49 protein-coding genes and 1 tRNA gene (2 of these 50 cut by a window edge) are annotated in these 57,671 nt (G+C 49.7%); 28 read left to right on the top strand and 22 right to left on the bottom strand.

What is annotated here, in order from left to right; translation table 11 throughout:
• On the top strand, window positions 1-1,122 hold the 3' portion of the coding sequence (locus BLP55_RS09355) for a T9SS type A sorting domain-containing protein (protein ID WP_091142566.1). Its footprint begins 1,020 nt before the window's first position; the window shows 1,122 of its 2,142 coding nt (coding positions 1,021-2,142); its start codon lies beyond the left edge, outside the window; it ends in the stop codon at window positions 1,120-1,122.
• 30 nt (window positions 1,123-1,152) lie between these two features.
• Here BLP55_RS09355 and carB read toward each other — a convergent pair whose 3' ends face one another.
• Both carB and rpmH read right to left on the bottom strand, forming a co-directional pair.
• A complete protein-coding gene (gene carB / locus BLP55_RS09350; protein WP_091142562.1) occupies window positions 1,153-4,005 on the bottom strand; it encodes a carbamoyl-phosphate synthase large subunit in 2,853 nt (950 codons plus the stop codon).
• 299 nt (window positions 4,006-4,304) lie between these two features.
• Window positions 4,305-4,466, bottom strand: a complete 162-nt coding sequence (gene rpmH, locus BLP55_RS09345) for a 50S ribosomal protein L34 (RefSeq protein ID WP_091142558.1) — start codon at window positions 4,464-4,466, stop codon at window positions 4,305-4,307.
• A 1,064-nt stretch (window positions 4,467-5,530) separates the two neighbouring features.
• On the opposite strand from rpmH, the gene BLP55_RS09340 reads away from it, so the two are divergent.
• Together BLP55_RS09340 and BLP55_RS09335 are read left to right on the top strand one after the other, a co-directional pair.
• Window positions 5,531-6,046: a hypothetical protein gene (locus BLP55_RS09340; protein WP_091142908.1), complete on the top strand. Its 516-nt coding sequence runs from the start codon at window positions 5,531-5,533 to the stop codon at window positions 6,044-6,046.
• A 135-nt stretch (window positions 6,047-6,181) separates the two neighbouring features.
• The gene (locus BLP55_RS09335) at window positions 6,182-6,880 is read left to right on the top strand and encodes a TlpA family protein disulfide reductase (protein WP_091142554.1); all 699 of its coding nucleotides are present in this window, start codon (window positions 6,182-6,184) and stop codon (window positions 6,878-6,880) included.
• A gap of 1 nt (window position 6,881) precedes the next feature.
• Here the strand turns inward: BLP55_RS09335 and BLP55_RS09330 are convergent, their stop codons facing one another.
• The 3 genes from BLP55_RS09330 to BLP55_RS09320 form a co-directional block, all read right to left on the bottom strand.
• Complete coding sequence (locus BLP55_RS09330; RefSeq protein ID WP_091142551.1) at window positions 6,882-7,244, bottom strand: sulfite exporter TauE/SafE family protein; 363 nt, start codon at window positions 7,242-7,244, stop codon at window positions 6,882-6,884.
• Window positions 7,244-8,140, bottom strand: coding sequence for a lytic transglycosylase domain-containing protein (locus BLP55_RS09325; protein ID WP_091142547.1), 897 nt, complete (start codon window positions 8,138-8,140; stop codon window positions 7,244-7,246). Before BLP55_RS09325 ends, BLP55_RS09330 begins: the two co-directional genes overlap by 1 nt.
• A 78-nt stretch (window positions 8,141-8,218) precedes the next feature.
• Window positions 8,219-8,881, bottom strand: coding sequence for an alpha/beta hydrolase family protein (locus tag BLP55_RS09320; protein WP_091142543.1), 663 nt, complete (start codon window positions 8,879-8,881; stop codon window positions 8,219-8,221).
• 194 nt (window positions 8,882-9,075) lie between these two features.
• Between BLP55_RS09320 and BLP55_RS09315 the strand changes: the two genes are divergently transcribed.
• Both BLP55_RS09315 and BLP55_RS09310 read left to right on the top strand, forming a co-directional pair.
• Window positions 9,076-9,360, top strand: coding sequence for a GNAT family N-acetyltransferase (locus BLP55_RS09315; protein WP_091142904.1), 285 nt, complete (start codon window positions 9,076-9,078; stop codon window positions 9,358-9,360).
• 67 nt (window positions 9,361-9,427) lie between these two features.
• Entirely contained in the window at window positions 9,428-9,766 is a 339-nt protein-coding gene (locus tag BLP55_RS09310; RefSeq protein ID WP_091142539.1) for a hypothetical protein, read from the top strand.
• A 149-nt stretch (window positions 9,767-9,915) separates the two neighbouring features.
• On the opposite strand, the gene mtaB is transcribed toward BLP55_RS09310, so the two are convergent.
• The gene (gene mtaB / locus BLP55_RS09305; RefSeq protein ID WP_091142535.1) at window positions 9,916-11,241 is read right to left on the bottom strand and encodes a tRNA (N(6)-L-threonylcarbamoyladenosine(37)-C(2))-methylthiotransferase MtaB; all 1,326 of its coding nucleotides are present in this window, start codon (window positions 11,239-11,241) and stop codon (window positions 9,916-9,918) included.
• A gap of 291 nt (window positions 11,242-11,532) precedes the next feature.
• Between mtaB and BLP55_RS09300 the strand changes: the two genes are divergently transcribed.
• The gene (locus BLP55_RS09300) at window positions 11,533-14,199 is read left to right on the top strand and encodes a S9 family peptidase (protein ID WP_091142532.1); all 2,667 of its coding nucleotides are present in this window, start codon (window positions 11,533-11,535) and stop codon (window positions 14,197-14,199) included.
• 89 nt (window positions 14,200-14,288) lie between these two features.
• Here the strand turns inward: BLP55_RS09300 and BLP55_RS09295 are convergent, their stop codons facing one another.
• Both BLP55_RS09295 and BLP55_RS09290 read right to left on the bottom strand, forming a co-directional pair.
• Window positions 14,289-15,464 carry a GlmU family protein gene (locus BLP55_RS09295; protein WP_091142527.1) on the bottom strand — a complete coding sequence of 392 codons (1,176 nt, stop codon included), beginning with the start codon at window positions 15,462-15,464 and terminating at the stop codon, window positions 14,289-14,291.
• Between the two features lie 348 nt (window positions 15,465-15,812).
• Window positions 15,813-16,064 carry a type B 50S ribosomal protein L31 gene (locus tag BLP55_RS09290; RefSeq protein ID WP_091142524.1) on the bottom strand — a complete coding sequence of 84 codons (252 nt, stop codon included), beginning with the start codon at window positions 16,062-16,064 and terminating at the stop codon, window positions 15,813-15,815.
• 232 nt (window positions 16,065-16,296) lie between these two features.
• Here BLP55_RS09290 and BLP55_RS09285 point away from each other — a divergent pair, with 232 nt between their 5' ends.
• From BLP55_RS09285 to BLP55_RS09250, 8 genes are all read left to right on the top strand, one after another.
• The gene (locus tag BLP55_RS09285) at window positions 16,297-16,827 is read left to right on the top strand and encodes a DUF4199 domain-containing protein (RefSeq protein WP_091142521.1); all 531 of its coding nucleotides are present in this window, start codon (window positions 16,297-16,299) and stop codon (window positions 16,825-16,827) included.
• Window positions 16,828-17,787 (top strand): glycosyltransferase family 2 protein, encoded by a 960-nt coding sequence (locus BLP55_RS09280; protein WP_091142517.1) that lies wholly within the window; start codon window positions 16,828-16,830, stop codon window positions 17,785-17,787. It begins immediately after the preceding gene.
• A gap of 4 nt (window positions 17,788-17,791) precedes the next feature.
• Window positions 17,792-18,283, top strand: a complete 492-nt coding sequence (locus BLP55_RS09275) for an ORF6N domain-containing protein (RefSeq protein ID WP_091142513.1) — start codon at window positions 17,792-17,794, stop codon at window positions 18,281-18,283.
• 113 nt (window positions 18,284-18,396) lie between these two features.
• Complete coding sequence (locus BLP55_RS09270) at window positions 18,397-20,124, top strand: phospho-sugar mutase (protein ID WP_091142900.1); 1,728 nt, start codon at window positions 18,397-18,399, stop codon at window positions 20,122-20,124.
• 4 nt (window positions 20,125-20,128) lie between these two features.
• The gene (locus tag BLP55_RS09265) at window positions 20,129-21,955 is read left to right on the top strand and encodes an ABC transporter ATP-binding protein (protein WP_091142509.1); all 1,827 of its coding nucleotides are present in this window, start codon (window positions 20,129-20,131) and stop codon (window positions 21,953-21,955) included.
• A 5-nt stretch (window positions 21,956-21,960) separates the two neighbouring features.
• Window positions 21,961-22,671, top strand: a complete 711-nt coding sequence (locus tag BLP55_RS09260) for a DUF3667 domain-containing protein (RefSeq protein WP_091142506.1) — start codon at window positions 21,961-21,963, stop codon at window positions 22,669-22,671.
• A gap of 74 nt (window positions 22,672-22,745) precedes the next feature.
• On the top strand, window positions 22,746-23,447 hold the full coding sequence (locus tag BLP55_RS09255; RefSeq protein WP_091142502.1) for a hypothetical protein: 702 nt from the start codon (window positions 22,746-22,748) through the stop codon (window positions 23,445-23,447).
• Between the two features lie 63 nt (window positions 23,448-23,510).
• Window positions 23,511-24,569 (top strand): imelysin family protein, encoded by a 1,059-nt coding sequence (locus BLP55_RS09250; protein WP_091142498.1) that lies wholly within the window; start codon window positions 23,511-23,513, stop codon window positions 24,567-24,569.
• A 29-nt stretch (window positions 24,570-24,598) separates the two neighbouring features.
• On the opposite strand, the gene BLP55_RS09245 is transcribed toward BLP55_RS09250, so the two are convergent.
• Genes BLP55_RS09245 through BLP55_RS09235 form a run of 3 tightly spaced genes read right to left on the bottom strand, consistent with a single transcriptional unit; the run spans window position 24,599 to window position 29,532 of the window.
• On the bottom strand, window positions 24,599-25,324 hold the full coding sequence (locus tag BLP55_RS09245; RefSeq protein WP_091142495.1) for a CREC-EF hand family protein: 726 nt from the start codon (window positions 25,322-25,324) through the stop codon (window positions 24,599-24,601).
• A 44-nt stretch (window positions 25,325-25,368) separates the two neighbouring features.
• Entirely contained in the window at window positions 25,369-27,837 is a 2,469-nt protein-coding gene (locus tag BLP55_RS09240) for a TonB-dependent receptor plug domain-containing protein (protein ID WP_091142491.1), read from the bottom strand.
• 6 nt (window positions 27,838-27,843) lie between these two features.
• Window positions 27,844-29,532, bottom strand: a complete 1,689-nt coding sequence (locus tag BLP55_RS09235; protein WP_091142486.1) for a M23 family metallopeptidase — start codon at window positions 29,530-29,532, stop codon at window positions 27,844-27,846.
• 198 nt (window positions 29,533-29,730) lie between these two features.
• Here BLP55_RS09235 and BLP55_RS09225 point away from each other — a divergent pair, with 198 nt between their 5' ends.
• The 3 genes from BLP55_RS09225 to rny all read left to right on the top strand — a co-directional run bounded on the left by BLP55_RS09225 (window position 29,731) and on the right by rny (window position 32,088).
• A complete protein-coding gene (locus BLP55_RS09225) occupies window positions 29,731-30,021 on the top strand; it encodes a hypothetical protein (RefSeq protein WP_091142478.1) in 291 nt (96 codons plus the stop codon).
• Window position 30,022: 1 nt separating this feature from the next.
• Window positions 30,023-30,316 carry a cell division protein ZapA gene (locus BLP55_RS09220; protein ID WP_091142475.1) on the top strand — a complete coding sequence of 98 codons (294 nt, stop codon included), beginning with the start codon at window positions 30,023-30,025 and terminating at the stop codon, window positions 30,314-30,316.
• Between the two features lie 209 nt (window positions 30,317-30,525).
• Window positions 30,526-32,088 carry a ribonuclease Y gene (gene rny / locus BLP55_RS09215; protein ID WP_091142472.1) on the top strand — a complete coding sequence of 521 codons (1,563 nt, stop codon included), beginning with the start codon at window positions 30,526-30,528 and terminating at the stop codon, window positions 32,086-32,088.
• Between the two features lie 76 nt (window positions 32,089-32,164).
• On the opposite strand, the gene BLP55_RS09210 is transcribed toward rny, so the two are convergent.
• From BLP55_RS09210 to BLP55_RS09185, 6 genes are all read right to left on the bottom strand, one after another.
• Complete coding sequence (locus tag BLP55_RS09210) at window positions 32,165-32,656, bottom strand: YdeI/OmpD-associated family protein (protein ID WP_091142469.1); 492 nt, start codon at window positions 32,654-32,656, stop codon at window positions 32,165-32,167.
• Between the two features lie 278 nt (window positions 32,657-32,934).
• Window positions 32,935-33,831 carry a site-specific tyrosine recombinase XerD gene (gene xerD, locus BLP55_RS09205; protein WP_091142465.1) on the bottom strand — a complete coding sequence of 299 codons (897 nt, stop codon included), beginning with the start codon at window positions 33,829-33,831 and terminating at the stop codon, window positions 32,935-32,937.
• Between the two features lie 73 nt (window positions 33,832-33,904).
• A complete protein-coding gene (locus BLP55_RS09200; RefSeq protein ID WP_091142461.1) occupies window positions 33,905-34,552 on the bottom strand; it encodes a porin family protein in 648 nt (215 codons plus the stop codon).
• Window positions 34,553-34,687: 135 nt separating this feature from the next.
• Window positions 34,688-35,359, bottom strand: a complete 672-nt coding sequence (locus BLP55_RS09195) for a porin family protein (RefSeq protein WP_091142458.1) — start codon at window positions 35,357-35,359, stop codon at window positions 34,688-34,690.
• A 174-nt stretch (window positions 35,360-35,533) separates the two neighbouring features.
• The gene (locus BLP55_RS09190) at window positions 35,534-36,172 is read right to left on the bottom strand and encodes a porin family protein (protein WP_091142454.1); all 639 of its coding nucleotides are present in this window, start codon (window positions 36,170-36,172) and stop codon (window positions 35,534-35,536) included.
• Window positions 36,173-36,256: 84 nt separating this feature from the next.
• Window positions 36,257-36,790 carry a PorT family protein gene (locus tag BLP55_RS09185; protein ID WP_139149639.1) on the bottom strand — a complete coding sequence of 178 codons (534 nt, stop codon included), beginning with the start codon at window positions 36,788-36,790 and terminating at the stop codon, window positions 36,257-36,259.
• 187 nt (window positions 36,791-36,977) lie between these two features.
• Here BLP55_RS09185 and BLP55_RS09180 point away from each other — a divergent pair, with 187 nt between their 5' ends.
• The 4 genes from BLP55_RS09180 to BLP55_RS09165 all read left to right on the top strand — a co-directional run bounded on the left by BLP55_RS09180 (window position 36,978) and on the right by BLP55_RS09165 (window position 40,926).
• Window positions 36,978-37,508, top strand: a complete 531-nt coding sequence (locus BLP55_RS09180; RefSeq protein WP_091142446.1) for a porin family protein — start codon at window positions 36,978-36,980, stop codon at window positions 37,506-37,508.
• Window positions 37,509-37,628: 120 nt separating this feature from the next.
• Entirely contained in the window at window positions 37,629-38,042 is a 414-nt protein-coding gene (aroQ, locus tag BLP55_RS09175; RefSeq protein WP_091142442.1) for a type II 3-dehydroquinate dehydratase, read from the top strand.
• Window positions 38,043-38,055: 13 nt separating this feature from the next.
• Complete coding sequence (locus BLP55_RS09170; protein ID WP_091142439.1) at window positions 38,056-40,527, top strand: DUF5686 and carboxypeptidase regulatory-like domain-containing protein; 2,472 nt, start codon at window positions 38,056-38,058, stop codon at window positions 40,525-40,527.
• Between the two features lie 30 nt (window positions 40,528-40,557).
• On the top strand, window positions 40,558-40,926 hold the full coding sequence (locus BLP55_RS09165; protein ID WP_091142435.1) for a hypothetical protein: 369 nt from the start codon (window positions 40,558-40,560) through the stop codon (window positions 40,924-40,926).
• A 259-nt stretch (window positions 40,927-41,185) separates the two neighbouring features.
• Here BLP55_RS09165 and murA read toward each other — a convergent pair whose 3' ends face one another.
• Genes murA through BLP55_RS09150 form a run of 3 tightly spaced genes read right to left on the bottom strand, consistent with a single transcriptional unit; the run spans window position 41,186 to window position 43,489 of the window.
• A complete protein-coding gene (gene murA, locus BLP55_RS09160) occupies window positions 41,186-42,496 on the bottom strand; it encodes a UDP-N-acetylglucosamine 1-carboxyvinyltransferase (RefSeq protein WP_091142432.1) in 1,311 nt (436 codons plus the stop codon).
• Between the two features lie 2 nt (window positions 42,497-42,498).
• Entirely contained in the window at window positions 42,499-43,203 is a 705-nt protein-coding gene (locus BLP55_RS09155; protein ID WP_091142428.1) for a DUF4290 domain-containing protein, read from the bottom strand.
• A 1-nt stretch (window position 43,204) separates the two neighbouring features.
• Window positions 43,205-43,489 carry a DUF493 family protein gene (locus tag BLP55_RS09150; protein ID WP_091142425.1) on the bottom strand — a complete coding sequence of 95 codons (285 nt, stop codon included), beginning with the start codon at window positions 43,487-43,489 and terminating at the stop codon, window positions 43,205-43,207.
• A gap of 375 nt (window positions 43,490-43,864) precedes the next feature.
• Between BLP55_RS09150 and BLP55_RS09140 the strand changes: the two genes are divergently transcribed.
• From BLP55_RS09140 to BLP55_RS09120, 5 genes are all read left to right on the top strand, one after another.
• Window positions 43,865-44,401: an AAA family ATPase gene (locus BLP55_RS09140; protein ID WP_091142418.1), complete on the top strand. Its 537-nt coding sequence runs from the start codon at window positions 43,865-43,867 to the stop codon at window positions 44,399-44,401.
• 101 nt (window positions 44,402-44,502) lie between these two features.
• Window positions 44,503-46,404, top strand: coding sequence for a RecQ family ATP-dependent DNA helicase (locus BLP55_RS09135; protein WP_091142415.1), 1,902 nt, complete (start codon window positions 44,503-44,505; stop codon window positions 46,402-46,404).
• Window positions 46,401-47,351 (top strand): methionyl-tRNA formyltransferase, encoded by a 951-nt coding sequence (gene fmt / locus BLP55_RS09130; RefSeq protein WP_244503446.1) that lies wholly within the window; start codon window positions 46,401-46,403, stop codon window positions 47,349-47,351. The genes BLP55_RS09135 and fmt overlap by 4 nt, the downstream gene beginning before the upstream one ends.
• A 176-nt stretch (window positions 47,352-47,527) precedes the next feature.
• Entirely contained in the window at window positions 47,528-47,800 is a 273-nt protein-coding gene (locus BLP55_RS09125) for an HU family DNA-binding protein (RefSeq protein ID WP_091142897.1), read from the top strand.
• Between the two features lie 121 nt (window positions 47,801-47,921).
• A complete protein-coding gene (locus BLP55_RS09120) occupies window positions 47,922-48,482 on the top strand; it encodes a YqgE/AlgH family protein (protein WP_091142408.1) in 561 nt (186 codons plus the stop codon).
• Here BLP55_RS09120 and BLP55_RS09115 read toward each other — a convergent pair.
• Both BLP55_RS09115 and BLP55_RS09110 read right to left on the bottom strand, forming a co-directional pair.
• A complete protein-coding gene (locus BLP55_RS09115) occupies window positions 48,479-49,315 on the bottom strand; it encodes an aminotransferase class IV (protein WP_091142404.1) in 837 nt (278 codons plus the stop codon). The genes BLP55_RS09120 and BLP55_RS09115 overlap by 4 nt on opposite strands.
• Before the next feature lie 50 nt (window positions 49,316-49,365).
• Window positions 49,366-49,758: an START-like domain-containing protein gene (locus tag BLP55_RS09110; RefSeq protein WP_091142399.1), complete on the bottom strand. Its 393-nt coding sequence runs from the start codon at window positions 49,756-49,758 to the stop codon at window positions 49,366-49,368.
• 136 nt (window positions 49,759-49,894) lie between these two features.
• Here BLP55_RS09110 and BLP55_RS09105 point away from each other — a divergent pair.
• A tRNA-Met gene (locus tag BLP55_RS09105) sits at window positions 49,895-49,968 on the top strand.
• Window positions 49,969-50,302: 334 nt separating this feature from the next.
• On the top strand, window positions 50,303-57,671 hold the 5' portion of the coding sequence (locus BLP55_RS09090; RefSeq protein WP_139149638.1) for a choice-of-anchor D domain-containing protein. It continues 956 nt past the right edge of the window; only the first 7,369 of its 8,325 coding nucleotides appear in the window; its start codon is at window positions 50,303-50,305; its stop codon lies beyond the right edge, outside the window.

The raw sequence follows: 57,671 nt of genomic DNA, 5'->3' as shown, positions 1-57,671 counted from the left end.
GCATCGGTGTCGATTGTGAGCAGCGGCGAAGACGTTAATTATGACAACACCGATTTTTGCATCGGATCGGCAACGGGATTTGCCAATTTGTCGGTCGCGTTGGTTCCCATCGACCATCCGCGCCCGGGCTTCAGCTCGCATTACCGGTTGTATTTCTGGAACAATGGCAGCACAGCGCTGAGCGGCGATATCACAATGGTTTTTGACCAGAACAAAGCCGGTTTCGGTGCATCGACGCCCGTACAAACCACTTTTGCGATCAATACGATTACCTGGGCTTACGCCAATTTGATTCCGTTCGAGGAACGATTCATCGATATTACACTCAATATTTTGACGCCACCTTCAGCCAACGATGGCGACTTGTTGCATCTATCGGCCACCGGAACACCGGTTGCAGGCGATGCCTTTCCCGCGGACAACAGCGTATCGTTTGACCAGACTATCGTCAACGCTTTTGACCCCAACGACAAAACGGTACTCGAAGGCGCGTTTATCGAACCCACCCAAACGGGCAGTTACCTGCATTATCTGACCCGTTTCCAAAACACCGGAAGCGCATCGGCCACAACCGTCGTCCTGAAGGAAACGCTCGACGCCGATTTGGATTGGACTACTTTTGAACCTATTGCAGCCAGCCACGATTACAGCATCCAAATCAAAAATGGCAATGAACTGTCGGCAACGTTCCCGAACATCGATTTGCCGCACAGCAGCGCGAATGAAGCCGCGAGCCACGGTTGGATGATCTACAGGATCAAACCAAAACCGGGCTTTACCTATGGTGATATCGCCCAATCAAAAGCCGATATCTATTTCGACTTCAACCTGCCGATCACAACCAACGAAGTGGCGACACAATTGGCGCCTTTGTCAGTTAAAAGTTTCGCGCAAAATGATTTTGTGATCTATCCGAACCCGGCGCAAAACTACTTTATCATCAAGAGCAATACTGCCCAAACCGGCACTTACGAACTGTCAGATGCGCGCGGCAGGATCCTCAAACGCGACCTCATACAAAGCAACACGCAGGTCGATATTGCCGAACTTCAATGCGGCTATTATTTTATAACCGTCGAATCGGGAAATGCAAAAACCACGTACAAAGTCATCAAGCAATAACAAAAAAGCTCCCTCAAACGGGAGCTTTTTTTATTTACTTAAATACATTTTCCGTCGTGAATACAACTCATAAAACTGGTCGTCCTTCAAATCGTCGATGAACAAAATGCTCTCGCCCGTCGATTTCATTTCGGGGCCGAGCGCCTTGTTGACGTTCGGGAATTTGCTGAACGAGAACACCGGTTGCTTGATCGCGTAGCCTTTGAGCTGCGGATTGAACGTAAAATCGGTCACTTTGTTCACGCCGAGCATCACTTTTGTGGCATAGTTGACATACGGCTCTCCATACGCCTTGGCGATGAACGGCACCGTACGCGAGGCGCGTGGGTTGGCCTCGATGATGTACACCGTGTCGTCCTTGATCGCGAACTGGATGTTGATGAGCCCGACAGTTTGCAGTGCAAGCGCGATTTTCTTCGTATGATCCTTGATCTGCTGCATCACAAATTCGCCCAAGTTGAACGGCGGCAACGTCGCATTCGAATCGCCCGAGTGGATGCCGCACGGTTCGATGTGCTCCATAATCCCAATGATGTAGACGTTTTCGCCATCGCAAATCGCATCGGCTTCGGCTTCGATCGCACCATCTAAATAATGGTCCAAAAGCAATTTGTTGCCCGGAATATTCTTGAGCAAATCGATGACGTGCTCCTCGAGTTCCTGTTTGTTGATGACGATTTTCATACCCTGGCCGCCCAAAACGTACGACGGACGCACGAGCAGCGGGAAATCCAAAACATCCGCAAGCGCTGAAGCCTGATCGGCATTTTCGGCCACGCCGAATTTCGGGAACGGGATTTTAAGGTCGGTCAAGAGTTCCGAGAAACGCCCGCGGTCTTCGGCCAAATCGAGCGCGTCAAACGACGTCCCGAGGATTTTGATGCCGTATTTCGACAATTTTTCGGCGAGTTTCAAAGCCGTTTGCCCACCCAATTGCACGATGACGCCTTCGGGTTTTTCATGTCGGATGATGTCGTAAATGTGCTCCCAAAACACCGGCTCGAAATACAATTTATCGGCCGTATCGAAATCGGTCGAAACCGTCTCGGGGTTACAGTTGATCATGATGGTTTCGTAGCCACATTCCTTGGCCGCGAGTACGCCGTGCACACAGGAATAATCGAATTCGATGCCTTGCCCGATCCGGTTTGGTCCCGATCCCAGAACGACGACTTTCTTTTTATCGGAAACGACGCTTTCGTTGTGGACGTATTTTTTGCCGTCGGCGGTTTCGATTTCGGCCTCGAAAGTCGAGTAATAGTAAGGTGTTTTCGCCTTGAATTCGGCCGCGCACGTATCGACCAATTTGTACACGCGGTTGATGTTCATCGTCTCGCGCAGTTTGTACACCTGGCTTTCCAGACAGCCCATCATGTGCGCAATCTGGCGGTCGCCATAGCCTTTTTGTTTGGCTTCGAGCAACAGTTCACGTGGCAACGTATCGACTTTGTATTGCGAAATTTCCTTTTCGATCAGGTACAATTCCTCGTATTGCTTGAGGAACCACATGTCGATCTTGGTGATTTCGTGGATTCTTGAAAGCGGGATGCCAATGGCAATGGCGTCATAAATCACGAACACACGGTCCCAACTCGCATAGGTCAATTTCTCGATGATTTGCTCGTAATTCTTGTAGCCTTTGCCGTCGGCGCCGATGCCGTTGCGTTTGATTTCTAAGGATTGCGTCGCCTTGTGCAGCGCTTCCTGGAACGATCGGCCGATGCCCATCACCTCGCCTACCGATTTCATCTGCAAGCCCAAAGTTCGGTCTGAACCTTCGAATTTGTCGAAATTCCAACGCGGGATTTTGACGATGACGTAATCGAGCGTGGGTTCAAAAAGTGCCGAAGTCGATTTGGTGATCTGGTTTTGGAGTTCGTCCAAGGTATAACCGAGCGCCAATTTCGACGCGATTTTCGCAATCGGATAACCCGTCGCTTTCGAAGCCAATGCCGACGAACGCGACACACGCGGGTTGATCTCGATGGCGACAATGTCTTCTTTTTCATCGGGCGAAACGGCGAACTGCACATTACATCCGCCCGCAAAATTCCCGATCGAACGCATCATCAAAATGGCCATGTCGCGCATTTTCTGGAATGTCGAATCCGATAATGTCATCGCCGGCGCGACCGTAATCGAATCGCCGGTGTGGATGCCCATCGGGTCCATGTTTTCGATCGAACAGATGATGACCACGTTGTCATTCTTGTCGCGCAAAAGTTCCAATTCGTATTCCTTCCAACCCAGCAAAGCCTTGTCGATCAAGACTTCGTGGATGGGTGATGCTTCGAGCCCGTAGGTCAACGCCGCGTCGAAATCTTCTTTTTTGTGTACGAAAGCCGCACCCGTACCGCCCAAGGTAAACGACGGACGGATGACCAAAGGAAACCCGAATTCCTGCGCTATTTCCTTGCCTTTCAAAAACGACGTTGCGGTCTTGGCCGGTGCTGCCCCAACGCCAATGCGCTCGAGCAATTGTTTGAACTGTTCGCGGTCTTCGGTGATGTTGATCGCATTGACATCGACCCCGATTAGGCGCACGCCAAAATCTTCCCAAATGCCTTTTTCATCGGCTTCGAGACAAAGGTTGAGTGCGGTTTGGCCGCCCATGGTTGGCAAAACGGCGTCGATTTGCGGGTGTTCTTTCAGGATTTGTACGATCGATTTGGTCGTGAGCGGCAACAGGTAAACGTGGTCGGCCATCGACGGGTCGGTCATGATGGTGGCCGGGTTCGAGTTGATCAGGATGACTTCGATTCCTTCCTCTCTGATCGAGCGCGCCGATTGCGAACCGGCATAGTCGAATTCGCACGCCTGCCCGATGACGATGGGGCCTGAGCCGATGATGAGAACGGATTTGATGGATTGGTCTTTTGGCATTGTAGTTATGTTGTTGTGTTATGTATTATAGTCGTAAAGTCTTAAAGTCGTAAGGTCATAAAAGCAGAAACGTCGATGAATCAAACTCTCGCCTGATGGAAGCTGATCGCCTTTGAAAAAGTATGATTTAAAAAAGTCAGCGACGTACAACCAAATCAGCTGCGTAACCCAATAATTCCCAGAACTGCGCCTTTAAGACTTTATGACTTTAGACTTTAAGACTTCAATCCTTCACGACAAGATATAAAAAAAGGCGGTACTAATCGAAGTAACGCCTTGTTTTATGCCCTTATCGAACATTATTTTTTGTGTCTTGGCTCAGATGAAACAGTCAATTTGTGACGTCCTTTGGCACGACGACGCGCGAGCACTTTTCTACCATTCGCAGTCGCCATTCTGTCCATAAAACCGTGTTTATTTCTTCTTTTTCTTTTCGATGGTTGAAACGTTCTTTTGCTCATTGCTTTATGTCTTTAAATCTTATTAATCTTGGTATGAGGGCGGTTTCGTGTTAAACCGGGTGCAAATATAGGAAGTTTTTTTGTGTTAGCAAGCGGTTTTTGAAATATTTTTTTGGAGCCTTTTCCCGCTTTTCGTTGCAATCTTTTTGCGCTTTGCAAGCGCAAAAAGGATTTCCACTTCAATCGGGGCTAGGAGTTGCTGCGCTACTAGAACTATCTGCTAAATCTCAAATCTTGTAATTCTAAGATATTTCCGCTGCCGCGGGGGCCTACTTTTGTCTGGCAACAAAAGTAGCAAAAATGCCTGGCGCGCGGTCGTTCGGCGACCTGCTGGCTTTCGCTGGCTAAAACAAATTAACTCGGCTGCGCCTCAAACAGAATTTGTTTTTTAACGCCAGCTTCAAGCCGCAGGTGCCCGCCTGCCACGACCAAAGCGCGCGGCCTCACGAAGACAATTCTCAGTAAATTGAAGGTTAATCGTCCACTTTGGACGTTCGTTCAACGCGCCGGGAACATTGCCGTAGCAAGAACGAATTTCCCCGCGGAGGACGTCGCATGACGAACGTCGTAAGCGAAACGATACGTTCAACTTAGAGCGAATGTTCCTCGTGCGGATTTTTGGCGCCGCGGGCAAGCCAAAAATGCAAATATTACTTTCCTACCTGGCGCGGCATTCACTTTGGAGGCGTTAAGAAAATCAAAGTAGTGAGCGTTAAGAGCCAGGTGCTGTCTGAGCGCAGCGAGTTCAGCTGGCTTAGCAAACGGAGTTGATTTTTAGCCGAGAAAGTGTGCCGCTACGTCTTTTTGCTACTTTTGCGACGAGGCAAAAGTAGACCCGCGGTAGCGAAAACTTCAAAGAATTTCAAAACGTCCGGCTTTGGAAACACTTCGAACAGCGCAACTCACCCCTAGCCCCGATTGCAGTGAAAATCCTTTTTGAACTTGCGATCAGCAAGTTCAAAAAGATTGCAACGGAAAGCGGGAAACAGCTCCAAAAAATCCCCTCACCACTGTTGCCAAACCCAACAATAACCCCTACCTTTGCCCACTCAAAAAACAAACAAATGTTTCACAGAAATATCAAACTGATCATAGCCGCCGCGATCATCGCCACCGGCATTTGGCAAATGACCGAGAACAACATCGGCAACGGGATTTTCCTGATTTTGCTTTCGATTATTCCTATTTTCCTTTATTTCAAGAACGAGTTTATCTTGCTCGCATTCCTGCGTTTGAGAAAGCAGGATTTCCCGGGCGCGCAAAAATGGCTCGCCTACATCAAAAATCCTGAAACGGCGCTGGTTCGCAAGCAGCAAGGTTATTTCAATTATTTGCACGGCATCATGCATTCGCAAACCAATTTGATCCAGGCCGAGAAGTATTTCAAGAAAGCCGTAGAGCTCGGATTGTCGATGGACATGGACATGGCCGTAGCCAAATTGAACCTTGCGGGCGTGGCCCTGACGCGTCGCCGGAAGCTCGAGGCGACCAACCTTTTGAACGAAGCCAAGAAGCTCGACAAACACAATATGCTCAAAGATCAAATCGTGATGATGAAGGAGCAGATGAAGAAAATGTAGGTAACTTACAATTTACCAAATGATTAAGCCGTCGTTAATTGACGGCTTTTTTTGTGTTAAATTGTGTCTCGTTTGAATTTCGTATTATTTTATTTGTTAATATTGTTGCGTATTAATCAATAAATTGGCAAAATTATGAGATTAATAATACTCCTTTCTACCGTTTTGTTGCTCCAGTCTTCTTTCGCCCAGGACAAAGTGGTTTACTTCTCCGACGCCATCAAGAGCAACATCAAAAAGTACAATTCGCAAAGCGACAAAGCCTACCGACAGGGCGACATCGAGGCCGGACAAGCCCTTTTTGACTCGCTGGTGCAAAACAAATTGGTGGGTTCAAAGTTTGACGACTATTCGTTCAAATCGGTCAACAGCCGCAAGGTAAAATTGAGCAAAATCAAGAAGCCGGTGTTCATCATCACCTATTCGTCGTGGTGCGTGATCCCAAAAGGAGAAATCCAGGCGCTCAACAAACTGGCGCGCAAGTACGACGACCAGGTGCAATTCATTGCCGTATTTTGGGACACCAAAACCGATACGCGAAAAATAGCGCGCAAATTCAACCACAAAATCAAGGTGTGCTACGCCAACGAATCGTATAAGAACGACGCGCGCATCGTGGCCACGTTGAAGCATACACTGGGGTTCCCGACGTCGTATTACCTCAACAGCAACCTCGAGGTGGTCGACATCAAGCGCGGAGGCATCCAGTTGCCGCCCAGCACGAATGCAAAGACTGCCTTTGACATGAACTACCGCTTGTTCAACGAACGACTGTCGATTTTTCTAGAAAAACAACAAACGCCCGTAAGCCAACTGGCGTCGGTTGCCGAGTAATCTATTTGAACCACATCTTTGCCGCGACCAAAACCAAAATCACAGCGAAAATCTTTTGCAGCAGTTTCTCATTGATATTGAGCGCGACCTTGCTCCCAAAATAACTTCCCACCACAAAAAACGCCGAAATCACCATCGCATATTTCCAATTGATGTGCCCCGCCTTGTGGTAATTGAGCACCGCCAAAAACATCACTGGCGGGAACAGCGCCGCCAAACTCGTGCCTTGCGCCTGGTGTTGCGAAAATCCAATCAGCACTAACATCGGCACCATTACGATGCCGCCACCGATGCCTATGAGTCCGCTGAGCATGCCCGCCAGCAACCCGATGCCTAGTACAATAATAAAAGTGCTGGTCGTCATCAATAGCCGCTTAAAGGAATTTCTATTTCATAGCGTTTGCGTCCCGGGTTGTTGAGCTTTTTGTCGCGCAACCAGGGGTTGTGTATCTTGAGTATTTTGTAGTTGATGCCTTGCGTCTTGGCGAATCCGGCCAGATCTACAATGGTCGAATCGACCGAAATGATTTTGGACGGAAGGTTCTGGTACAAATCGGCCGGCAAGACATTGAAACCATATTTGTCGGGACTTTTCATGATTTCCTTGAGCGCCAAAATGCGAAAAACATAACGCGCAGTTTCTTCGGTAAGCAATAGATCGTAATAATCGGTTACTTTTTGCATGTCGATTTGCTTGCCCACGCCGGTCATCCCGCCGTTGTACGAAGCCGCCGCGAGCGTCCAGCTGCCAAAACGGGTCTTGGCATCGAGCAAATACCTACAGGCCGCTTCGGTCGATTTTTGTAAATGATAGCGTTCGTCGACGGTCTCGCTTACCTCCATGCCTTTTTCCTTGGCGGTCTCGGGCATGAACTGCCACACGCCGCGTGCCCCTGCGGGCGATACAGCATTGACAAGCCCGCTTTCGATGACGGCCAGGTATTTGAAATCGTCGGGGACGTTGTATTTCTTTAGGATCGGTTCGATGATCGGAAAGGCGCGGTTGGCGCGTTTGATGATGAGCAAGGTAGACGCATCGAGGTTGGCGTTTACGATGAGTTCGCGTTCGAAACGTTCCTTGACGTCGGCAATATGCAAAGGCGTACGCTCGCCGGCAAAATCGATGCTGTCTGGAATGACGAACGATGCTTCGGGCTTGGCCGGGCTTGTTTTTTTGGTTTCGGGCGACGTGCCGTAAATCAGCAGTCCTGAGGTGACGACCACCGAAGCCGTCAGCGCTGTTTTCTTAAACCAGTCCATGGGAATTCATTTTTAGTTGATTGGTAAACATAGTAAAAAAGTCGAAAATCGAAAGTCAAAAATCGAACGAATTGATGATCATTCTTCGCCGCGGATGATTTTCGGCAGGTGTTCGTTGAGCCATCTGAATTTATTCAAAATCATGATGTGCGTACCACCCTTGACGATACGGCAATCCTTGATGTATTTGATCGGGAACACCTCGTCGGCGTCGCCGTGTATGTGCACCACGTTGGCATCGATTTGGGTCCTGTCCCACAAAATCACGTTGCGGATCGCCCACTGGAAATACCGATCGTCGCGCACCGACAGGAATTTGTCGTACAATTTCATGCGCTCCCTGACCAGTTGGCTCCTCGAAAGCTTGGCGAGCCGTTCGATCTTACCGACCACATCGGCAGGGATCAATTTGTAGGCGCGCAGCATCTTGGTTACCTTCATACGCCGCGGGAATTCTTCGTTGCAACGCACGCTCGAAATGATGATGACCTTGCGCGGCGACAGGAACTGCGCCATTTCCTGCACCAGTATACCGCCGAACGAAACCCCTACCAACACCGGGTTGGGCTGCGTGACTTTTTGGGCCATCCGTTTGGCGTAATCGACCAGCGATTCGTTCGGGGTCGGGATTTGCCATTCGAGCAAAACCACCTCGAATTGATCGGGCGGCAACGCAATCCGCTCGAAAATAGCGGGACTTGCCGCCAGCCCTGGCATCAGGTAAACCGGAATTTTGTCCATAGTCGATTTAACGTATCAATAAGCGGAAGTACCGAAATTAATTCCGAAATTTGTATAAAAGTAAAATTTTCAAGCCAAAACCCATTTCGGCCGCAGTTTATTTTATCAATAAATTATGAAGCGGTGGCTTTGGGGATTTGCTTGGTTCAATCGCAAAACGACTAAATCTAAGAACAATGGAAGAGACAATGACCATGGACATCAAGGACAACGCCTTTGCGCGACAGTTTGAAATTTCGGTCGCCGCGGGTTTGATTACGGTAGAATATTCTTTTCAGGAGAAAAAGATTTTCCTGACGCGCATCAACACGCCCGACAATTTTGACGATGACGCCTTCATCAACGACCTGCTCAAGAACATCATGGAAATCGCTTATGAACGCAAACTGAAAGTCGTTCCGATTTTCCCGAAGATTGCCGCGTTTTTCAGGAAGAATGCGACGTATAAAGATTTGTTGCCGCCGGGAATCAAATTGTAATAAAAACCTCCATAAAGCCGTTTCTAACCGAAGCGGCTTTTTTAGTCGAAACCGTTATCTTTACCCCATGACCGACACGCTCCAACTACAAGTCTTGCATTTTTTCGAAGGCATCGACCAATACTACGGCTGCAAAACCGAAATCACCGAAGGTTTGTATTCGCGCTACGAAGATTTTGACGCGCGCGCGACCACCTGGAATTTATCGGAATTCACGCTGATCCGATCGGCTTACCGCAACAACGGCGACCGTCTCATGATGGAAGGCGAAAAAATGTACTATGAGATTTCGGCCAAATTGCTCGTCGATTTCAAGCGGCCCAAACGGCATACCTTTGAGTTTGTCGAATTGTACGGCACCGATGTGTACCGGATTACCAAGGTGAAGTTCGATTCGAAGTACTAGACCGCTGTACTACAGGAACCAGGACCGCTGTGCTGCAAGAAACAAGGCCGTTTCACTGCAAGAGGCAAGACTTTTAAGCAAAAATGTCCTGACTCCTGATTCTTGATTCTTGACTCCTGATTCTTGATTCCTGACTCCTGATTCTTGACTCAAACCGTCACCCCCGCAAATTCCATCCTTACCGAGCCGTCGTCGTCGATCTTGGTGAGTGTAATTTCGTGCAAAGTATTCACGAGCTCCGGATTCCAAGGCGTTTTGACCTTGACGTAATTTTCGGTGAATCCGTAGATGTAGCCTTCCTTATTTTCGCCTTCAAACAAAACGGTACGATGCGAACCGAGCTGGCTTTCGTAAAATGCGCGGCGCTTTTTGACCGACAATCCGCGCAACATCTTGCTGCGTTTGGCGCGGACGTTGGCCGGAACTACGCCTTCGAATTCGGCGGCTTCTGTATTGTCGCGTTCCGAATACGTAAAAACGTGCAGGTACGAAATGTCCAAATCGTTTAAAAAATGATACGTTTCGAGGAAATGTTCATCGGTTTCGCCCGGAAAGCCCACGATCACATCGACGCCGATGCACGCGTGCGGCATGACTTCGCGGATTTTAGCGACGCGGTCTGAATAGAGTTCGCGCAAATAACGGCGTTTCATCTTCTTCAAAATATCGTTCGAACCCGATTGCAACGGAATGTGGAAATGCGGAACGAACGTGCGGCTTTTCGACACAAAATCGATGGTTTCGTTCTTGAGCAAATTCGGCTCGATCGACGAGATGCGCAAACGCTCGATGCCATCCACTTTATCCAACTCCTGCACCAGTTCCAAAAACGTGTGCTCGTGCTTTTTATTCCCGAATTCGCCTTTGCCGTAATCGCCAATGTTAACGCCCGTCAGGACGATTTCCTTGATGTTTTGCTGCGAAATTTCGGCGGCGTTTTTCAACACATTTTGCATCGTATCGCTACGCGAAATCCCACGCGCGAGTGGAATCGTACAATAGGTGCATTTGTAATCGCAACCGTCCTGCACTTTCAAGAATGCACGCGTCCTATCGCCTATCGAATAACTGCCCACATAAAAATCGGCCTCGACAATTTCGCAAGAATGTACTTCGCCCATGTCGTTTTTCGAAAGGTCGTTGATGTAATCGGTGATCTTGAATTTTTCGGTCGCGCCTAAAACCAAGTCAACGCCGTCAACGGCTGCGAGCTCTTCGGGCTTGAGTTGCGCATAACAACCCACGGCCGCGACAAACGCCTTGTCGTTGCGTTTCATTGCCTGGCGCACGACGTGTTTGAACTGCTTGTCGGCATTTTCGGTCACCGAGCACGTGTTGATCACGTAAATATCGGCCGCGTCCTCAAACTCCACGCGGTCAAAGCCCTCGTCCTGGAAACTGCGGGCAATGGTCGATGTTTCTGAAAAATTCAGTTTGCATCCGAGGGTGTAAAAAGCGACTTTTTTTCTTTCCATTCTTGTTTGGGCGTTGCGCAAGCGCCGGGCTTTCCGTTTCAAACGAAGTTCACTGAACTCCTATTTAATATATTAACGAGGTGAAGTAATCTTTTTATTGCTTTACCATTTCGAAGTAAGGCGAAATCCCAAATGCAATAAAAAGGATTTCCACTTCAATCCCTAACGCGGGCATCGGTTTCCAATCGAGCGCGCAAATTTACGACAAAATCTGTTACAAATAATGATTTCATTTGGAATGATTTAACGCAAAAACGGTTACCTTTAAGGTCAAAATCAAACAATATAACAATGAAGAAAATTATTTTGGGCAGTTTTGTCGTGCTAATGACCATTGGCGCGCAAGACATGCAGGCGCAAAAGGGTAAATCCAAAGGCACGCAACTCATCGACCGCGAAATCTTTTTTGGCAACCCCGAGATCTCGGGCGGGCAGCTTAGCCCAGACGGCCAATGGATTTCGTTCATGAAGGAGTACGAAGGCATCATGAACATTTGGGTCAAACGATTCGACGAACCGTTCGACAAGGCGGTTCCACTCACGAACAGCAAACGCCCGATGATGGGTTATTTCTGGACCTACGACGGCAAATACATCGTGTATGCCAAGGACGAAAACGGCGACGAAAACATCAACGTTTTTGCGGTAGACCCGATGGCCAAAGCCGCAGAAGCGGGCGGTGTTCCCGCATCGCGCAACCTTACGCCGCTCAAGGATGTGACGGCACAAATCAACATGGTGTCCAAGAAAAATCCCGATGTGATGATGGTGGCGCTCAACGACCGCGACAAGGCCTGGCACGATTTGTACCAGTTGCAAATCTCGACGGGCGAGCTCACCAAGGTATTCGAAAACCACGACCGCATCACGGGCTATGATTTCGACTGGGACGAAAAACTGCGCGTGGTGTACAAAACCGACGAAAAAGGCAACACCATCATGTTCAGCAAAGAAGGGGAAACGCTCAAGCCGTTATACGACTTTATCGTTACCGAACAGGCATACATCGCGGGCTGGACACCCGACAACAAACAAGCCTATCTGGTTTCGAACAAAGGCGATTTGAACCTGTCGACCTTGCATTTGATGGACGTCGCGACCAAGAACATCACCAAGCTCGAAAGCGACCCTAAGAACCGTGTCGATTTTGGCGGACTCAGCCTGAGCGACCTCACCCATGAAATCCTTTACACGTCTTATACCGATGACAAAACCGACATCGTCTGGAAAAACAAGACCTGGGAAGCCAATTACAAATACCTCAAGTCGAAGTTCCCGGGCCGCGAGGTGGATATCGCCAGCGTGACCAAGGACGAAAAGAAATTCCTGATCGCCATTTCGGGCGACAAATATGCGTCTGAAGTTTACTTTTACGACGTAGATACCAAGGAGCTCAAACTCCAATATATCCCTAGACCCAAACTCAAGGCGGTAGAAAAAGACCTGGCCGAGATGAAGTCGGTGCGCTACAAAAGCAGCGACGGGCTCGAGATTCCAGCTTACCTGACCTTGCCTGTGGGCGTACCGGCCAAAAACCTGCCGGTGGTGGTGCTCGTACACGGCGGCCCGAAAGGCCCGCGCGACTACTGGGGCTTCAACAGCTACGCCCAATTTTTGGCCAACCGCGGGTATGCCGTTTTGCAGCCGAACTTCCGCGCGAGCGGCGGCTATGGCAAAAAATTCCTCAACGCAGGTGATTTGCAATGGGGCAAACTGATGCAGGACGACATCACTTGGGGCGTCAAATACCTGGTTTCTCAAGGCATCGCCAACAAAGACAAAGTAGCCATCATGGGTGGCAGCTACGGCGGATACGCCACGTTGGCCGGATTGGCCTTTACACCAGATTTGTATGCTTGCGGTGTCGATATCGTGGGCCCGAGCAACATTTTCACGTTGCTTGAGTCGATCCCTGCCTATTGGGAAGCCGGTCGTGCGATGCTGTACGGCATGTGCGGCGACCCGAACACCGAAGCCGGAAAGCAACGCATCCGCGAAGCCAGCCCCTTGTTCAGTGCAGACAAAATCGTCAAGCCTTTGTTGATCGTACAAGGCGCCAACGACCCGCGTGTGAAACAGGCCGAAGCCGACCAGATTGTCATCGCCTTGCGCGACAAGGGCAAAAAAGTGTCTTACCTGCTCGCCGACGATGAAGGGCACGGGTTCCGCAAACCGGTCAACAACCAAGCGATGTTTGCCGAAACCGAGCGATTCCTTTCGGGCATTTTGGGCGGACGCTACCAAGACGGCATGCCGCAAGACGTGGCCGAACGTTTGATGCAACTCAAGGTAGACATCAACACCGTAAAATACGAACCCAAGAAAGACTTTAAGATCACCAAGGAATTGCCGGCCATTGCAGCCAACCTGAAACCGCAAACCATCAACTACGATTTCAAGATCGAACTGCAAGGACAGGCGCTCCCGCCAATGACCATGACGCGAACCATTTCGCAAAAAGGCGCCAACTGGATCGTCAAGGATGTTTCGAAAGGCGCAATGGGCGAAATGAGCGACGAGGCAGAGTTTTCTCCATCGTTTGCCATCGCCAACCGCAGCATGTCGCAAATGGGACAAAGCATCAGCATGAGTTTCGCCAAGGAAAAGATGACGATGAACGCCGCAGGACAACAAATGGAAGTACCGTTCACGGGCGCCTATTTGTCGGACGGCGCGGGATTGGACATGATTGTTGCCGGACTTCCGTTGGCCAAGGACTATTCGCTCGCGTTCGAGATGCCCGACGTGATGACCGGAAAGGCCAAACAAGTCACGCTCAAGGTAGTGGGCAACGAAAAAATCAACAACATCGACTGTTTCAAATGCGAAATCGTTTCGAACGACAACGCCAACGACATCACGACGTTGTGGATCAACCCTTCGAGCAAAATGGCCGAAAAAATGATCCAGGTTTTGCCGGCCATGGGCAACGCCAAGCTCACGATCGACAAAAAATAGTTTGAATCGACCCAAAGAAAAAGCCGCTACAAAGCGGCTTTTTTATTTAAAAATCAGTCTGATTTCAGGACAAACCGTCCGTCGCGATGCTATTCCTTGCGCCACTTTTTGGTTTCCTCGAACACGTGCTCCAGGATGCGCGCTTCTTTTTCGTCGAACACCACATTGCGGCGTGACATCACAATACGCGCGGTTTCGAATGCTTTTTTGGTGATGTAGGTCGTGAATCCCGAAGCACCACCCCACGAAAAACTCGGCACGAAATTACGTGGAAAACCGCTGCCAAAAATGTTGGTGCTCACACCAACTACCGTACCCGTGTTGAACATCGTATTGATCCCGCATTTGGAATGGTCGCCCATCATGAGTCCGCAGAATTGCAACCCGGTTTTTTCGAATCCGGCGGTTTCGTAGCTCCACAATTTGACTTCTTCGTAATTGTTCTTGAGGTTCGAATTGTTGCTGTCGGCGCCAATGTTGCACCATTCGCCAAGCACCGAATTGCCGAGGAATCCGTCGTGCCCTTTGTTCGAATAGCCCATCAATACCGAGTTCGAGACCTCGCCGCCAATACGCGAATGTGGCCCAACGGTGGTGGCGCCGTAAACTTTTGTAGCGAGTTTGACCTGACCGCCTTCGCACAACGCAAACGGGCCGCGGATGACCGAACCCTCCATGACTTCGGAATCCTTGCCGATGTAGATTGGACCCGACGAGGCATTCAAGGTGACAAACTCGAGCTTGGCGCCCTCTTCGATAAACACGTTTTCGGGCGCGATCACGTTGACGCTTTTGGGAATCGGTTGCGAGATACGGTCTTCGGTGAGCAAGTCGAAATCTTCGCGCAGCGCCGCATCGTTTTTGGCAAATATGTCCCACGGACGTGTCACCGTAAGGCAATCGTCATGGTATTCGAGAATTTCGTACTGGTCAAAATCGATTTCCTCCTGCGTGTCTTTGGTATAAAATGCGATGATTTCCTCGCCTTTGAGGATTGCTTGGTTCGACTCAAGGTTCTTGACCATTTCGGCCAGCACGTCGTTGGGTAAAAAACTGGCGTTGATCATGACGTTCTCTTCCATTTCTACCATCGGGAATTTCTCGGACAGATAGTCCTCGGTAAGCGTGGTGGTGGTCGAACCCAAATACTTCTCCCATTTTTCGCGTATGGTCAAAATCCCGATCCTGATGTCGGCCACGGGGCGCGTAAAGGTAAACGGGAGCAAGGCGTTGCGGACGGTGCCGTCGAATAAAATGTAGTTCATTTGCGTATGCGGTTATTCGGTTATCCGATAATTAGATTTTTGTCCGTCCAATATTCGACGTGGCCCAAAGTTACAAAGTTTTGCTTCACTTGGGGATAAACTTATACCAATAAAACTGTTAGAAAAAATACAGATTTTCTGCCTTTCACTTAAAAAAGTATTCCGTAGGGATAAACCCGATTCCCCTACCCGATTGTGCACAAAATACAATTTTAAACGATACCCTCCTTGCAGAAAATCTATAACTTCCAATTAAATCTTCAATCATCCGCGACAATGAACAACCGTAGCCAAACAAAAAAGCCCTTCCAAACGGAAAGGCTTTCTCTATTTTGAACACTAAGCGGATTATTTTCCGTGCTTGGCGTATTTGCTTCTGAACTTGTCGATACGACCTGCGGTATCGATGAGTTTTGACTTACCAGTGTAAAAAGGGTGCGAAGTTCTAGAGATCTCCATTTTCACGACCGGGTATTCAACGCCTTCGTGGGTGATCGTTTCTTTGGTATCTGCGGTAGATTTAGTGATAAAAACTTCGTCGTTTGACATGTCTTTAAAAGCGACCAGTCTGTAATTTTCCGGGTGGATTCCTTTTTTCATGGTATGTTTTCTTTTGCGATTGCCGTTTTTCCTGATGCTTTCCGTCGTGCGAAAAGGTATAGATATGCAACAACCTTTTGTTGTACTTTATTATTTTAAGCCCGCAAATGTACAACTATTTTTGAATAATCAAACCTTTATTCGCTTTTTTTATTTGCCCGCCACCGATGATTTTTGCCGTCGGTGTAAACGGAATTGCTATATTTGTTGATTGAATCAAAACTCCTCAACCATGAACGAAATCATCAAGAAAAATGGCCTGACCTTTGGCGTCATCATGGGCTTGTTTTCGGTGCTGGTCACCGCGACCATTTATGCGACCAATCTCGAACTTTTTCTCAAGTGGTGGATTGGACTGCTTACCATTGCCATATCCATCATCCTTGGCGTGGTCCTGGTGTCAAAAACCAAACGCGAATTGGGTGGTCAAATCACTTTCAAGGAAGCATTTACCACCTATTTCATGGCGGCGGCCATCGGCAGTACGATTTCGGTGTTGTTCAATATTTTGCTGTTCAACGTGATCGACCCTTCGATCAAGGAAACCTTACAGGAAATGACCATAAAGTTTAGCGTAGAAATGATGCAGAATTGGGGCATCCCGGCTTCAGAAATCAACAAAGCAGTCGCCGATATGCAAAAAACCGACAACTACGCCCCTGGCAATCAATTGTTTGGGCTTGTCTTCAGCCTTGCGGTAAGCGCCATCTTTGGATTGATCCTTGGCCTTGCGTTCAAAAGTAAATCCACGCAGCAGTTATAGATGAACCTATCGATTGTCATTCCGCTTCTCAACGAAGAAGAATCGCTGACCGAACTCCACGATTGGATCGTTTCGGTGATGCAAAAAAACCATTTTTCGTATGAAGTGATTTTCATCGACGACGGTAGTACAGACCGTTCGTGGAGCATCATCGAGCACCTGTCTGCGCAAAACGCCAACGTCAAGGCCATACGGTTCCTCAAGAACTTTGGCAAGTCGCAGGCGCTGCATGCCGGATTCGCACAAGCCCAAGGCGATGTGGTGATTACGATGGACGCCGATTTACAAGACAATCCCGAAGAAATCCCAGAACTCTACCGAATGATCACAAGCGACCATTTTGACCTGGTTTCCGGCTGGAAAAAGAAACGGTACGATTCGGTGGTGAGCAAAAACTTGCCGTCCAAATTGTTCAACTGGGCCGCGCGCCGCACATCGGGCGTCGAGCTCAACGACTTTAACTGCGGGCTCAAGGCCTACAACAAAGAGGTCGTTAAAAACATAGAGGTTTCGGGCGAAATGCACCGGTACATCCCGGTTCTCGCAAAAAATGCAGGTTTTGGAAAAATCGGCGAAAAGGTGGTCAAGCACCAAGCGCGCAAATACGGCGAGACCAAGTTTGGAATGGATCGATTCATCAACGGATTTCTTGATTTGATCACGATTTGGTTTTTGTCTCGGTTCGGCAAACGTCCGATGCATTTGTTTGGCGCGCTCGGATCGGTGATGTTCGTGATCGGATTTTTGTCGGCCGGGTACATCGGTTTTGTAAAATTGTACCGGTTGTACAATGATTTGCCGTATGATTTGGTGACCAACAACCCGTGGTTTTTCATTGCATTGACCACCATGATCATCGGGACGCAATTATTCCTGGCCGGATTCCTAGGCGAGATCATCTTGCGGACTAAGAACAACGAAGAACGTTATAAAATATCGAAGACCGTAAATTTGAATTGACGCCATGCAACCTGAAACCATCAAGAGTAAAATCTTTGAGATTAGAGGACAGAAAGTGATGTTGGATTTTGATTTGGCCAATTTGTACCAAACCGAAACCAGAACACTCAAACAAGCCGTAAGAAGAAACGTGAATCGTTTCCCAAACGATTTCATGTTTGTGCTTTCTCAAAACGAGATCAATGATTTGGTGTCACAAAATGTGATACCATCCAAAAGTAACCTCGGAGGTGCCGCACCCTTTGCTTTTACCGAACAAGGTGTCGTCATGCTTTCGAGCGTTCTGAACAGCGAGAAAGCGATTGAAATCAATATCGCGATTATCCGAACATTTATCGCAATCCGACAATTTGCGCTGAATTACAACGAACTACAAGCCAGAATCGAAAAACTGGAGCAACAGTTTCCGGACATTTACAAAGCTTTGAATTACCTGGTTGACAAAGACAGGTCGGTTGAAAAAACCGACAGAACCAAAATCGGATTCAAGCAATAATTAGAACCCACGAGCCCTAGCCCCGATTGACGTGGAAATCCTTTGAAATGAAACAAAGTGGAATTTCAAAGATTGGAACAAAAAGCGGGAAACAGCTCCTAAAAATAAAAAAAATGAACATCGAAAAAGACATACTCGACCGCGTCAACGAATGGATGACGCCTACTTTCGACCAAAATACACAGTCTGAAATAGAAACGATGATGACCTCGTCGCCTGCTGAATTAAAGGAAAGTTTTTACAAAAACCTCGAATTCGGAACCGGCGGCATGCGCGGCGTGATGGGCGTGGGCACCAACCGCATCAACAAATACACGCTCGGCAAGAACACGCAGGGTTTGTCGAACTATCTGCACCAAACCTTTCCCGGCAAACAAATCAAAGTCGTGATTGCGTACGATTGCCGTCACAACAGCAACACGCTCGCCAAGGTGGTCGCCGATGTGTTTTCGGCCAACGGGATCGAGGTGTACTTGTTCTCGGATTTGCGCCCTACGCCTGAGTTGAGTTTTGCGCTCAAACATTTGAAATGCCAGTGCGGCATCGTACTCACGGCTTCGCACAATCCGCCTGAATACAACGGCTACAAAGTGTATTGGGAAGATGGCGGGCAGCTTGTTCCGCCGCAGGACAAAGAAATTATTGAAGTGATCGAAGGCTTGAAATACGACGAGATCAAGTTTACGGCCAACGAAAAACTGATCCATTACATCGACAAGGACGTCGACGAGGCGTTTTTTCAATCGTCGGTGGACAATGCGGGTTTCAAGACGCCGCAGTCGGCCAAGGACAATCTGAGCATCGTGTTTACGTCGTTGCACGGCACGTCGATCAAGGCCGTTCCGCAGGTGTTGGAAAAGGCGGGCTACCAAAACGTACACATCGTGCCCGAACAGGCCGAACCCAACGGCGACTTCCCGACCGTCAAATCCCCGAATCCGGAAGAGCCCGAAGCACTGACCATGGCCCTGGCTTTGGCCGATAAACTAAACGCCGACATCGTCGTGGGTACCGATCCGGATTGTGACAGATTGGGCGTGGCCGTACGCAACAACCAGGGCAAAATGATCCTGCTCAACGGCAACCAGACGATGGTGCTCATGACCGGATTCTTGCTCGAACAATGGAAACGCGCAGGCAAGATCGACGGCAAACAATTCATCGGGTCGACGATTGTTTCGACACCCATGATGAACGAACTGGCCGATGCGTATGGCGTCGAATGTAAGGTTGGCTTGACGGGATTCAAATGGATCGCGAAGTTCATCAAAGATTTCCCGCACCTCGAATTCATCGGTGGCGGCGAAGAAAGTTTTGGGTTCATGGTGGGCGACGCCGTACGCGACAAAGACGCCGTGGCCGCTACCCTACTCATCTGCGAACTGGCTGCCCAGGCCAAAGCGGCCGGCAGTTCGGTTTATCAGGAATTGTTGAAAATGTATGTCGACTATGGGTTTTACAAGGAACATTTGGTATCGCTGACCAAAAAAGGCATCGCCGGATTGGCCGAAATCAACCAGATGATGGTAGACCAACGCGAAAACCCAATCACCGAAATCGCGGGCAAACGCGTGGTGATGGTCGAAGATTACAAAAGTTCGACGGCCAAAAATTTGTTTACGGGCGAAGTCGAGCCGATGACGATTCCCAAGTCGGATGTACTGATTTACTATACCGAAGACGGTTCGAAGATTGCCGCCCGACCAAGCGGCACCGAACCCAAGATCAAATTTTACGTCAGCGTGCACACCGACCTGGATACGGTCGAGAATGCGCCTGCCGTCGAAGCCGAACTCGATGCCAAGATCAGGGCCATCCTGACCAGCCTAAACATCATTTAAATTAATGGACAATTACAAAAAAATAATCCCATTCATCAAGCCGTACCAACGCGATGCGGTGCTCAACATTGTCTTCAACGTGTTGTATGCATTGTTCAGCGCATTGTCGATGGCCGCGCTCATGCCCGTGCTGAACGTACTTTTTGGGCAGGACGAGAAAGTGACGGTCAAGCCGCAGCTTAACTCGATCATGGATTTGGGCGGCTGGCTCAAAGACTCGCTGAACTACTACGCGACGCAATTTGCCGACGACAATCCGGTGCGCGCGTTGTTGTTTGTGATCGTGATTATTATTGTGTTGTTTTTCCTCAAAAATGTGTTCAACTATTTCGCGTTGCGCCACATCACGGTGCTGCGCAACGGCGTGCTCAAGGATTTGCGCAACACGTTGTACAAAAAAATCGTCGAGTTGCCGGTTTCGTTCTATTCCGAAAAACGCAAAGGCGATGTCATGGCGCGCATGCTGGGCGATGTGGGCGAAGTGCAGACCTCGTTTTTCCAGATCTTCGAACTCATCGTTCGCGAACCGCTGACGATTTTGTTCACGATCATCACCATGTTGTTCATCAGCCCAAAACTGACGTTGTTCGTGTTTGTCTTTGTTCCGATTTCGGGCTATTTGATTTCGCTCGTGGGCAAATCGCTCAAGAGCAAATCGCAACGCGCGCAACAGGAATCGGGGTATTTCATTTCGATACTCGAGGAAACCCTCGGCGGATTAAAGGTGGTCAAGAGCTACAATGCCGAAAACAATTTCAAGGACAAATTCAACCAATCGGTGACGCGGTTGCGCAGGCTCTCGAACAGCATCGGCAACAAGGCGAACCTTGCCTCGCCGCTGAGCGAATTTTTGGGCATTATCACCATTGCGGTATTGCTGTTGTATGGTGGGCAAATGGTACTCATCGATAAAACGCTGGCTGGCGCGTCGTTCATCACCTACATCGCCTTGGCGTACAATATTTTGACGCCAGCCAAGGCTATTTCCAAAGCATCTTACCAGGTCAAATCTGGATTGGCCGCCGCCGAGCGCGTATTTGCGGTACTCGAAGAAGAAAACGCGATTACGGATAAAACAGACGCCATCGAAAAAAACACCTTCGACGAAAACATCACGATCGAGCAAATCAATTTCAAATACGAAGAAGAAAACGTACTCAAGGAATTCTCGCTCAACATCAAAAAAGGGCAAACCGTCGCGCTCGTGGGCCAATCGGGAAGCGGAAAAAGTACTATTGCCAACCTGTTGACGCGTTTTTACGATGTAAACGAAGGCACGATCAAAATAGACGGCACAAACATCAAAGACCTCAAACTCGAATCGCTGCGCGCGCTGATCGGACTGGTCACGCAGGACAGTATTTTGTTCAACGATACGATCAAGGCCAACATCGTGCTCGGCAAGCCCGATGCGTCGGACGAAGAAGTCATCGAAGCGCTCAAGATCGCCAACGCCTATGAATTTGTGCAGGACTTGCCGCTCGGCATCCACACCAACATTGGCGACGCGGGCAACAAACTCTCGGGCGGGCAAAAGCAACGTTTGTCGATTGCGCGCGCCGTGCTCAAGAATCCGCCGATCATGATTTTGGACGAAGCCACGTCGGCGCTCGATACCGAAAGCGAAAAACTCGTACAGGTTGCGCTCGAGAACATGATGCAAAACCGCACCTCGGTGGTCATCGCGCACCGCTTGTCGACCATCCAGAAAGCCGATGTCATTGTGGTGATGAAAAAGGGCCGCATCGTCGAGCAGGGCACACACGAACAACTGCTCGCGCGCAACGGCACGTACAAAAAATTAGTCACCATGCAGTCGCTTGAATCCTAAACCCGATGACCTGTAAAAATTGCCAAAGCGAATACGCCGGAAACTTTTGTCCGAATTGCGGCCAACCGGCCCAACTCAAACGCATCGACGGACATTACATCATCCACGAGATCGAGCATGTGCTGCATTTTGAGAAGGGTATTTTGTTTACGGTCAGGGAATTGTTGGTCAATCCGGGTAAAAACATCCGCGATTTCTTTGTCGAGAACCGCAGCCGATTGGTCAAGCCGATTATTTTCATCATCATCACGTCGTTGATTTATTCGATAACGAGCCACTTCTTTCACATCGAGGAAGGTTATGTCGTGGCCAAAGGCATCCAAAAATCTTCGGTGACGGCCATCTTTGCGTGGGTCCAACAACATTACGGCTATGCGAACATCATCATGGGTGTTTTTATCGTGCTCTGGCTCCAACTTTTTTTCAGGAAATCGGGCTACAATTTTTTCGAGATCCTGATCCTGCTTTGTTTCGTCATGGGTATGGGGATGCTGATTTTTGCGTTGTTTGCCTTCCTGCAAGGCCTAACCCATGCCAATTTGATGACGTTTGCCGGAATCGCTGGTTTTGCGTACTGCACCTGGGCCATCGGCGAATTTTTCGGAAGAAAGCCAATGAACTACTTCAAAGCATTTTGGGCATATGCATTGGGTTACCTCACGTTTTGCGCGGCCGCATTTGCTTTGGGCAACCTGATCGATTTAGCAATCAAATAACGTTGGTGCAACATTCGTGCTTGCCGGTGGATTGCTTTTTTGCTTAACTTCGTGTAGCGCAACGCTTAGCAACCATGTACATCAGCGACGAAAAAATCAAACTCCCCGAAGACTGCGACACCGTCGTCTGGAAATACCTCGACCTGTCTAAATTTGTCGATTTGCTGTTGTACAGAAAGCTGTTCATGTCGCGTTCGGACAAATTCGAAGACCAGTACGAAGGCACGTTCAGCGAACCGACTTTTGAAGAAATCCGCAAACTGTCGGCCGACAACCCGGACTTTTTGGACTTTTACAAGACGCGGCGCAAAAACATTGTGGTCAGCAGCTGGCATTTGAACGAATACGAGTCGTTTGCCATGTGGCAGATTTTCACGCAAAAGAACGAAGGACTGGCCATACAATCTACATTGGGGCGTTTGCAAAAAGCGCTCGAGGTCGAACGGGTTTATGAGCAGCACATCGGCGCGGTGAATTACATCGACTATAAAAAAGAATACATCCCATTCGAGAACAGCTTTTTCCCGTTTTTGTTCAAGCGCAAAAGTTTTGTGTACGAACGCGAGATCCGCATCATTACCGATGTCACGTCGCACCAATTGATCATCGACAACGGGCTCAAGATTGACGTAGACATCCAGTCGATGATCGAGAAAATCTACATCCATCCCAAATCCGAAAACTGGTACAAAAACCTGGTCATCGAACTCGTCAAACGACTGGGTTTTGACTTCGCGATCGAGAAGTCGGATTTGGAAAGCGACATCTTGATTTAAAATAAACGACGGTGAAGCGCGTTCTGTTAAGTACTTTTGTATTTTAGCAGAAATTAAATCCAAATGAGAAACCGCTTGGCCCTTTTTGTTGCAATCCTGGTCGCGTTGTGCGCAGCGAATTGCAGCAGCGACAACAATGTTCCCATCATCAACGAAGCCAATACCGCGCGCTATACAGGCGTCTTGACCGATTTATCGCGTGATGTCATCACCGAAACTTATTTGTCGCTCCATACCAATGCCACTACGCTAAAAAACGCAGCCGATGTGTTTACCGTGGGCGATGCCGCGCAACTTGAGACCGTCAAAACGGCTTGGCGCGATGCGCGCATCCACTGGGAACAATCGGAAGCCTTTGGTTACGGGCCTTCGGATGCGAACGGAGCCGATGCCGCGATGGATACCCGGCCCATCGACACCGATGCGATGCTGGAACTCCTTGCCTATCCCGAACCGATTACCGCCGATACGCTCGCGGCCAACAACGAAGTACGCGGGTTTCACCTCATAGAACGTTTGGCGTGGGGCGAGGACGGCAACAAAACCGCCGCAGAATTCACACCCAAAGAAGTCGAACTTCTACAGGCGGCCGCCACCGATTTGCAAACCAACACGCAGTTGCTGTACGACGGCTGGAAACTCGACGGTGGAAATTATGGATCGAACTTTATCAATGCCGGACAAAGCGGATCGGTGTATACATCGCAGGAATTGGCGCTCGAAGCCATCGTCAACGGGATGATTGCGCTGGCCGATGAAGTGGCGGTGACCAAAATTCAAGGTCCGTTGATCCAAGGGGTAATTGCCGAAGAATCGCGATCGAGCAACAATACGCTTTCGGATTTGCGCAACAATATCCTAAGCGTGCAACACCTGTACACCGGCGACCGCGATGCCCTGGAAGGCAGCGGCATCGACGAACTTGTGGAATCCAACGTGGCGCTTGACGATGCAATCAACCAAGCCGTAACCGAAGCTTTGCAAGCCATAGACGCGATTCCGGGTACTTTTTCGGATGCTTTGACCGCAAACCCGGCATCGGTAGAGAACGCCTACAACAAAGTGGCGGCGTTGCATTCGGCTTTACAGATGCAATTGCTGCCGTATCTGGCCAGCCTATAAAAGAAAAAGCCTCGTTGTCGAGGCTTTTTTTATATCGGTTTGTAATCCAGAACCTTCCAGTCGCCCAGCAGGTCGATGTAGTGGTAATGCACCACGTCGTTCTTATCGAACTCGCCATTTTTGTTGGTGTCCTCGATGGTACGGAAATACAATCGGTTTTGCGATTCGATCAAATTCCAGTCGATGAGTTCCTGCATATCGGCCGACATCTTGGTCAGTTTGGCGCCGCCCATTTCGCTCAAATAAAGCGACTTGATGTCGTTGACGTCGAGTTTGCCGTCTTGGTTGGTGTCCATATCGGCCAACGTATACACGATGATCTGCTGTTTGGTCTTCTCGGCCACGGTCTTCAAAAACTTAACCGACTGGATCAACAGCGGCTTGTCGGACAGCGCCACAATCGAATCGGTCCCGATTTGCTGGAATTTCAAGTTGCGCAAATACCCGGTAATCTCGCCTTCGTCATAATTCGAAATCTGGAAACTCGCCGTGGTGGCCGCGGCGCTCGATGCATCGTACTTGGGTTTGCTTGATCCGTATATGTTCAAATCGCCCACCGGATGGATCAGGTAATTGGTTCCCGGAATATGGATCGGCAAGTCGGCGACTTCGATTTGTGCCGTATCGACTTTTGGGGCCGGCTTCTCGACCTTTGCCGCGTCGTAGGTCACTTTGGGTGTTTCGGCTGGCTCTTCCTTGCACGACACCAAGGCAGTGGCCACAAGGGTCGACAAAAACAGTTGCGTGTACTTCATATTGTTTCGCTTTAGTCAAAGATAACCAATTTTGGACGCAAGAACTAGAGTTTAACAGCCAGTTTGACGTTAAAGGTTCTTGTGGTCAAATAATTCGGGATCCCGTAATTGTTCTTGGTATAGGCGTCGCGCACCCATGTGTTGGTGATGGCGTTCTGGTTGTTGAACATGTTGAAGATCTCGAAACCGAGCGACAAATCCTCAAACTTTTTAAGCCAATGGCCTTCGGGACGTTGGGCGTTCTTTTCGGTGAACACATACGAAAAACCTACATCGGCACGCCGGTAGTCCTTCAGACGCAACTGGTACAGGTAAGGGTCGGCATACGATGGCGAGCCGCCCGGCAACCCGGTATTGTAAACCAAGTTGATGTAAATCTTGACGCTCGTGATCTTGGGCATGAAATCCTGGAACAGGATGCCGAACTTGAGCCGTTGGTCGGTCGGTCGGGCAATCCATCCGCGGTCGGCCTGGTTTTCTTCGGTTTTCATATAACCGAAACTGAACCACGATTCGGTACCCGGCACAAACTCGCCATTGAGCCGCGTATCAAAACCTTGTGCATAAGCCTTGGCGTTGTTGTTGGCCGCATAACGGATCCTCACGTTGTCGATGGTATAGGCGTTCACATCGGTCAACGACTTGTAATAAAGCTCGGACACCATCTTGAACGGACGGCTCCACATCTTGAAACTGTAGTCGTGGCCCAACACCACATGCACCGAAGATTGTGCCTTCACATCGGGGATCACCGTCCCGCTGGCGTCGCGCAATTCGCGGTAAAACGGTGGCTGGTAGTACAAACCGCCCGAAATGCGGAACACCATGTCCTTGTCCCATTCGGGTTTGATGGCAAATTGCGCGCGCGGGCTCACCACCGTTTGGCTGCTGCTGTTCAGGTTGGTTCCCGAAACGCCCCATTGGTGCAAGCGCACGCCTGCGTTGTACCATACTTCGCTCGTCCCAATCTTGTCCTTCAAACTCCATTGCGCGTACCCCGAAAAACGGTTGATCTTGACAAAATTCTTAGCACGTACATTTTGGTAAGGTACGAGCGGCCCGACATAAGGATTGTACGGCTGGTCATTTCTGGGCAAATCGACGATGGGTGGATTGAGCGAAAAGCCCGCCGAGTCGATGACTTCCCACTCGACAATACGGTCGCGGATGTCCTCGCGTGTGTACTTGAAACCGAATTCGATGTTGTGTTTTTGCTTGATCTTGTATTCGCCCTTGACCTCGGCATTGACGATCACGGCATCCAAATCGTTGCGCGCGTGGTTGAGCTGCGAACCGATGCCGCGGCTGTAGGTCACTTCGCCAAACGTATCCGACCCCAGATTGGTATCGACTTCGCCCAATGAATACGCCGCATTGATGTCGAAATATTCTTGTTCGAGCGTGTGGTAGGCCGATCCGATCAATTTGAGCGTCAGGTTTTCGCTGGCCTTGAACGTGGTCTTGAGCGCGGCGAAATAGGTTTGGTATTGGTCTTTTTCTTGTCCGTCGTACACCACCTGCAACGCAATCGGCTCGTTGAGCGTCCCGAAATTGGTTTGGCGCGTGAGCGGCTCGTAGTCGTATTTGTTTTGCGAAATGTTGCCGAGCAACGCAAATTCCCACTTGTCGTTGGGCGTAAAGGTGATGTTCGATTGCACATCGGCAAAACGCGGACGGAAATTCGTCTCGGTATCCTGGCTGTCCACCAAAAGGCTGTTGTCGCGGTAACGCACGCCGGTGATGGCAGTCCATTTTTTGTCCTTCGAAATTGCATCGACCGTGACACTTCCGCCTAAGAAACTGGCTTCGAGCGCAGCCCCGAACTGGCGTGGTTTGCGGTAGGTGATGTCGAGTACCGACGACAATTTGTCGCCGTATTTGGCCTGGAATCCACCCGCCGAAAAATCGACGTTCTGGACCATATCGGTATTGGTGAAACTCAAGCCTTCCTGTTGCCCCGAACGGATCAAAAACGGACGGTACACCTCAATTTCGTTGACGTACACCAAGTTTTCGTCGTAGTTGCCCCCGCGTACCGAATAGGCCGTACTGAGTTCGTTGTTGCCCGAGACGCCCGGCAGCAATTTGATGATGTTCTCGACGCCGGCATTGGCCCCCGGAATCTTGCGGATGGTTTCGGGTTCTACGGCCACGACGCCTTCTACACGGCGGCGGTTGTTCACGATGGTCACTTCGCCCAACGTCTCTCCCTTACTCGACAATACGGGGTTGAATTCATAGTTTTCGCCTGGCTCCAGTTCGACCGTGACGGTACTTTTGTAAAGCGTTGGATGCGTGAATTCGACCGAAATCTTTTGGTTGGCGGGAACGATCAATTCGTAAAAACCGGTGACGTCGCTCTTGGTGAGTTTGTCGGCAGTCGAAACGGTAACGTCGGATACGGGTTTGTTCGCTTCGTCGAGTACGACACCTAGGATTCGGGCGGTTTGCGCCTCTACGTTGAGTCCGACCAGCAAAAAAAGCAAGGCCAGTAGTCTGAATTGTGTTCCCAATTGATGTTATTTTTGTTGGCTTCTGAAAAACTGCGTTTCAAAGATAGCAGAATTTCCCACATTATCGGTCACCACTACTTTTAATTGATTGGCGCCTTCGTTAAGCAACGCCTCGTCAAAAACATGTCTGATACGCTTGGCTTTGTGCTCGTATTCGAACAACACCCATTTGCCGTTCAGATAGCCGTTGTAGGTACCGATGCCCGACATTTCGTCGCTGATCCGCAAATCGATTGCGTTTTGCTTGGTGATCCACTTGCCTTCGATGGGCTTGGCGATCGTGATGCGCGGCGGCGTCGTGTCTTCGGCCAGCGTAAAACCGCCCAGGTTCTTGGTCCAGGTCGTGAACACGCCGTCTTTGTACTTGGTCGCGTTGTAGCTGAGCCTTTTGCCCGATACCGAAGCGATGAACGTTTTTTCGGGATTCGTCGCGCCCGGCTTTTTGACCGAAACCGAAAAATTGCCGTGTACGGGCGTGTAATCGTCTTGTACGGTCATCACACTGTCTTTGACATCAAACTGCAACGCAAAATCTTCGTAAAAAGTACCCGCCGGGAAAAAAACCGACATGCCGTCTTTCTCGAACACCGCATCCTTCTTGGCGTACACAAAATAATTCGAAACCGCCACATCACGCAGCACGACGATAGCCGGTGGCGTATAATCGATCGGGACGAGTATCGTAGATTTATTGTCGTAAAAATCGGAAACCTCCAATTTGTACAATTGCGAAAGCCCGGGTGTTGTCGACACCATTCCGTTCGTGGCATCGGTCCTGACGGCCGACAACGGGAACGGCGTTTCCATAAACATCTTGATCACGCGTTGTTGCGAGCGTTTGTACCGCGGGAAATCGATCAAAGCATTGATGTACCGGCCCTGGTCGAACGCAAGCGAGTCGAACTTGAACCCAAACGACTCCTTGCCGTTGACAAACGACTGCGCCTTAAAAATCCCGTTGTTGTTCCACGATTGGTCGTCCTGGTCGTAACCCGAAAACCCGAATCCGATCTTGCCCGAAGCGCTGACTTTTTGCGAGATGAACGTACCGTCGGGTTGCTTCGAAAGCGCGATGATGATGGGTTTTCCCGATTGGTTGACATGGCTCGAATCGCTGACGGGATAAGCCACAAGGCTCGAAACGGCAGGCGGGCGCGTATCTTTCAAATCAAACCCAAAATAGTGCGGATTGATGATTTTCTCGGTCTTGGTGTCGCGGAACTCGAAATGCAAATGCGGCCCTTCTGATCCGCCCGTGTTGCCCGAGATGGCAATGGTATCGCCTTTTTTGACGACGAGTTCGCCCGGTTTCGGGAACACCTCGATTTCGTAGGACTGCTGTTTGTATTGCTCGGCGCGGATGTACGCTTCGATTTTGCCATAACCTTTTTGCAAATGCCCGTACAACGTGGTGTAGCCGTTCGGATGGTCGATGTAGATGGCTTTCCCATAGCCGTACGACGAGATCTTGATGCGCGAAATATAGCCATCGCCTACCGCATACACCGAAAACCCTTCTTTTTGCTGCGTACGGAAATCGAATCCCGTGTGGAAATGGTTCGACCGCAATTCGCCGAAATTGCCCGAAAGTTGCATCGGGATGTCGAGCGGCGGACGAAAATCTTCTTTTGGGAACGGCTTGGTCTGGGCAAACAAAAATGGCGTGTACAACAATAAAATCAACAGCGGTCTCATGGGAATAAGCTTTTTGCTAAGATACAAAAACCAGCGGCAATGGCGGGTGTAGATTTTCTGTAAATCTTTGCCTTTTGTAACGCATTATCGACCAAAAGATTACAGTACAATCTTTCAAATTTCAAAATTTTAGGAAAAGTGTTGGCATAATCCACTAGGAATATTAACTTTGTTGCAATAGTGATGAACATCGTCGGCATGAGCGAAATTGCAGCAATTATCGATACTCTTGAAGGACGGCTCAAGAAACTGTTTGAAAAAACAGACCATCTCGAGCAGGTTTCGACCCAACTGAAACAGGAGCTTTACACTGCAAACGCAACGATCGAACGACAATCAAGCGAGATCGAAGCGCTCAAAAAACAGTACGAGACGCTCAAGGTCGCCAGTTCATTGCTTGGCAGCGAAGACAACAAACGAGAGACAAAGCTCAAGATAAACGCACTGATTCGTGAAATAGATTACTGCATTGCGCAGCTTGCAGATTAACATGGACGAAAAGCTCAAAATCAAACTGTCGATTGCCGACCGAGTATACCCGCTAACGGTAGAAATGTCGCAGGAAGAAGGCCTTAGAAGCGCTTCAAAGAAAATCGACCTGATGATCAAGCAATTCGAAGAAAACTATGCTGTTCGTGACAAACAGGATGTGTTGGCCATGTGCGCGCTACAGTTCGCTTCACAGTTGGAGCAACGGCAAATCGACAACTCGATCGACGGCAAGGAAACCATCGAACGCATCGGGAAAATCAACGATTTGCTGGCCAAGTACCTCGACAAATAATACGTTCTTACACATCGACTAAAAATACTGCCTACATTAGTTACATTTTGGTAAACTCAACACTAACAATTTAGAATGGGCTGATCATCGTTACTAAAGCATGCCGCCGATTGCGCGCGGATCCTTGAACAGCGAGCGAGCCCAAAACTTGTCTTTACGAGTTTATACATTCGACTGATGTAGGCTTTTTTTATAACCCTAACTTAACCATGGAAATTTTAATCATAATCATTGCAGCCATCGTGGGCGTCGCGGCCGGATTCGGGATCGCGAAGTTCATGGAGAAAAACAACGTCTCGAACCTGATCAAGACGGCCAAGAAAGACGCCGCCGTCATTTTGAAAGACGCCAAGCTCGAGGCCGAGAACATCAAAAAAGACAAAATCCTTCAGGCCAAAGAGAAGTTCATCGAACTCAAGGCCGAACACGAACAAGTGATCTTGGCGCGTGACAAAAAAGTAGCCGAAGTCGAAAAACGCGTCCGCGACAAAGAATCGCAAGTATCGTCGGAACTGGCCAAAGCCAAGAAAATCAACGACGACTACGAGCACAAGACCAAGGAATACGAAAGCAAGATCGAAATCCTTGACCGCAAGCGCGAAGAAGTCGAGAAAATGCACAAAAGCCAGCTCAACCAACTCGAGGTCATCTCGGGCTTGTCGGCCGAAGACGCCAAGGACCAACTTATCGAAGGACTCAAGGCCGAAGCGCGTACGCAAGCCATGGCGCACATCCAGGAAACCATCGAAGAGGCCAAACTCACCGCGCAACAGGAAGCCAAGAAAGTCATCATCAACACCATCCAGCGCGTGGGCACCGAAGAAGCCGTCGAGAACTGCGTATCGGTATTCAACATCGAATCGGACGACGTCAAGGGCCGCATCATTGGGCGCGAAGGCCGCAACATCCGCGCGCTCGAGTCGGCTACCGGTGTAGAAATTATTGTAGACGATACACCCGAAGCCATCATCCTTTCGTGCTTTGATCCGGTGCGTCGCGAAATCGCACGTTTGTCGTTGCACAAACTCGTCACCGACGGCCGTATCCACCCGGCGCGTATCGAAGAAATCGTCGCCAAGACCGCCAAGCAAATCGAAGACGAGATTGCCGAAGTGGGCAAGCGCACCGTCATCGATTTGGGCATCCACGGCCTCCACCCAGAACTTATCAAAGTGGTCGGACGTATGAAATACCGTTCGTCTTACGGACAAAATTTGTTGCAGCACTCGCGCGAGGTTTCTAAACTTTGCGGTATCATGGCCGCCGAATTGGGGCTCAACGTCAAACTGGCCAAACGCGCCGGATTGTTGCACGACATCGGCAAAGTGCCCGATACCGAAAGCGACTTGCCACACGCGCTCTTGGGCATGCAATGGGCCGAGAAATACGGCGAGAAGGAAGAAGTGTGCAACGCCATCGGGGCGCACCACGACGAGATCGAGATGAAATCGTTGCTCTCGCCTATCGTTCAGGTTTGCGACGCAATTTCGGGTGCACGTCCGGGCGCACGCCGTCAGGTGTTGGATTCGTACATCCAGCGTTTGAAAGACCTCGAAGGCGTGGCCTACGGGTTCAGCGGCGTCAAGAGCGCCTATGCGATCCAGGCCGGCCGTGAGTTGCGCGTAATCGTCGAAAGCGAAAAAGTAACCGACGACAACGCCTCAAAACTTTCGTTCGAGATTTCACAAAAGATCCAAACCGAGATGACTTATCCGGGTCAGGTGAAGGTGACGGTGATTCGGGAGACACGCGCCGTCAATATCGCTAAGTAAAAACTCAAATTCCAAATTCCAAAATCCAAACGTTCTTAGGACGACTTGGAATTTGGAATTTGTTTTTTGGAATTTCTCACGGTTTGTCCCGACCTGCAAAACGCACTTTTCCGAGCAGAAAATCAATGGCTTTCGCGACATTTTCTTTAATCTTTTCCTCGGTCTTGAGGTGCGAGATGTAACGCACAATTTCCTTTTGCCGCGAGGGCGTCAGTCCATCAAAAACCACTTTGGCTTTTTTGTTTTTCGCTAAGGCCGCGCGAAGCATCGGGTGCATTTCGATCGTGCGCGCTACAGGATCGAACGCCACGGTCACCTCGATTGTTTCGCCAATGCGTTTGGGAGAATTCTCGAGCATGACCATGTTGATGTAGAGCCGCCACGCACCGCCGTACTTCACGAGCGTTTGTGTATAAGGTTTGCCGTTGACCGAGCCATTAATCGGGATCGGCCCTTTGTCTTTACCCGCGCTCTCGAAAATCGATTGCAAAATTGCTTCGGGCACCAAAACATAAGGGTTGATGCCGATGATTTCGATTTGGGCCGAGAAAGAATTTGGTTTTTTCATTTTATTTTGGGCGTTGCCTAAAGGCCCGCGCTATCGGCTGCACGCGGTGCTTGCCTCAAACGAGTTCACTGAACACCTATAAAAAATAATATTAGGTGAAGTAATCGCTAACGCGCGCGTAGGAACGTTTTACATACGATAACGATTGTTTTTCGCGTCGAAATTTCCGATTCACCGCAAAGTAACAAAGTTTTCGCAAAGAGCCGCAGAGCAGTTGGAGAACTTTGAGAACTTTGCGAAAACTCTGTCTCTTTGCGGTAAAATGTTTGTTTTTACACTTACTTCCTCGGATGGTACGCATGCACAATTTGCGTGAGGTGTTTACGGTCGAGGTGTACATAAATTTCGGTGGTCGTAATCGATTCGTGCCCCAACATGAGTTGTATCGAGCGTAAATCGGCGCCATTCTCGAGCAAATGCGTCGCAAACGAATGTCGGAACGTGTGCGGGCTGATCGTTTTGTGCAACCCGATCTTCTCGGCCAAGGTTCGGATGATCGTAAAAACCATCGCGCGCGTGAGCCCGCTGCCGCGTCGGTTCAGGAACAATGTGTCTTCGTGGCCTTTTTTGATCGCGAGGTGCGACCGGATCTGGCTGCGGTAAATGTCGATGAACTTTTGCGTCGTCGGGCCTATCGGCACAAAACGTTGTTTGTTCCCTTTTCCGGTAACCTTGAGAAAACCTTCGTCAAAAAACAGGTCCGAAATCTTGAGCGAAACGAGCTCCGATACCCGCAAGCCGCATCCGTACAGCGTTTCGAGCATGGCGCGGTTGCGTTCGCCTTCCGGGCTGCCCAGGTCGATGGCTGCAATGAGCGCATCGATTTCGTCGAGCGACAACGTATCGGGCAATTTGCGCCCTATTTTGGGCGTCTCGATCAGCTCGAGCGGATTGTCGGTACGGTAATCCTCGAAAATCAGCCAGGTAAAAAAACTGCGCAAACCAGAGATGATACGCGCCTGCGAACGTGCATTGACCTCGCGCGAAACGGCGTAGATGAACTGCTGCAAGGTTTCCTCGTCGATCTTGACCGGCGAAATTTCGATGCCGTGGCGCTCCAGATAATCGACGAGCCGCAAGATATCGAACCCGTAGTTCTCGATGGTATTGTCGCTCAAACCACGTTCGATCTTAAGATAGGACTTGTAATTTTTGAGGAATCCACTCCAGTTCATCCTGCAATTTACATCAAATTAGGGCATAAAAAAACACCCCCGAAGGGATGTTTTCTTCACTTTAACCAAAGTCTTAAAACTTGTATCCGAACGAGGCCTGCACCACATGGTTGTGGATGCTGGTCGCGCTTTCGCCCGGTTCAGGCGTCGAATCGTCTATATCGATCAGGCCCAGCGTATAACGCGCCGAGACAAACATGCGGTTCTTGAAATTGTAGGTCGCCCCAAAGTTGAGCCCGAGGTCGATGGTCTTGAGGTCGTCTTTGACGTTTTCTTTGTTGGTCGTGTCGGAACCGTTCCAGTAAGTGGTCGTGTATTCGGTTTCGGCGTCGAGCAAGATGCCCAGTTGCGGCCCGAATTCAACGCTCAACGGATCGATCACATAATACTTGGCCATGACCGGCACGTGCAGGTAATACAAGTTGGCGGTGTACTGGACGTTGTCGATTGGCCCCTCGTAGTACCAATCGTTGTTGCTGCGGTAGTTGTAGTTCCACTCGGCACCTACGTTCGAGAACAGTATTTCGGGTTGGATCGCAAATTTCTTGAACTTGAACTCGACAAAACCGCCGATGTGCCCCGATAGTTTGGGTTCGGCATCTTCGACGTCTCCTGTGAACATCGACGCGCCTGCGCCTACTTTTGCGCCAAATCTGATTTCCTGGGCTTCGGCCACACCAAAGGCAGCCACCGCGAGCGCGGTAAAAATGATTTTCTTCATCGTAAAAATGATTTTTTGATTAATGATTGCGCTAGTAGTCGCAACAGCGGCCAATGCGTTACAGTTTAATCCAATTTTTTTTACAAAAAAAAGTGCGCCATGTGGCGCACTTTTGTCTTCCCATACAGAATGGCGTTAGAAACGATAGCCCAAGGATGCCTGAAATACATTGTTGGTCAACGTCCGTCCACCCGAGCGGTATACAAACCCGTTACCGTTGTCGACGCGGTAATAGGTTCCTGTTTCGTCTATGCTTGTGACCCCGATACAAAAACGCGCCTGGGTAAAAAAGTGGTCGGTAAAGTAGTAGGACGCCCCTAAATTAAAAGAAGCTTCGGCCGTTTTAAGCCCACCCTTGATGTCCTGCGTACTTGAAAAAGTGGTCACGAACCCGCCATCGTTTTCGGTTTCGGTATACTTGTTCTTGGCCCCCACCAATAACCCGATTTGCGGCCCTGCTTCGAGGCTCAGTTTGGGGATGACGTAAAACTTGGCCATCACCGGAAAATTCAAATAGGTAAGGTTGATTTTGTTCTCGGACGCGTAGCTATAGCCCGGAGACGCCTCGCTGTATTTACTTTTCGCTCCCTGCAACGACAACAAAAGCTCGGGTTGGATCGCAAATTTTGGCGCAATCTTGATTTCGACCAGACCGCCGGCGTGTACCCCTACCCTTGGCGTCGAATTGTCGACATCGCCCGCAAGCGTCGCCACGTTTAAACCTCCTTTGACACCAAACCGCGCCGATTGCGCCTTTACGGGAACTGTCGCTATGGCGAGCAACAGCAAACAAACAAACTTTTTCATAGTATTTTACTTAATGTTAGTAAAACAAAAGTAAAGTCGACGCTGCACACCCGGCTTACAACACTGCCCAAAAATCTTACAAAACACGCACGTTTAGTTCGCGCAACCATGACAAGTACCATAAAAAAAGCCCCGCAACGCGAGGCCTTTGCACAAAACTATACAACACAACTATTAAAATGTATACAGGAATGAGGCAGACAATACCGAGTTTTTGGTTTCAGAAAACGCGAAGTCGTCGATATCGGTAAGACCGAAGTTGTAACGCAACCCAACGCCCATGTGGTCGTTGAAGTCGTATCCGGCGCCAATGTTCAACCCAACGTCGATGGTTTTGAGTGAATCCTTGATGTCGATCGTTCTTGACTCAGAATAAGTCTCCAAACCAAAACCGTTGTCGAAGGTCTCGGTGTACTCGTATTTGCTTTTTGCCGACACGAGAATTCCAAACTGCGGACCGAACTCAACGTTAAAACCTTTGACGATGTAGTAACGTCCCATGATCGGGATGTTGATATACGACAGGTTGTAGTTGTTTTCTTCGCGTTCGAACTCGCCGCCGCCATACGACCAATAATCCTTGGTCTTGGCGCCCTGCATCGAGAACAACAATTCGGGCTGCAGGAACAATTTGTCCATCAGGCCTATTTTCACGAAACCGCCCACGTGTGCGCCTGGCTTCATTGTGATGTCGTCAGAAACATCGCCTGTGATCGTCGAAAGGTTTATACCGCCCTTGACGCCAAATTTAATTTGCGCGCTGGCCGTTCCAAAAGCAGCCAATGCAAAAATGGTTAAGATTACTTTTTTCATTATGTTAGTGTTTAAAGTTTACTTTTCAAAAAACATCCCGATTACAAGAACCGGGATGCACCCAAAATTTATAAATTACAACTATTAAAATCTGTAGCCTACACCGGCGTTGACGTTCGATCCGAGGTAGCCGCCGAGCCCAACGTCGACGCGCAATTCGGTGTAAAAGTTCTCGAACAAATCGTAGCTCGCGCCAAAGTCGAAACTGGGCGAAAACTGATCGTCGTCGCCGTCGAGCGCATAATTGAGCGCCGGACCTGCCTGTGCATAAAAATTCTTAAAGAACGAATACTTGACCAATACCGGCACATTGACCGCGAGGTAGCCATCGTCGCCCGGCACCACCGAAAAAGTCAGTTCGGGTTGTAGCTTGAAATCGTCGACAAGGTCAAATTCGAGCAATCCGCCTGCATAAAACCCTATGTTAGACGCATTTGAATCGTATCCTAAATAATAGTAATCGTCGTAAAGGTCGTTCCTGCCACGGTCGTCGCGGTGCAAACGGTGTCCGTCGTACGATGAGGCAAAGAACCCGGCCTTGACACCAAAACGCATGTCTTGCGCTTGCATCGCGCCGCACGCCCATAAAACCGCCATTATTAATAAAATCTTTTTCATGCTTAAAATGTATGCGAAATCGGTTATATCAAAAATAAAACATTAACAACGACGCGGGTTTCAACAAAATTTCAGTTATCAACAATTTTATAAACAACGTACCGCCTATAATGTTAACAAACCCTTAAACCAACCACAATCGATACGAATTCACCTATTTTTGGGTTATTAAAAAAAACAAGACCACATGAAAAAGTTGCTCTTTATTTTGTTGCTCTGTGCCACGACCGCGCAGGCGCAATTGCGTTTCGGCATCAAGGCGGGTGCCAATTTTGCCGATCTGGACGGCATCACGCTCGACACCAAGATGCGCACCGGATTCCACTTTGGTGCCTTACTCGAACTCGATTTGCCCGGCCCGTTGGCCATTCAGCCCGAACTGGTGTACTCGTCGCAAGGCGCCAAGGTAAATGCCGCCGCATTCGACGACATCCAGTACGATTACCTCACCGTGCCTGTGGCGCTCAAATTGTATTTGATCCCCAGCGTGCTCAACGTCGAACTCGGACCGCAATTTTCTTTCCTGGTCAACGACAACAACGCTTTTAACCCCGGCGATTCGTCGAGTTTTGACTTTGCCGCGTTGGGCGGATTGGGCCTCGACCTGGGCAATCACCTGTTTTTGCAAGGAAGGTATGTACTCGGGCTGACCGACGCGTCGTCCAACGCCGATGTCAAGAACAAGGTGATCCAGCTGTCTGTGGGTTATAAATTCTAGCCCAAGATGTAGAGCTGGATTTTTTGTCCACACCAAAAAGACCGCACTTGCATCTAGCGAGAAAACGGCCTAATCAATTTTTTGTTATTTTTACGCACCGTCGTTCCTAACGTCACGCCCATGAAACTTACCATCATCAACGGACCCAACCTGAATTTGCTCGGCAAACGCGAACCTGAAATTTATGGCAACCAATCGTTCGAGGATTTTTTGCAGGTGTTGCGCACGAAGTTTCCCAATCTTGAAATCGACTACTTCCAGAGCAATATTGAGGGCGAACTGATCGACGCGATCCAACGCGCGGGCTTTTCGAGCGATGGGATCGTGCTCAATGCGGCGGCTTATACCCATACATCCATCGGGATTGGCGATGCCGTCAAAGCCGTGCCAGCTCCCGTAGTGGAAGTGCACATTTCGAACACGTTCTCGCGCGAAACCTTCAGACACCATTCTTTTGTATCGCCGCATGCCAAGGGCGTGATCGTGGGATTCGGGCTCAAAAGTTACGAACTCGCTCTACAAGCATTTATTTAACCCCATCCTTTTTATGAGAAAAATCATTACGCTCTTTTTGTTTTTTTGTTCGGTTGCCGTTTTTGCCCAGGTCAAGGGCGTCGTTTCTGACGAAAAAGGCAACCCTTTGCCGTTTGTTTCGATTTACATAGACGGCAGCTATATTGGTACAACGACGAACGAAAAAGGCGAATACGAGTTGATGGCCAAACCCAGCAAATACATACTCGTGTTCCAATACTTGGGCTACAAGACGCAACGCATCAAGCATGTGATTGACCACCTGCCCAAAAAGGTCAACGTGACGATGGTCGAGGAGCAAATCACGCTCAATGAAGTCGTAATCGACCGCAACCACAACCCTGCCGACGAAGTCATCCGCAAGGCGATTGCATCCAAAAAGGAAAACTCCGAACAAACCGCCAAGTACTCGGCCGACTTTTACTCGCGCGGTATTTTCAGGATCAAGGACGCACCCAAAAAAATACTGGGACAAAAATTCGACGCTTTTGACGAGGTGCTCGATTCGACGCGTAGCGGTATTTTGTATTTGTCTGAAACGATCTCGAAGATCGAATACCAGAAACCCGACAAACTCAAAGAGACCATCATCGCCTCGAAAGTAAGCGGCAACGACAATGGCTTTAGTTTTAACAACGCCGCCTCGGCCGACTTTGATTTTTACGAAAACTACATCGCGTTGCAGACCAACGTGGTTTCGCCCATCGCCAACAATGCCTTCAACTATTACAAATACAAACTCGAGGGTACTTTTTTCGAGGGCAAGCACCAGATCAACAAAATCAAGGTCACGCCCAAACGCATGTCGGAACCTGCCATGGAAGGGTACATTTATATCGTAGAGGACAGTTGGGCGCTTTTTGCCACCGACCTCAAGATCCGCGGCAACCAGATGCAGATGCCTGTGTTGAACGAGATGACGCTCAAACAAAGCTACATCTACAACGATCACAGCAAGATTTGGGTCAAGAATACACAAACGCTCGACTTTATTGCGGGCATCTTCAACACCAAATTCACGGGTCGATTTACGTATGTATTCAGCAATTACAGGCTCGACCCGGCTTTTACCAAACAAACTTTTGGCGCCGAGGTTTTGCGTTTTGCCGACGACGCGAACAAAAAGGAAAACGCGTTCTGGGACCGCGTGCGTCCGGTGCCGCTTACCGAGGAAGAATCGAACGATTACATCAAGAAAGACGCGTTGCAGGTGAAAAAGAAATCGCAGGTCTACCTGGATTCGATCGACGCCAAGGGCAATAAATTTGGCTGGCTCGACCCGATCACAGGTTACTCGTACAAAAACTCGTACCGAAAATGGGAACTGGGGTACGACGGCTTGCTGATGGGCATCGGCTTCAATACCGTGCAAGGCTTCAACTTCAACACAGGATTGTATTTTACGCGCAGAGACGAGGAAAAAAGGACCTACTCGACCATCCGTGCCGATTTTAACTACGGTCTCGACGAAAAACGTTTCCGCGCGACTGCGAGCTATATAAACCGGTTCAGCAACACCAATTTTAGCGAATTGCGCGTTTCGGGCGGTAGCAGTGTGGCGCAGTTCAACGAAAACAACCCGATAGGGCGCATCGTCAATTCGATCAGCACGTTGTTTTTTAAGGACAACTACATGAAATTGTTCGAAAAAAACTTCGCCAAGGCATCGTTTGGGCGCGAATTCTTTAACGGATTCCACGCAACGGCGGGTATCGAGTATTCGGAGCGCAAACCGCTATGGAACCATACCGAACAGGTCATCATCCAGGACACCAACGACTGGTATACGTCGAACAATCCGCGCGCACCGAACGATCATTTTACGCCGGCCATCGTCAAACACAATCTGATCAAGGCGAATGTTTTGGCGCGCTATACTTTCGGGCAAAAATACTGGACGCGCCCCGATGGCAAGTTCCGTCTGAGCGATGACAAATACCCAGTGGTGTATGCGGGTTATGAAAAAGGATTCGGCGGCAGCGAAAGCAAGTACGACTTCGATCACGTGCACGCGCGCGTGACGTACGATGTGACGCTGGGCAACAAAGGCAATCTTGGGATGAACCTCAAAGCGGGCAAATTCTTCAACGCCGACAACATCGCCTTTGTCGACTACAAGCACTTTAACGGCAACCTGACGCACATTGGCACGGCCGACCGCTACCTCAACGTGTTCAACCTTTTGCCGTATTACACCGCAAGCACCAACGACGCCTATTTCGAGGCGCACGCCGAGCACGACGACCAAGGCTACATCATGAACAAACTGCCGTTGCTCAATAAATTAAAGTCGACGTTGGTCCTGGGTTACCACCATTTGTCGGTACCCGACCGCAGCCCGTACCATGAATTCACCGCGGGATTGGACAACCTTGGTTTTGGCAAATTCAAGGTTTTCAGGGTAGATTATATCCATTCGTACCAAGCCGGCAACCACCAGGACGGTGTGGTGTTTGGCATCAAACTGTTGAACGTACTTGAATAATATTCGCTACGAAAAATCGTTTACATGGGCATGAAACGCATTATTGTTTTTGTTGTACTGGTTTTAGGTGTGGTGTTCGCCGCGTTGGTGGCGCTCACCTACCGCAATACCGAAATCCCCAGGTCGGAATGTGTGCTGGCCAAAGGCATTGTGTCGGACATCAGTACAGGCGGCGTAAACGATATTGTTTTTGAACTAGAAAGCAAGCAACATGTTTTTTACATCAACCGCGGCGTCGAACACGGGTTTGACGTCGAAGCGTTGGAAAAGCAACTACTGGCCGAGGAAGTGACGATTTACTACGCCGATGGCTGGACGCCTTTTGCTCCGTTCGGCAGCAAGGCCAAGCACATACGCGAAATCAGGAACGGCAATTGGATCGTGTACAGTGAGTTTTGATTCGTCGCATCGGCAAAATCTCAATTGGAAAATATACAGTTTTTCTATAGCGTAAATTGAATTGGTATCCTTATTTTTACCGTAGGGAAAGGGGCTATGAAGGTATCCCCTACGAATTAAAAAAATACAATTGGTATAGAAAAACTGTAGATTTTGTTAAAATTTAAATTCGTAAAAAACTGTCTTCAGTGAGAAAACCGAAAGTTGAAAAATCTCGATAAAAAAAGACCCCGACCGGGGTCTTTTTTATGGATTTCAACTACGCGCGGACAATCTTTGCGCCCAACACACGCAATCGTTCGTCGATCCGCTCATAACCACGGTCGATTTGCTCGATGTTCTGGATGGTACTCGTACCCTTGGCCGACAATGCAGCGATAAGCAGTGAAATTCCCGCCCGAATATCGGGTGAAGACATGGTCGTAGCCTTGAGTTGCGATTGGAAATTGTGTCCCATCACCACGGCGCGGTGCGGATCGCAAAGCATGATTTTCGCCCCCATGTCGATCAACTTGTCGACAAAGAACAAACGGCTCTCGAACATTTTCTGGTGGATCAAAACATCGCCGTCGGCCTGCGTGGCCACAACCAGTACGATGCTGAGCAAATCGGGTGTAAAGCCCGGCCACGGCGCATCGGCCACGGTAAGGATCGATCCGTCAATGTCGGTTTTGATTTTATAGGTTTCATGTGTCGGGATGTAGATGTCGTCGCCGCGGCGTTCGAGCGTGATGCCGAGCTTGCGGAAAACGTTCGGGATCACGCCGAGGTTTTCCCAGCTGACGTCCTTGATCGTGATTTCGCTGCGCGTCATGGCCGCGAGCCCAATCCATGAACCGATTTCGATCATATCGGGCAAAATGCGGTGTTCGCATCCGCCGAGGCTTTCGACGCCCTCGATTGTGAGCAAATTCGATCCGACGCCTGTGATTTTAGCGCCCATCGAATTGAGCATCTTGCACAATTGCTGCAAATAGGGTTCGCATGCCGCATTGTAAATCGTCGTGGTTCCCTTGGCCAGTACCGCCGCCATGACGATGTTGGCCGTACCGGTGACCGATGCTTCGTCGAGCAACATATGGGTACCCACAAGTCCCTCCTTGGTTTTTTCTACGCCATAAAAATGGTCTTCGCGGTTGTAGCGAAACTTGGCGCCCAGGTTGATGAAACCTTCAAAGTGAGTATCGAGCCTTCTGCGTCCGATCTTGTCGCCGCCTGGTTTGGGGATGTATCCCTTGCCAAAACGCGCAAGCAACGGCCCTACAATCATGATCGAACCGCGCAACGAACCGCCTTCTTTTTTGAATGCTTCGGTTTCGAGATACCCCACGTTGACCTCATCGGACTGGAACGTGATCGAACCCGGTCCGTTTTTCTGGATTTTGACCCCCAAATTGCCCAGCAACGTGATCAGTTTGTTGACGTCGATGATGTCGGGAATGTTGTTGATCGTCACTTTTTCTGGCGTAAGCAACACTGCGCACAAAATCTGCAACGCTTCGTTCTTGGCGCCTTGCGGCGTAATCTCCCCTTTGAGGCGTACGCCTCCTTCGATTTTGAAAATGCTCATAATTACTGTTGCTTCTTTTGGTTCTTGTGCTGTTTGTTCTTTTGCTTTTTCTGTTGCTGGTTGCCAACCGGCGCGTTGGTCTTGTTCGACGTTTTCTTGTTGGTGCGCATCAAATCGGTGGTGTTGACCAATTCTTCGGACGATTGCAACAAATCGATCTTACCATCCGACAGCTCATACAAATGCTCAAAAATTACCGCATCGGTGACGGTATCCTTGTTCCAACTCAAATACATTTTTTTCATGTGGTTGGCGATGACTTTCACGAGTGCATCCTTGAGTTCGCTGGGTTCCCAGCCGTTGGCCACCTCGATCATGTACTTAATGTTGTTGCCATAAAAACGATAACGCGGATGGTTTTGCGGATAGGCCAGCGCCTCGGGTTTGAGTTGCAACACTTCGCGTGACGGAATCGGATACGGTGAATCGACATCGATCCTGAAATCGGACATGATGAACAACTGGTCCCAAAGCTTGTGCTGAAAATCGGGCACATCGCGCAAATGCGGATTGAGACTGCCCATGACCTGGATGATGTATTTGGCGGCCTTGTTGCGCTCGTCGCGGTCGGCAATCTCGGTCGCTTGGTCGATCAGCTTTTGCAGGTGGCGGCCATATTCGCGAATGATCAGGTTTTCGCGCTCTGAATTGTATTCAAGGTAATGCACCACATCGGCGGCATTTTCCTTGGTGTATTTTGGTGTCATATCACAACGATATTATGCCTTCTACGGCAGAAACTTCTATGTATTTGTCGATTACGTGTTGCGGACTTTCCATATTGACGTTTACCGAAACACTGGTAAAATTCCCGTTCTTGGATTGGGTCGTCTTGATCACGGCACCCATCTGGTTGAATGCGGCCTCGACCTGCGCGATCTTGGCCGTGTCGGTAGGCACGATGAATTTGTACAGGTATTCGGCAGGCCAGGTCGTGTTGTGGGTCAACTCTTCTTTGAGCCTCGCGTAGAATTCTTCTGTTTTCTTGTCCATAGTCAATAAAACAGCAAATATACGGGAAAGGATGTTAGATTTTTGTATTTGGACTTAAGATTTCAGCGGGTTATGAACAGCTTTGTTTACGCAACCGATGAATGGCGTAAAGGTGGACACTTCGAGATCCATATTAACGTTAGTGGCCGCAATTGGCTCGGATTTTTACAGATTTTCTGCACCGAAGACAAAAGCGAATTTCGTAACTTCGAATCAGGGCGGGGATTTGGGGCCCCAACAACCAACCTCTTTTTTTCCAAAAAAACAGCTCTTGATCGCAAAACACAAAATGACGTCGGCGGTGCTATTTGCCTTTGTTTTTCTCACTTTTCCTGTTCAAGATTTTTCACTAAGTTTGCGGCTTACTTTTAAAAAGTGGCTAAAGAAATCATCGTCATCATTGGCGGCCCTGGAACCGGCAAAACAACCCTGATTGATGCGCTCATCGCGCGCGGCTACTGCTGCTACCCAGAGATTTCGCGCGAAGTCACCGCCGAAGCCAAAAAACAAGGCATCGAACAATTGTTTCTCGAAAAACCCTTATTGTTTAGTGAGTTGCTGCTCGAAGGCCGAAAGAAACAATTCCTGAGCGCGCAAACCGAGCCCCATGATTGGGTGTTCCTCGACCGCGGCATCCCAGACGTGCTGGCCTACATGCACTACATTGGCGACAGCTACCCTGCCTTTTTTGACGCCGCTTGCCGCGAACATACCTATTCGAAGATTTTCGTGCTTCCGCCTTGGGAGGAAATCTACGTCAGCGACGACGAACGCTACGAAAACTACGACCAGGCCAAACTCATTTACGGCCATTTGACCGAGACCTATCAAAAGTATGGATACGATTTGATCGAGGTGCCCAAAGGCAGCGTGGAAAAACGCGTCGGTTTTATTCTCGAACGCTTGGCTTAGCCGAACGCTTTTCGTTTTCGACATTCGACATTTTTTGCCTATTTTTATGCTAAATTTCGAATAAAGAACGTCGATTAACGAATCCCGAACCCATATACGCCATGACACCCCACGAACTCCTCAAAAAACACTGGAACCACGACCAGTTTCGCGACCCGCAACTGCAAATCATTACATCGGTGCTCGACGGGCACGATACTTTTGCGCTGTTGCCCACGGGTGGCGGCAAATCGATTTGCTTTCAGATTCCCGCACTCATGAAACCCGGCATCTGCTTGGTCGTTTCGCCGCTTATTGCGCTCATGAAAGACCAGGTGGCAAACCTCCAAAAACGCGACCTCAAGGCGCTGTCACTCACGGGCGGCATCACGCAAAACGAAACCATCGAACTGCTCGACAATGCGCAATTCGGCAATTACAAGTTTTTGTACCTGTCGCCCGAAAGGCTGCAATCGGAATGGATTGTCGAACGCATCAAAAATTTGCCGATCAACCTTATTGCAATAGACGAAGCGCACTGCGTATCGCAATGGGGACACGACTTCAGGCCCGCATACCTCAAGATCGCGATGCTCAAGACGCACTTTCCGAAAATTCCTTTTTTGGCTTTGACCGCATCGGCCACCGACCGCGTGCGCCAAGACATCGCCGAACAATTACAACTCGAAGCGCCTGCCGTTTTTCAAATATCGTTTGCACGCGACAACCTGGCGTATATGGTTTTTGAAACCGAAGACAAACTACTGCGTATTGAGCAAATCCTGCGCAAAAACCCAGAACCCGCGATCATTTATGTGCGCAACAGAAAATCCTGTATTGATGTGTCGGCGCAATTGCGCGCGCTCGGATTCACGGCAACCTTCTACCACGGCGGCCTGACCCAAAAGGAAAAGAACGAGCACATGCAGTTGTGGATGGACGAAACCGTGCAAGTGATTGTGGCCACCAACGCGTTCGGGATGGGCATCGACAAGGCCAATGTCAAGACGGTCATCCACAGCCAACTGCCCGACAACCTCGAAAATTATTACCAGGAAGCCGGGCGCGCCGGGCGTAACGGCCAAAAGGCTTTTGCGGTTTTGCTGACCGCCCCGTCCGATTTGATCCAGGCCGAAAACCAGTTCCTGGCCGTGTTGCCCGACCGAAAATTCCTGCTCGAAGTGTACGTCAAATTGTGTAACTATTTCCAAATCGCGTATGGCGAAGGCATCGACGAGCATTTTTCGTTCAACCTGAACCAGTTTTGCCTGCGGTACGATTTTGCCCCGGCCAAGACCTACAATGCGTTGCAGTTCCTTGATCGGCAAGGCGTGATTGCGCTGTCGCAGGAGTTTTCGCAAAAGATTGCGCTGCAGTTTTTGATCGAATCGCGCGAAGTTATGCGTTACATCAGCCTGAACCCAAGCGACGAAGACATCTTGCTCACGATCCTGCGCACCTATCCTGGCATTTATGAACTGCAAACGGCGTTCAACGCGCCGCTGATCGCCAAAAAATCGGGACGCACCGAGGCCGAGGTCTATCGGTTGCTCGACAAATTGGCCGAAAAAAGCATCATCGATTACCACGCGCGCAACAACGACGCCGCCGTCACGTTCAATGAAATCCGCGAAGACGAAAAAACAATCAACCGCGTGGCCAAATACCTCGAAAACCAAAACGCGCTCAAAAAGGCGCAACTCGAATCGGTCGTACGCTATGTTTCTAACAACAACCGTTGCAAGCAGCAGCTGTTGCTCGATTATTTTGGCGAAATACAGACGCGTGACTGCGGCATTTGTTCGTACTGCATCGGCAAGCAAAAAAAGCCGAATCCGCTCGCGCTGACCCAGCCGATACTCCAACTGCTCAAAACCGCCGACCTCGATTCGCGTGAAATCCACAAAATGATGGCCGATGATTTTACCGTTGACGCCTCGGATGTTATCTTTGCGCTGCAAATGCTGCTCGAGAACGAAGTCGTCGCGCTGCTGGACAACAACAAATACACCCTGATCAAATGAGAGAACCCTTGCGCATTGTTTTTATGGGTACGCCCGAATTCGCCGTCGGCATACTCGACGCCATTTGCCGCAACAACTATAAGGTGGTGGGCGTCATTACCGCCGCCGACAAACCCGCCGGCCGTGGACAAAAAATCAAGTACTCGGCCGTCAAGGAGTATGCGCTTGCACAGGACTTGCCGTTGCTGCAGCCGACCAATTTGAAAGACGAAACGTTCTTGGCCGAACTCAGGGCGCTGAACGCCAATTTGCAAGTAGTGGTTGCCTTTAGGATGCTGCCCGAGGTGGTTTGGCGCATGCCCGAATACGGCACGTTCAACCTGCACGCGTCGTTGTTGCCGCAATACCGCGGCGCGGCGCCGATCAATTGGGCCATCATCAATGGCGAGACCAGAACGGGTGTCACCACGTTTTTTATCGATGACAAAATCGACACGGGTGCGATGATATTGTCTTCGGAAACCGCGATCGGCGCAACGGAAACGGCAGGTGAATTGCACGATCGTCTGATGCACATTGGGAGCCAAACGGTGGTCGATACGCTGGAGATGATTCAAAAAGGCCCTGTCCACACGACCATCCAATCCGAAAACCCCGACATCAAAACGGCCTACAAACTCAACAAAGACAATTGCAAAATCGATTGGACACGCCCGATGGATGACATTTTCAATCTAATCCGCGGCCTTTCGCCTTACCCTGCAGCCTGGTGTTATATCAAGGACCGCGGGCAGGAATGGAATGTCAAGGTGTATTCGGCCGAACAAATTATGGAACGCCATACCGACCCTATCGGGAAGATTTTCGCGGGCAAAAAAGAAATACGCGTGGCCGTTGCAGGAGGCTATCTCAAACTGTTGGTTTTACAGTTTCCGGGGAAGGCCAAAATGGAGGCTTCGCAATTGTTAAACGGAATGGGTTTTTCTGACGAGGCCATCGCTTGTTAGTACGCGCCAACACTGGCATGAGCCTAATTCCGACAAAAACAAGTTACTTTATCAACAAAAGATTCGATTTATCAACAAATCGACCAAAAACACGCCGCAGGTCTTGTCCAGTAAGGAATTCCTGCTAAATTTGTTTCATTAACTAAATGTTTAACCAACAATTAATAACTATTATTATGAACAAATCAGAATTAATCGATGCTATCGCTGCTGACGCAGGAATTACAAAAGCTGCTGCGAAATCGGCTTTGGAGTCGTTTTTGAACAATGTAGGTGGTACTTTGAAAAAAGGCGGACGTGTGTCTTTGGTAGGTTTCGGATCTTGGTCGGTATCTAAAAGAGCGGCAAGAGAAGGCAGAAACCCACAAACTGGAAAAACAATCAAGATTGCTGCTAAGAATGTAGTGAAGTTCAAGGCTGGTGCTGAGTTGGAAGGAAACGTTAACTAGTCTGAGACTCTTTATAATAGAACACAAGGCCTCCCATCGGGAGGCTTTTTTTTGCGCAAATCCCTTGTTTTATTTGGTTTTTAGATTTTTTTTGTTAAATTTATTTTAAAATTGCGGCAAGATGATCTCAGAAAAACTTCAAAAAGGACATTTACTTATAGCCGAACCCTCGATAATCGGAGATTTATCGTTCAACCGTTCGGTCATTTTGTTGGCAGACCACAACGATGAAGGTTCGGTGGGATTCATCATCAACAAACCGTTGCGCTACACGATCAACGACCTGGTTCCCGATGTAGAGGCGAACTTCAAGATCTACAACGGAGGCCCCGTAGAACAAGACAATTTGTATTTCATCCACAACGTGCCGGAATTGATCACCAACAGTGTCGAGATTTCGAACGGCATCTATTGGGGTGGTGATTTCGAACGCACCAAGACGCTCATCAACGAAGGCAAGATCAAAAAAGACAACATCAGGTTTTTCTTGGGCTATACAGGTTGGGCAGCGGGTCAGCTCGAAAGCGAGATGCAATCGAACTCTTGGATCGTGGCCGAAAACCTATACCAAAACAAAATCATCGGTAAGGCGACCAACGATTTTTGGAAAGAAAAAATCATCGAACTCGGCGGCGACTACCTCATCTGGTCGAATGCACCCGAAAACCCGATGCTCAATTAACCCAACCGCAACTGCGCGTTGAGCTTGACGAGCATTTCTTTGGCAAAATCTGTCGCGAACTCCTTTTTACGGTATTTGGTGATGGGCTGGATGCCTACGATCACGTTGGTCAGGAACAATTCGTCGGCCTTTTGCAAATCGAAGGGCGACACTGGCGCTTCCTCGACCGTCAAACCTTCAATCTTTCTGGCCAAAGCCAAAATCTGTTTGCGCATCACGCCCTGGAGACATCCTTCTGAAATGGGCGGCGTAACCAATCTATTTCCCATAAGCATGAACAGGTTGCCATTCAACGCCTCAATTACGTTCTTGGCATCGTTGAGCAACAAGCAGTTGGCCAATCCATTTTCGTTTGCAAAAATACTCCCGGTGATATTGACCAGCCGGTTGGTCGATTTGATGGTCGACAACAACTGCGCCGTGACATAAAAATCCTTGAACAGATCAACTTCGTACGCTTCGCTTGAAAAGGCATACATGGGTGCTTCGAGCGGTTGCGCCTGTATAATAAACTCCACGTTTTGATCGGTCGGTAAATACAACCCACCCGGATTGCGGAACACCGTCATGCGCGCGCGTCCCGACAACAACGCCCCGTTGGCTTCGGCGGTTGCGAGCAATTGATTCTCGAAATACTCCATCGTGAAATGCATTGGAATTTCCATCCGGATGATGCGCATGCCCGACATCAGCCTGAAATAGTGGTCTTCGAGAAACAAGACCTTGCCATCGAGTATTTTGACCGTTTCGAAAATACCGTCGCCATAAAGAAACGCGCGGTTGTTGGTTGCAAGCGCCGCATCGGTCGCGAGCGCACCGTTGTAATTGACCATAAAAAAAGCCCTGAATAATTCAAGGCAAATATAAGTCGAATAAATGATTCTTATACCGAACCGATCACATGTTTGAGGTCGGAGATTTGGTTTTCCCAAAGCAAAGTCGCCTCGTCTATTTCGTTGGCTTCGGCAAAATCGATGACCATCAGCGAGACATCTTTGGTGATTTCGTCTTCGAGGATGCGCAATTCAAAAAAATAATCGGTGTCCTTTTTGTCTTGGTCGATCCAACGGAACTTTACCTTCTCGCCGGTCTTTTTAGAGGTGAGTCTCGCGTTTTCCTCGACATCATCCCAAATAAACGTAAAAAACTCGCCACGCGAATTTACGTTGTCGGCAAACCACTCTTGCAAACCCGAAGGCGTTGAAATATACTGGTATAGCAATTGCGGCGAGGAATTGATTGGAAATTCGAGTTCGTAGCGTGATTTAGGTTCCATGTAAGGCAGATTATTTTGGCGAAATATATAAATTAAAATCAAAAAAGGCATCTTTATAAAAATAATTTTTTTTACCCGTTTATGTTTGCAACCTTTGATTTTAGTACTATATTTGCACCCGCATAACCGCAACCCCGGCGAGGTAGCTCAGTCGGTTAGAGCGCAGGATTCATAACCCTGAGGTCACGGGTTCAACTCCCGTCCTCGCTACAAAACCCAAGACATTTTGTTCTTGGGTTTTTTTGTTTCCGCCAACACAAGCAGTCCAATCCCTTCATATTGAAGGACAAAAACCTACAACTCCACTAAACTGTAACCTCCCCTAAGGCTTAATTTACAATCGGTTACTCATTAATATTCGCAAAACATCCACTTTTAAATATTTTTTGTAATCATTTACGTATAAATTAAGTCAAAAAGTGCATTTCATCGATTTTTTTGTACGTTTTGTCGATTAATTCAAAAAAAGATTCTAGTTTTACCCTTCGAAACAAAACAAAACAGAATTAACCAATTACGATTTCATTAATTAACCCGATTGATTATGAAAACAATTACCCAAACCAGAACCAAACTATTGGCGACACTTTGTCTGCTATTTGTATCGTTCTTGTCTAACGCACAAACGCAAACGTACAACGCAAACGGTACGTTCACGGTCCCTGCGGGCGTTACAACCGTAACGGTTGAGGCCTGGGGCGGCGGCGGCGCGGGCGGCGGTGTCAACGGACAAAGCTCTACGAACAGGGCTGCCGGCGGCGGATCGGGCGGAACCTTTACGCGCGCAACAGGTGTCGTTGTTTCGCCAGGCACGAACGTAGGGGTAACCGTTGGCCAAGGTGGCGTCGGTACCAATGCGTCGGCAGGAACAGCAGGTGGCACTTCGACCTTTGCGTCGGTAACGCCTGTAACAGCAGCAGGCGGAAATGGCGGTGCATTGGCCACAAACGGAACCAACAACAGCGCCGGCGGCGGAAATGCTACCGGAACGACTTACGATGGTGGTAGAGGTGCCAACGCAGCTTCTGGAACCAGTGGAGGTGGTGGAGGCGGCGCTGGCAGCAGTGCCGACGGAGGCAACGCCTCTGGCGCAACAGCCGGTACTGGTGGTGCGGGCGGCGGCGGAAACGGCGGCGCGGGTAGAGGCAGTTCGGGTAACGGATATGACGCAACAGGATTGGCCGGCGGCGGCGGCGGCGGCCGAAGCAACAACAGCACAGACCGCTCTGGCGGCGACGGGTATGCGGGCCAGGTTCAAGTATCTTATACGTGCCCCTCTTATTTGATGACTTCGTCACCAACGGCAACACCTGCTTGTGTAGGCGCCGGAGCTACGATAACCATCCTTTCAACGAGTATGCCGACAGGCACCTATACCGTAACCTACAACTTGACGGGAACCACTGTAGCAACAGGCAATACCGCGACAGTAAACTTTGTGGCAGGGACTCCCGGAACGGGGACCTTTGTCACATCGACCTTAAATGCAGGAATCACTTTGGTCACCATTACCAATATTGCATCTTCTTATTGTAACACCAACCAACTGCCGATCACCAATTCGGTATCGGTTACCATGGTAGCCAATCCAACGGCCAATGCAGGAACTTCGGTTGCTACTTGTGCAACATCGGGCGCTGTAAACATCACTGCCGGTTCGAGCGCAAGCAACCACGCCGGCGTACAATGGACATCCAGCGGATCGGGGATTTTTACAGCGGCCACTTCACTTACTACGGCAACCTATACCCCAAGCGCAGCCGATATTGCAGCGGGCAGCGTTACACTCACGCTTACCGCAACCGGAAATACGCCTTGCGCGAATGTGGTCTCAAACAAAACGTTAACCATCCGTGCTTTGCCGACGGCCATTGCAGGTGGTAATATGTCGATCTGTTCATCGATCACTTCACTGAATATCACAGCGGGATCGAGCGCAACCAACCAAAGTTCGGTTGCCTGGACCTCAAGCGGAACTGGAACTTTCACCAACGCAACATCATTGACTACAGCCACTTACACCCCGAGTGCGCTGGATAAAACCAACGGCAGTGTCACGCTGACTTTGACCGCCAATGCCACGGCACCTTGTACCGGTAGCGTGACGTCGACAAAAACGTTGACTTTTGCGGCCAATCCAAGTGCCAATGCGGGCGCGGCATTAAGCATGTGCAGCAGCAGCGCCAGCATCAATGTAACCACAGGCGCATCGGCATCGCACTACACTTCGGTTTTGTGGACTTCAAGCGGTACGGGTACATTTGCCAATGCCAACTCGATTACCTTGGCCACTTATAGCCCTAGTGCAGCCGACCGTAGCGCAGGCAGCGTCACCTTGACGTTAACGGCGCTTAGCCCAGGATGTACAAACGGTACGGCAAACAAAATCCTGACCATCATCCCTGCGCCTACAGCCAACGCAGGAACACCTATCAATATATGTGGCGGAAGCGCGACCAGCATCACCGCTGGTGCATCGGCTACCAATTACACTTCTGTATTGTGGACATCGAGCGGCACAGGTACTTTTACCGATGCCAACTCTTTGACTACGGCCCAGTACACCCCTAGCGCAGCCGACATCACGGCAGGAACGATTACCTTGACACTCACCGTTACCGGTAACGCTCCTTGTACAGTAGCAACCTCAAACAAGACCTTCACCATCAATGATGTGGTGATTGCCAATGCCGGCACGGCGGTAACTACTTGTTCGACTGCGGGCGCGGTAAACATCACTGCGGGTGCTACGGCTACAAACTACACATCTGTCTTGTGGACCACAAGCGGCACGGGAACTTTTGCCAATGCCAACTCGTTGACCAATGCGACCTATACACCGAGTGCGGCCGACATTTCGGCCGGTGCCGTCACGCTGACCCTTACCGCAAGCAACGCAGGTTGCGGCAGTGACTCGTCGAGCAAGACGCTTACCATTTACACCACGCCCACTGTTACCGGAACAACACCAGCCACAAGAACGGGACCTGGTACGGTAATTTTGGGTGCTACTGCTTCGGTGGGTACCTTGTATTGGTATGCAACACCAACCGGCGGAACATCGCTTGGTTTTGGAACCAGCTTTACCACACCGGTGATTTCGAACACTACGACTTTTTATGTAGAAGCCGTCAACGGAACGTGTTCTTCGACGCCTAGAACGGCCGTGATTGCCACCGTATTGTTCTCGGAAGTTGACATCCGCGGCAACGGCAACTCGATTGCAGACGGCGACGTGACCCCATCGGCGACCGATTTCACCGACTTTGGTACGACCAACATGACGCGTACTTTTGTAATCCACAATACCGGCGCCGGTGTACTCAGCTTGGGTACCTTGGTTTTGACGGGTGCCGATGCGTCTGAGTTCAGCATTATTTCGATGCCGAACCCAACCGTGGCGGCCGGCCAAACCACTTCGTTCACGATTGGGTTCAACCCAACCGTGGCAGGCCTGCGTTTGGCGGGGATCAAGCTTCCTACGAACGACATTGACGAACCAACTTACGACTTCGCGATCCAAGGAACAGGCGTGAACAAAGAAATCGACATCCAAGGAAACGGCACCTCGATTGCAGACGGCGACACAACATGGACTACCGCCGACTGGACCGACTTTGGATCGACGGTAGCCACCAGGACTTTTACCATCCGTAACTTGGGTAATATTGTACTCAACATTGGCGCGATCAATTTTACCGGTGTCAACGCCGCTGATTTTAGCATCACTACACCACCAAGCGCCACGGTAGGCCCTTATGGTACGACTACTTTTGTCGTGACGTTTACACCAGGTGCGATCAACGACCGTTACGCGACGATTTCGATCAACAACGACGACGCCAACGAAGCTATCTACGACTATGCTTTGCATGGCTACGGCATCATTCCTGAAATCGACATCCGTGGTAACGGCAACTCGATCGCCAACAACGACGCGACGCCTTCAGGTACCGATTGGACCGACTTTGGCAACACCACCGTCACCCGCACATTTACGATTTACAACCAAGGAAATACCCTGCTCAACTTGGGCGCGATCACCTTTTCGGGCGCCAATGCTGGAGAATTTTCGGTATCGGTACCGCCGGCAAGCCCTGTGGGCGCTTTCAGCTCGACAACCTTTGTGGTGACATTTGCGCCTACGGCTACGGGAACCAGAAACGCAACCATCAGTATTGTCAACAACGACAACAACGAAAACCCTTACGTATTTGCCATACGCGGAACTGGTGTCGCGCAAGAAATCCAGATCCAAGGCAACGGCAATACGATCAGCGACAACGATACGACACCATCGGCTACCGATTGGACCGATTACGGAACTTCGGCATTGTCACGAACTTTCACGATCCGCAACACTGGCAACCTTGTGTTGACGCTGGGCACTATTTCGTTTACCGGAACCAACCCGGGCGACTTTGCGGTTACTTCGGCCCCATCGGCTACGGTACCGGCATTTGGTTCGACCACGGTTACCATCGCGTTCAACCCAAGCGGCTTGGGCACGCGTTCGGCCATGTTCAACATCGTCAACAACGACGCCAACGAAAACCCGTACAACTTTAACATCCAAGGAACGGGCGGTACACCAGAGATCAACATCAGAAGCCAATACCAAGTTGATATTGCCGATGGCGATATGACGCCCAACACCAACGACCAAACCGACTTTGGCGAAGTATCGAAAGACGGCGGTTCGGTTGTCGTAAACCTCGTGATCCAAAACACGGGCACGGGTGCGATGTCTGTGGGCGCAGCCTCGTTCTCGGGCACCAATGCTGCCGATTTCGCGATCGTATCGGCGCCAGATGCTACCATTGCGGCAGGCGGATCGTCGCGTTTCAAGATCAGTTTTACCCCGACCAGCGTGGGCGCCAAATCGGCCATGTTCTCGATCGTAAACAATGATTCAAACGAAAACCCTTACAACTTTGCGTTGGCCGGAACAGGTGTGCAAACCTATAAAGATACCGATGGCGACGGCGTGACCGACAACAAAGACATCGACGACGACAACGATGGTATCGTCGACATCCAGGAACAAACCGACGGTTTGGCCTATCCGCTTACTTCGTTGGTGCCGTATGTGTTCTTGAACGAAACGTTTGGCGCGGGAACTACAAAAGGACAAATCAACATCAATACGCCAGGCGCGAGCTGTACGTATTGTTACGAAGACGGCTACGGAAGCCCATGCGACGCGTCGGTGACGCTCGAAGACGGCGAGTATTGCGTCAACTATAAAATCACGGGGTCGGTAGCATCTGATCCTGAAAACATCCACGGCGACTTGGCTTGGTACGATGGCCTTGACCATACCCCGGGCGACACCAATGGCCGTATGGCGGTGTTCAACGCGAGTTTTGCCGCAGGTACTTTTTACGAGACCCGCGTAGACGGTGTGATCCCGAACGTACCCATTTCGTACAGTTTCTGGGTGCTCAACATCATGAGACAGAGCAACTATCCGGGCAGTATCCGTCCGAACATTACGGTAGAATTCGTCGATTTGGCCAACAACCTCATCTCGTCTTTCAACACCGGTTTCATCGGCAGGTGTACGACCGACCCTAACGACAACAGTTGCTTTAACACCAACTGGTTGCAGTTCTCGACTTCGGTGAATTTGGGCAACGTAACGTCGTTCATCATCCGATTCAAAAACAACTCTACCGGTGGTGGTGGTAACGATTTGGCGCTTGACGACATCGTGATCCAACAAAACTACATCGACACCGACGGCGACGGCGTGGCCAACATTTTTGACCTCGACGACGAAAACGACGGCATCCCGGACATCGAAGAAGCAGGTTACAAAGATTTCAGCAGCGGCTTGTCTACGATGGACTTGAGCAGCCCGATCACATGGTCTGATGCCAACGCCAATGGCTTGCACGATTATATCGACAGCTTGATCGACGGTTTTGGTTATTACATCCCCGACAGCGACTACGACGGCGTGCCGGATTACCTTGACCTCGACTCGGACAACGACTCTTTGTTTGACGTGGACGAAGCCGGCTTGTTCAACGGCGACGGCGACATCAACGGCGACGGACGCGGCGATTTGGCCGATACCGACCGCGATGGTATCCTCGATTTGTACGACAACAATGTCGGATTCGGCACCAATGTGCGTCCGTATGCACAGGACATCGACTTTGATACGATCCCTGATTATTTGCAACTCGACTCGGATTGGGACGGCGTACCCGATATCCAAACCGGATTGTACGGCGCGCTCGATACAGACTGGGACGGTATGATTGATGGCTGGGACGACGTAGACCGCGATGGCATCATCGATACGTTCGACACCAACACTACGGTAATCGGATCGCCAAGAGACCTGGACAGAAAACTCTTCCTGGACTTTGACGGACGTAACGACTACGGACAAGGAACCGGCGTCTTGGGCGGTTTGTCTACCGTGACCATGATGGGTTGGATCAACCTCAACGGCACGTTCAATACAGACGGCGTGATCGTAGGACAGAACAATTTCCAACTCAAGATCAACGCAGCCAGAAACCTGCAAGTGGTGCGCAACGGTGCAACCACGACTTACGGAGCGGTCACTTTGAACCAATCACAGTGGTACCATGTGGGCGCCACTTTGGGCGGCGGGCAACTTAAATTGTATGTCAACGGCGTAAACGTATTGACCAATGCCGCTTCGGGTGCAGTCAATGCCGATGCTTCGATGCTGACTTTGGGTAAAAACCCGACCAGCAACACACAGTATTTCAAAGGAAAAATCGACGAGGTACGTATCTTTAATGTCAACCTGACCGATCAGCAATTCCAGCGCATCGTGTACCAGGAAATGCAGAACAACGCCTCGCAAGTACGCGGTGCGATCGTTCCGAGAAACGTAGGATCGCTGCCATGGGGCAACGTGTTGCGCTACTACAGGATGGATGCGTACAAAGACGACATCATAGACGATTTGACCACGGCTTCTATCGACGTAGCCACCGGTATGCGCATTTACAACCACAAAGTGATCCAGGTGCAGCAGGCCCCGATGCCTTTCGTCACCGAAAGAACGGGTAACTTTGCGACGGCCGTCGACAGCCCTACCAACGAGGTACGCGGTATGGACATCATGGACCAGGACTGGTCGATCGTACAAGTACACCACGACATCACCGAAACGGCCAACAACGTCGACTTGGGTATGTTCGTAGATCCAGGCGTGTCGATCGTGGCCGACAACGACATCAAGATCCAGAACGACTGGTATTTGAAACTCGACGGCAAGATCGACCTTCAAGGCAAATCGCAATTGGTGCAAACCACCGACAGCGACCTTGACGTGACCAGTGCGGGTTCGGTGGAACGTGACCAACAAGGACAATCAAGTAGGTTCAATTACAACTATTGGTGTTCGCCTGTGGGAAGTTTGAGCACAACGCAAAACAACACAAACTACACCGTAAACGGCGTGATGCGTGACGGAACCAACCCGAACGCGCTCCAGAACATCAACTTTGTGACAGGACACAACGGCGCGCCTACGTCGCCAATCTCAATCGCAAGCTACTGGATCTTCAAGTTCCAGAATACGTCACCGGTTTACGCCAACTGGTCATCGGTTGGACCGAACGGTACATTGCTTGCAGGACAAGGCTATACGATGAAGGGCAGCGGCGCCGCTACGGCATCCCAAAACTTCGCGTTCACGGGCAAACCGAACAACGGAACGATCACAAGCCCTATCGCGGCGAACAACCTGAACCTTAGCGGAAACCCGTATGCTTCGGCGCTCGACGCCAATGCATTTATCATGGCCAACACGACTTCGACCACGGGTACCTTGTATTTCTGGGAACACTACAGTACCAACAGTTCGCACGTTTTAGCAGATTACCAAGGCGGTTACGCAACGCGCAACCTGGTGGGCGGAA

This window comes from Flavobacterium caeni, from assembly GCF_900101895.1.
In the GTDB taxonomy this organism is placed as follows: Bacteria; Bacteroidota; Bacteroidia; order Flavobacteriales; family Flavobacteriaceae; genus Flavobacterium; species Flavobacterium caeni.
Note: the sequence above shows the minus strand (reverse complement) of the source record. Positions and strands in the feature narration are given on the sequence as shown.

Bases quoted from the DNA above. Each gene is read 5' to 3' on its own strand.
- carB (WP_091142562.1), bottom strand. From the start codon at position 4,005: ATGCCAAAAGACCAATCCATCAAATCCGTTCTCATCATCGGCTCAGGC.
- rpmH (WP_091142558.1), bottom strand. From the start codon at position 4,466: ATGAGCAAAAGAACGTTTCAACCATCGAAAAGAAAAAGAAGAAATAAA.
- BLP55_RS09340 (WP_091142908.1), top strand. From the start codon at position 5,531: ATGTTTCACAGAAATATCAAACTGATCATAGCCGCCGCGATCATCGCC.
- BLP55_RS09335 (WP_091142554.1), top strand. From the start codon at position 6,182: ATGAGATTAATAATACTCCTTTCTACCGTTTTGTTGCTCCAGTCTTCT.
- BLP55_RS09330 (WP_091142551.1), bottom strand. From the start codon at position 7,244: ATGACGACCAGCACTTTTATTATTGTACTAGGCATCGGGTTGCTGGCG.
- BLP55_RS09325 (WP_091142547.1), bottom strand. From the start codon at position 8,140: ATGGACTGGTTTAAGAAAACAGCGCTGACGGCTTCGGTGGTCGTCACC.
- BLP55_RS09320 (WP_091142543.1), bottom strand. From the start codon at position 8,881: ATGGACAAAATTCCGGTTTACCTGATGCCAGGGCTGGCGGCAAGTCCC.
- BLP55_RS09315 (WP_091142904.1), top strand. From the start codon at position 9,076: ATGGACATCAAGGACAACGCCTTTGCGCGACAGTTTGAAATTTCGGTC.
- BLP55_RS09310 (WP_091142539.1), top strand. From the start codon at position 9,428: ATGACCGACACGCTCCAACTACAAGTCTTGCATTTTTTCGAAGGCATC.
- mtaB (WP_091142535.1), bottom strand. From the start codon at position 11,241: ATGGAAAGAAAAAAAGTCGCTTTTTACACCCTCGGATGCAAACTGAAT.
- BLP55_RS09300 (WP_091142532.1), top strand. From the start codon at position 11,533: ATGAAGAAAATTATTTTGGGCAGTTTTGTCGTGCTAATGACCATTGGC.
- BLP55_RS09295 (WP_091142527.1), bottom strand. From the start codon at position 15,464: ATGAACTACATTTTATTCGACGGCACCGTCCGCAACGCCTTGCTCCCG.
- BLP55_RS09290 (WP_091142524.1), bottom strand. From the start codon at position 16,064: ATGAAAAAAGGAATCCACCCGGAAAATTACAGACTGGTCGCTTTTAAA.
- BLP55_RS09285 (WP_091142521.1), top strand. From the start codon at position 16,297: ATGAACGAAATCATCAAGAAAAATGGCCTGACCTTTGGCGTCATCATG.
- BLP55_RS09280 (WP_091142517.1), top strand. From the start codon at position 16,828: ATGAACCTATCGATTGTCATTCCGCTTCTCAACGAAGAAGAATCGCTG.
- BLP55_RS09275 (WP_091142513.1), top strand. From the start codon at position 17,792: ATGCAACCTGAAACCATCAAGAGTAAAATCTTTGAGATTAGAGGACAG.
- BLP55_RS09270 (WP_091142900.1), top strand. From the start codon at position 18,397: ATGAACATCGAAAAAGACATACTCGACCGCGTCAACGAATGGATGACG.
- BLP55_RS09265 (WP_091142509.1), top strand. From the start codon at position 20,129: ATGGACAATTACAAAAAAATAATCCCATTCATCAAGCCGTACCAACGC.
- BLP55_RS09260 (WP_091142506.1), top strand. From the start codon at position 21,961: ATGACCTGTAAAAATTGCCAAAGCGAATACGCCGGAAACTTTTGTCCG.
- BLP55_RS09255 (WP_091142502.1), top strand. From the start codon at position 22,746: ATGTACATCAGCGACGAAAAAATCAAACTCCCCGAAGACTGCGACACC.
- BLP55_RS09250 (WP_091142498.1), top strand. From the start codon at position 23,511: ATGAGAAACCGCTTGGCCCTTTTTGTTGCAATCCTGGTCGCGTTGTGC.
- BLP55_RS09245 (WP_091142495.1), bottom strand. From the start codon at position 25,324: ATGAAGTACACGCAACTGTTTTTGTCGACCCTTGTGGCCACTGCCTTG.
- BLP55_RS09235 (WP_091142486.1), bottom strand. From the start codon at position 29,532: ATGAGACCGCTGTTGATTTTATTGTTGTACACGCCATTTTTGTTTGCC.
- BLP55_RS09225 (WP_091142478.1), top strand. From the start codon at position 29,731: ATGAGCGAAATTGCAGCAATTATCGATACTCTTGAAGGACGGCTCAAG.
- BLP55_RS09220 (WP_091142475.1), top strand. From the start codon at position 30,023: ATGGACGAAAAGCTCAAAATCAAACTGTCGATTGCCGACCGAGTATAC.
- rny (WP_091142472.1), top strand. From the start codon at position 30,526: ATGGAAATTTTAATCATAATCATTGCAGCCATCGTGGGCGTCGCGGCC.
- BLP55_RS09210 (WP_091142469.1), bottom strand. From the start codon at position 32,656: ATGAAAAAACCAAATTCTTTCTCGGCCCAAATCGAAATCATCGGCATC.
- xerD (WP_091142465.1), bottom strand. From the start codon at position 33,831: ATGAACTGGAGTGGATTCCTCAAAAATTACAAGTCCTATCTTAAGATC.
- BLP55_RS09200 (WP_091142461.1), bottom strand. From the start codon at position 34,552: ATGAAGAAAATCATTTTTACCGCGCTCGCGGTGGCTGCCTTTGGTGTG.
- BLP55_RS09195 (WP_091142458.1), bottom strand. From the start codon at position 35,359: ATGAAAAAGTTTGTTTGTTTGCTGTTGCTCGCCATAGCGACAGTTCCC.
- BLP55_RS09190 (WP_091142454.1), bottom strand. From the start codon at position 36,172: ATGAAAAAAGTAATCTTAACCATTTTTGCATTGGCTGCTTTTGGAACG.
- BLP55_RS09185 (WP_139149639.1), bottom strand. From the start codon at position 36,790: ATGAAAAAGATTTTATTAATAATGGCGGTTTTATGGGCGTGCGGCGCG.
- BLP55_RS09180 (WP_091142446.1), top strand. From the start codon at position 36,978: ATGAAAAAGTTGCTCTTTATTTTGTTGCTCTGTGCCACGACCGCGCAG.
- aroQ (WP_091142442.1), top strand. From the start codon at position 37,629: ATGAAACTTACCATCATCAACGGACCCAACCTGAATTTGCTCGGCAAA.
- BLP55_RS09170 (WP_091142439.1), top strand. From the start codon at position 38,056: ATGAGAAAAATCATTACGCTCTTTTTGTTTTTTTGTTCGGTTGCCGTT.
- BLP55_RS09165 (WP_091142435.1), top strand. From the start codon at position 40,558: ATGAAACGCATTATTGTTTTTGTTGTACTGGTTTTAGGTGTGGTGTTC.
- murA (WP_091142432.1), bottom strand. From the start codon at position 42,496: ATGAGCATTTTCAAAATCGAAGGAGGCGTACGCCTCAAAGGGGAGATT.
- BLP55_RS09155 (WP_091142428.1), bottom strand. From the start codon at position 43,203: ATGACACCAAAATACACCAAGGAAAATGCCGCCGATGTGGTGCATTAC.
- BLP55_RS09150 (WP_091142425.1), bottom strand. From the start codon at position 43,489: ATGGACAAGAAAACAGAAGAATTCTACGCGAGGCTCAAAGAAGAGTTG.
- BLP55_RS09135 (WP_091142415.1), top strand. From the start codon at position 44,503: ATGACACCCCACGAACTCCTCAAAAAACACTGGAACCACGACCAGTTT.
- fmt (WP_244503446.1), top strand. From the start codon at position 46,401: ATGAGAGAACCCTTGCGCATTGTTTTTATGGGTACGCCCGAATTCGCC.
- BLP55_RS09125 (WP_091142897.1), top strand. From the start codon at position 47,528: ATGAACAAATCAGAATTAATCGATGCTATCGCTGCTGACGCAGGAATT.
- BLP55_RS09120 (WP_091142408.1), top strand. From the start codon at position 47,922: ATGATCTCAGAAAAACTTCAAAAAGGACATTTACTTATAGCCGAACCC.
- BLP55_RS09115 (WP_091142404.1), bottom strand. From the start codon at position 49,315: ATGGTCAATTACAACGGTGCGCTCGCGACCGATGCGGCGCTTGCAACC.
- BLP55_RS09110 (WP_091142399.1), bottom strand. From the start codon at position 49,758: ATGGAACCTAAATCACGCTACGAACTCGAATTTCCAATCAATTCCTCG.